Raw genomic sequence first — 54,483 nt, 5'->3', positions numbered from 1 at the left:
GTCGTCGCCGGGCTCGTGTCGCTGCTGTTCGTCCCCGCCGCGGAGAGCCTCCCGCTGCTCTACGCCGGCCGCTTGCTGCAGGGCGCGGTGTCGGGGGTGGTGTTCTCGGTCGCCAACGCGTGGCTCCAGGAGCTGGCCGGGCCGGACCGCCAGCAGTCGGCGGCGACCCGCGGCGCGGTGTCCACGTCCCTGGGCTTCGCGATCGCGCCGGCCATGAGCGGCGTGCTCGCGCAGTACGGCCCGGCACCGACGACGCTGCCCTACCTCGTGCACGTCGGCGTCCTCGTCGTCGGCCTGGCGGTCCTGCTCCCGGTGCCCGAGACCGTGCACGAACGCCGGCGCGGGCGGCTGATGCACCTCGGCCTGCCGCCGGAGGCGCGTCGCCCGTTCCGGGCGCTGCTCGCCCCCACGGCGCTGGGCATCTTCGCCTTCCCCGCGGTCGCCGCCACGCTGCTGCCGCTGCTCGTCGTCCCCGACGGCGTCGGCGTCGCCTACGCGGGGCTCCTGGGCGGCCTCGCCCTGGGTGCGAGTGCGGTGGCGGCCAGGCTCGGGCGCGGCGTGCGGCAGGGCGCCCCGCTCGGCATGGCGGTCGGCGCGGTCGGCTACGGGCTGGGCGTCCTCGCCGTCGTCCTGCAGTCGGAGGCGCTGCTGCTGCCCGCCGCCGCCCTCCTCGGCGCGGGCGGTGGGTTGTGCCTGACGGCGGGGCTCACGCTCACCGCCCGGCTGGCGCCCCCGACCACCCGCGGCGCCATGAACAGCGCGTTCTACGCCTTCGCCTACCTCGGCTTCGGCACGCCGCTGCTGCTGGCCTCGCTCGGCGAGCTGGTCGGCACCGTCCCGGCCCTCGTCGGGTTCGGCGCCCTCCCCGTCCTGCTGGCGTGGTGGCTGCGGACCGAGCTCCGCCGCCAGGCCGCCGTCCGAGGGGAAGCCCCCGGCACCGGCTCGCGTTGACGGGTCGTGAGCAGGGACGTGGACGTCGTCGTGATCGGCGCGGGTCAGGCGGGGCTCTCGACCGCCTGGGCGCTGGCACGGCAGGGCTTCGAGCCGGACACCGGCTTCGTGGTCCTCGACGCCGACGAGGCTCCCGGCGGCGCCTGGCAGCACCGCTGGCCGTCGCTGACGCTGGGCACCACGCACCGGGTGCACGACCTGCCCGGGATGCGGTTCGAGCCTCCGGCGGACGACGCCCCGGCGGTCGAGTCGGTCCCCGCCTACTTCGCCGAGTACGAGCGCCGCTTCGGCCTGCCGGTGCACCGCCCCGTCCGGGTCCGCGCCGTCCGCCGCACGGACGACGACCGGTTCCGCGTCGAGACCGGCGCCGGTGACTGGACGGCGCGCGCGATCGTCAACGCCACCGGCACCTGGACCCGGCCCTTCGTGCCGCGCTACCCCGGCCAGGAGCTGTTCCGCGGGCGCCAGCTGCACACCGTCGACTACCGCGACGCCGCCGAGTTCGCCGGCCAGCACGTGGTCGTGGTCGGCGGCGGCGCGTCGGCCACCCAGCTGCTCGGCGAGATCTCCCGGGTCGCCACCACCACCTGGGTGACCCGCCGCCCGCCGGTCTGGCGCGAGGGCCCGTTCAGCGAGGACGTCGGCCGCGAGGTGGTCGCGAAGGTCGAGGAGGCCGTGCGCGAGGGCCGCCGCCCGGGCAGCGTCGTCGGCCTCACCGGGCTGCTGGTGTCCACGCCGTACATCGCCGACGGCCTCGAGCGCGGCGTGTTCGAGCGGCTGCCCGTGTTCGACCGCATCACCGAGGACGGCGTGGAGTGGGCGGACGGCCGGTCAATCCGGGCCGACGCCATCCTCTGGGCCACCGGCTTCCGCGCGGAGGTCTCGCACCTCGCCCCGCTGCACCTGCGGGCGCCCGGCGGTGGCATCCGGATGGACGGCACGCACGTGGCCGGCGAGCCGCGGATCCACCTCGTCGGCTACGGCCCCTCGGCGAGCACCATCGGCGCCAACCGGGCCGGTCAGGCGGCCGCCCGCCGGCTGCGCCGCCTGCTGCGCACCCCCGGGGAACTCCCCCGCTCCGCCTGAGTTCCCGGTTCAGGGACCGTTCAGGGTCTGTTCAGGGCTTCCCCCGATGTATTCGAGGGGGCTCGGACGACATCGTTCCTGGCATGACCTCCTCTCTGCCCGGCAGTGGGTCGATCGCATGATCGCCGCCCACGGCCTCACCAAGATCTACGGCGACAAGCCCGCCGTCGACGGGATCACCTTCACCGTCGAGCCCGGCCGGGTCACCGGCTTCCTGGGCCCGAACGGCGCAGGGAAGTCGACGACGATGCGGATGATCCTCGGCCTCGACCGGCCCACCGCGGGCAGCGTCACCGTCAACGGCCGCCGCTACGCCGACTACCCCGCGCCGCTGCGCGAGGTCGGCGCCCTGCTCGAGGCCCGTGCCCTGCACCCGGGCCGGTCGGCCCGCGACCACCTCCGCTGGCTGGCCGCCAGCAACGGCATCCCGCGCGCCCGCGTCGACGAGGTCCTCGGCCTCGTCGGCCTCGAGGCGGTCGCCGACAAGCGGGTGGGCAAGTTCTCGCTCGGCATGGGCCAGCGGCTCGGCATCGCCGTGGCGCTGCTCGGCGACCCGCCCGTCGTCGTCCTCGACGAGCCGGTCAACGGGCTGGACCCCGAGGGCATCCGCTGGGTCCGGAACCTCGCCCGCGAGCTGGCCGGCCAGGGCCGGACCGTGTTCGTGTCCAGCCACCTCATGTCGGAGATGGCGCTGACCGCCGACCACCTGGTGGTCGTCGGCCGCGGCCGGATCCTCGCCGACTGCTCCATGACGGAGTTCATCGCCGACCACGCGGCGTCCTACGTGCGCGTCGCCAGCCCGCAGCGTGCCGAGGTCGCCGACCTGCTGCGCCGCGAGGGCCTCGACGTGGCCGTCCACGACCAGGAGCTGCGCGTCCAGGGCCTCGACGCCGCCGCCGTCGGCGAACTCGTCGGCCGGCACGGCCTGCTCCTCCACGAGCTCACGCTCGTCCGCTCCTCGCTCGAGGACGCCTTCATGACCCTGACCGCCGACAGCGTCGAGTACTCCGCGCAGTCCATGGCCACCACGACCGCCGGGATCCCCGCATGACCACCACCGAGTTCTCCCGCACCGTCGACCTCGACCCGAACCGCGGCGTGCCCGGTGCGCCCCGGCCCGGCTTCGGCGCCACCCTCCGGGCCGAGTGGATCAAGTTCTGGACCGTCCGCTCGACGTTCTGGTCCACCGCCGCCCTCGTCGTCCTGGGCGCGGGCCTGACCACGCTGGTCTGCGCGCTGGCCGCGGAGGACATCGCCAGTGGAGCGGCCGGCGAGTCCCCCGGCTCCTTCGTGACCTGGGGGATGATGATCGCCCAGATCACGGCGGTCGTCCTCGGCGCCATGATCGTGACCGCCGAGTACGGCACCGGCATGATCCGCGCGACCCTGGCCGCGACGCCCCGCCGCGGCGCCGTGCTCGCGGCCAAGGGGCTGGTCCTCGGCTCGACGCTGTTCGTCGTCGGCACGGCGACCGCGTTCGTGGGCTACTTCGCCGGCAACTACTTCCTCGACCGCGAGGGCGTCGGCCTGGCCCTGACCGACGAGGGCGTGCTCCGGTCGCTGTTCGGCAGCGGGCTCTACCTGGCCGGCCTGGGGCTCTTCGCGGCCGCCGTCGGGCTCCTCGTCCGGCACACCGCCGCCGCCCTGTCGACCGTGCTCGGGCTGGTGTTCGTCGTCGGGCAGATGGCCTGGCTGCTGCCGGGCACCTGGGGCGAGTGGGTGGCCAAGGCGATGCCGGGCAACGCCGGGTCCGCCGTGACGACGCCGGTGTCGTTCAACCCCGAGCTGCTCGCGCCCTGGACCGGCTTCGCCGTCTTCGCCGGTGAGGTCGCGCTGCTCATGCTGGTCGGCTACGTGCAGTTCCGCCGTCGCGACGCCTGAGCGCCCCTGCTGTGCCCCGGCCCGAGCGGCCGGGGCACAGTGGTGCGGTGACCACCCCCGATCCGATGGCCGAGGGCGCCCGCCGCGCCGACGAGTTCCTCTCGCTCCTGGGCACCGACGAGCCGGCCGCGCGCGCCCTGCTCGACGGCGTCTCCGAGGTCCGCGAGCTGGTGTTCCTCGGCGCCGGGCTCACCGCGATCGCCCGCGCCGAGTCCCGCTCGCTGCCCCCGGCGCAACGCGCGCAGGCCAACACCCGGCAGCTTCGGCTCGGCCAGCTGCGGGACGCCCACCGCGACGACCCCGAGGGCCTGCGGACCTGGCTGTGGCAGGCCGGCGAGGAGATCGTGCTGCTCCGCTCCCTGCAGGAGATCGCCGACCGGGTGGTCGCCGCGGATCAGGCGTGGACCGCGGCCCGCGCCGCCGCCGAGGCCAACGGCACCGCCGCCGCCAGCGACGCGGCGACCACGACGTAGGTCCAGTCCAGGCCGATCCCGGCGGAGAGGAAGCCCAGGGCCAGCGCACCGGTCGCTGTGCCGGCATCGAACGAGGCGTTCCACATCGCGCTGGCCGTCGTCGTGCCGCCCTCCCCGGCGCGGGCGAACGCGGAGACCAGGGTGAGGTTCTGCGCGGCGCCGAACCCGGCACCGAACACGGCCGCGCCGGCGAGCACCCAGCCCGCCCCGGCGTCCAGACCCAGCCCGGTCACCGCCAGCCCCACCGCCGCCACGCCGAGCGCGAGCGGGAGCAGCAGCCCCGTCCCCAGCCGGTCGGAGAGCGCCCCCGCCCGCCAGCGGGTGAGGGCGCCGGTGATGCCGAAGACGAGCAGGGCCGCCGTGGCCAGGACGCCGTCCGGGCGCTCGATCGGCAGGAAGGTGACCAGCCCACCGCCGGCCAGGGTGACCAGGAAGAGCACCACCGACGGCAGCAGGGCCGCGCGGATCGCGGCGCGGTGGGAGGCCGCGGCCCCCGGTCCGGGCTCCGGCGCCACCGACCGGACCAGCAGCGGCACGAGCGCGACGCCGAGCACCGGCGAGGCCGCGAGCCAGGACAGCCAGCCGACGTGGCCGTCGAGCACGAGGGCCACCCCGGCCGGGACGGCGACCAGGTTCGGGATGGCGATGGCCAGGCCGTACAGGCCGACCGACTCCCCGCGGCGTCCCGGCGGCGCCACCCGCGCGGCCAGCGTCGCGCCGAGCACGGTGAGGACGGCGAACCCGGCACCGCGGACCGCTGACAGCGCGCAGATCCAGGCCAGGCCGTCGTCCAGGACGTAGAGGGGCGACGGGACGCCCATGGCCACCAGGCCCGCGACCAGCACCGGGCCGACGCCGAACCGGGCGGTCAGCGCCGGGATCGCCGCCTGGAACGCGATGGTGACCACCAGGAAGACGGCGGTCACGACGCCCGCGGCGCTCTCGTCGGCGCCGCCGGCGACCGCGTACACGGGCAGCGACGCCAGCGTCAGGCAGTAGCTGGCGAACCCCAGCACGGTGACCCCGATCAGGGCCTGCATGCCCCGGGAGCGCCACAGCGCCGTCCCGACCTCCGACGTCCCCCTGCTCACCGGTCGAGCATGCCAAAGGACCTCGGTCGGGTAGGCAGGACGCATGCCGCTGCTCACCGTGGGTCACGGGCCCCAGGACCGGGAGGCCCTCGGCGCGCTGCTGACGGGTGCCGGGGTCGAGCAGCTGGTCGACGTCCGCCGGTTCCCGGGCAGCCGCACCAACCCCGACGTCTCGCGGGACGCCCTGGAGGACTGGCTGCCGGCCGCGGGCGTCACCTACCGGTGGGAGGAACGGCTCGGCGGCCGGCGCCGGCTGGACCCCGACCGGCCGGTGGAGGACGGCTGGTGGACCGTCGCCCAGTTCGCCGCGTACGCCGCCCACACGCGGACGCCGGAGTTCGGCGCCGCCCTCGACGAGGTGCTCGCCGCGGCGGAGCGGGCGACCGTCGCGGTGATGTGCAGCGAGACCGTCTGGTGGCGCTGCCACCGCCGGCTGATCGCCGACGTCGCCGTCCTGGCCCGGGGCGTGCCGGTGCGGCACCTCATGCCGGGCGGCCGGCTCTCGGCGCACCGCCCGTCGCAGGGCGCGGTCCTGACCGCCGGCACCCTCCGCTGGCCGGCCTGAGGGGGGCCATCGTGGCCACGATGGCCCCCCGGACGCGTCAGGCCATGTGCGGGTAGGTGTGGTCGGTCGCGGGGACGAACGTCTCCTTGATCGACCGGGTGCTCGTCCACCGCTGCAGGTTCTGCGGGGCGCCGGCCTTGTCGTTCGTGCCGGACGCCCGGCCCCCGCCGAACGGCTGCTGACCGACGACGGCGCCGGTCGGCTTGTCGTTGACGTAGAAGTTGCCGGCCGCGTTGCGCAGGAACCGCTGCGCGTGCGCGATCGCGGCCCGGTCCTGCGCGATGACCGAACCGGTGAGCGCGTACGGCGCGACCGACTCCATCTGGGTCAGCACCGCGTCGTAGTCGGCGTCGTCGTAGACGTGCACCGCCAGCACCGGGCCGAAGTACTCGGTGGTGAAGACGTCGTGGTCGGGGTCGGTGCCCTCGATGATCGTGGGCCGCACGAAGAAGCCCTCGCTGTCGTCGGCGGTGCCACCGGCGATCACTGTCAGCGCGTCGTCGTCCTTCGCCCGGTCCAGGACGCCGGAGAGCTTCGAGAACGACTTCCGGTCGATGACCGCGCCCATGAAGTTGGAGAAGTCGGTGACGTCGCCCATCGCCAGCGACTCGGTGGTCGCGACCAGGTCGTCCTTCAGCCGGGTCCAGACGCTGCGCGGCACGTAGGCGCGGGAGGCCGCCGAGCACTTCTGGCCCTGGAACTCGAAGGCGCCCCGGACCAGCGCGGTCCGCAGCGCGTCGACGTCGGCGGAGGCGTGCGCGACGACGAAGTCCTTGCCGCCGGTCTCGCCGACGATCCGCGGGTAGCCCCGGTAGTTCGCGATGTTCTGGCCGACGGTGCGCCACAGGTGCTGGAAGACCGGCGTCGACCCGGTGAAGTGGATGCCGGCCAGGTCGCGGTCGGCCAGCGCCACCTCCGACACCGGGATGCCGTCGCCCGTGACCAGGTTGATGACGCCGTCCGGCAGCCCGGCGGCCTCGAGCAGCCGCATGGTGAGGTGCGCGGCGAACTGCTGCGTCGGCGAGGGCTTCCAGACGACGGTGTTGCCCATCAGCGCGGGGGCGGTCGGCAGGTTGCCGGCGATCGCGGTGAAGTTGAACGGCGTGATCGCGTAGACGAAGCCCTCGAGCGGGCGGTGGTCGACGCGGTTCCAGACGCCGGGCGAGGACTCCGGCTGCTCGGCCATGATCTGCCGCGCGAAGTGCACGTTGAAGCGCCAGAAGTCGATCAGCTCGCAGGCCGCGTCGATCTCGGCCTGGTAGGCGGTCTTGCTCTGCCCCAGCATGGTGGCGGCGTTGAGCGCCTGCCGCCACGGGCCGGCCAGCAGGTCCGCGGCCTTGAGGAACACCGCGGCGCGGTCGTCGAAGGACAGCTCCTGCCAGGCCGGTGCCGCCTCCTTCGCCGCCCGGACGGCATCCTGCGCGTCGGCGTGCGTCGCCTGGGCGGAGGTGCCGAGGACGGCGGCGTGCCGGTGCGGCTGGACGACCTCGAAGGTCTCGCCGGCGGCCATCCGCTGGCGGCCGCCGATGGTGCTGGTCAGCTCGAGCGGCTCGGCGGCCAGCGCCTTGAGGCGGGTCTCCAGCTCGGCGCGCTCGGCCGAGCCGGGGGCGTAGGTGAGGACCGGCTCGTTGCGCGGGGCCGGGACACGGGTGACGGCGTCCATGGACGGGGCCTTCCGGTGAGGAAGGGCCAAAGTGGCCACTTTGGCCCTGGAGGGGGTCAGGACTTGGTGAGCAGCGAGCGGAGGAAGAAGCCGACGTTCGCGGGGCGCTCGGCGAGCCGGCGCATGAAGTACGCGTACCAGTCGACGCCGTACGGGACGTAGGCCCGCACACGGGTGCCGGCGGCGGCGAGGCGGCGCTGCTCGTCGGGCCGGATGCCGTAGAGCATCTGCACCTCCCACGAGTCGGGAGCCCGCCCGTGCTGGGCGGCCAGCTCGTGCGCCCGCGCGACCATCGCCGGGTCGTGCGAGCCGACCATCGGGTAGCCGGGGCCGGCCATGAGGATCTCCAGGCACCGCGCGTACGCGGCGTCGACGTCCTTCTTCTTCTGGTGCGCGACGGACGCCGGCTCGTTGTAGGCGCCCTTGACCAGCCGCACCCGCGAGCCGGTGACGGCGAGGGCCTTGGCGTCCTCCTCGGTGCGGAAGAGCATCGCCTGGAGGACGGCGCCGGTGCCCGGGTGCTCCTTGCGCAGCTCGGCGAGCGCGGCGAGCGTCGAGTCGACGGTGCGGTGGTCCTCCATGTCGAGGGTGACCGTCGTGCCGATCGCCGTCGCGGCCTCCACGACCGGGCGCACCAGCTCGAGGGCGGTCTCGTGGCCGTCGGGCAGCGCCTGGCCGAAGGCCGACAGCTTCACCGAGACCTCCGCGCCACCGCCCAGGCCCAGGGCGCGCAGCCCGTCGAGCAGCGCGAGGTAGGCGTCGCGCGAGTGCTCGGCCTCGGCGCGGGTGGTGATGTCCTCGCCCAGGTGGTCGAGCGTCACCTGGATGCCGTCGCCGTCCAGCGCCCGGACGACGGCGAGCGCCTCGTCGAGGGTCTCCCCGGCGACGAACCGCTCGACCACGCGACGGGTGGCGGGGTTGCCGGTGACCGCCCGTCGCAGACCGGGGCGGCGGGACGCGGCGAGCAGTGCCTTCTGCAGGACCACGGGGCCTCCAGTTCCAGGTACTCGGACACCGCCGACGGTAGGCATCACCACCCCTTCGAGCCAGGGACAGATGTCCAGAACCACCGCCCGTGCTCTCATACAGATGTATAGGGCCTGTGTGGCCACAAAGGCCCCGGGGAGGGTGGTGAGCGGTGCGGGACGACCTGCAGGAGCTGGTCGACGAGGTGTCGCGGCTGCTGGCCGCGCCGGCCACGCTCGAGGACGCCGAGTTCACGCTGCTCGCCTTCTGCGCGCACGACGACAGCCAGGACGCCGCGATGGACGCCGTCCGCACCCGCTCGATCCTGACCCGCGGCTCCCCCGCACCCACCCGCGCCTGGTTCGAGGAGTTCGGCATCGCCTCCGCCGAGGGGCCGCTGCGCACGCCCGCCGACCCGGAGGCCGGGATCCTCACCCGGCTGGTCATCCCGGTGCGGCACGAGGGCCGCACCCGCGGCTACCTGTGGCTGCTCGACGGCGGTCGCATCGACCCGTCGGACGCCGGCGACCCGGCGCTCGCGGCCGCGGTGGACCTCGCGGCGGACGCCGGGCGGCTGCTCGCCGAGCGCAGCGGCGGTGACGACCTGGGCCGCACCCTCGCCTCCGCCCTCACCGGGAGCGCGACGGCGCGGGCACAGGCGACCCGGGCCCTCGCCGCGGCCCTCGACGACGGGCTGCCCCTCGTGCTCGTCGCGCTGGTGCCCGGCCCCGACGGCCTGCCCGACCGCTGGCGACGGCCCGGTGCCGGTGCCGTCGCGACGGTCCTCGACGACCCCGCCGGCCCGGTCGCCGCCGTGCTGGTCCCGCTGAGCCGGACCGGGGACCTCCGCCCGGCCGGGGCGCTGGCCGCCGCCTCCCTCGCCGGCCTGCCGCGCGGCAGCGCCGCCGGCGTCTCGCAGGCCCGGACCGGCGTGGGCGACCTGCCCGCGCAGTGGACGGAGGCGCGGGCCGCCGCGCGCGTGGCCGCCGCGGTCCCCGGCCTGTCCCCCGTCGCCCACTGGGCCGAGCTCGGCGCGTGGCGCCCGGTCACCGCCCTCCCCGGGCCCGACCCCGCCGTCGTCCCGCTGCTGGCCGATCCGGTGCTCGCCGAGACGGCCGAGGTGTTCCTCGACTCCGGCGGCAGCGCCTCGCGGGCGGCCACCGCCCTGCAGGTGCACCGGCAGACGCTGTACTACCGGCTCTCCCGCGTGGAGGCGCTCACCGGCCTGGACCTGGCCGACGGCGACGCCCGCCTCCTGCTGCACACGTCGCTGCGTGCCGCACGTCTCAGCGGGCGTCCTTGACCGATCCCGCAGGTCCGGCGCGAGTCGCTTACGCTCGGCAGTGATGGCTGCGGACGACGGAATGGCGCACGCCCGGAACCGCAGCGGGGACGACGACGTCCTGCGGAGGCTGCGCACCGGCACCGCCGAGGAGCACGAGGACGTCGAGCGCACCCTCGACCTGCTCGACCCCGACCTGGCACGGAACCGGCTCGCCGCGGTCCTCGACCGCATGCACGGGTTCTGGCTGGCCTCCGAGGCCGGCCTCGACGCATGGGCCGGCACGCACCCGGCGGACGCGGCGGCCCTCGATTGGCCCCGGCGCCGCCGGGCGGCGATGTTCGCCGAGGACCTGCGCGCCCTGGACGCCGCCCCGTCGTCCGGCGGCCCGACGCTGCCGCCCCTGGCCGGCACGGACGAGGCCCTGGGCAGGCTCTACGTCCTGGAGGGCTCCACGCTCGGCGGCACCTTCATCGACCGGCACCTCGCCTCGCTGCCGCACCTCGCCGACGTCCGCGTCCGCGCCTTCTCCCCCTACGGCGGCGAGACCGGCGCGATGTGGGCCGCCTTCCGCCGGGTGACCCGCGAGCGGGTCGCCGCCGGCGGCAGCCCGGACACGATGGTCGACTCGGCGCGCGCGACCTTCCGTGCCCTCGCCGCCTGGTGCCGGCCGGTCGCCGCGGTGCCGGCGTGACCGACAGCGCCGTGGAGCCGATCGACTTCCTGGCCCCCGGCACCCCGGTCGACCTCAGCAACTGCGAGCGCGAACCGATCCACGTCCCGGGCAGCATCCAGCCGCGGGGCGTGCTGCTGGTCGTCAGCGACCCCGACCACGTCGTGCAGCAGGTGTCGGAGAACCTCGCCGACCTGACCGGCGTCGACTGGCGCGCGGCCCTGGGCCGTCCCCTCGCCGACGTCCTGGGTGTCGTGCCGGCCGGGGCGGTCCTGCGGTCGGCCAGCGCCTTCGGCGACCTGCGGGAACGCAACCCGGTGGAGATCACCCTCGACGTCGACGGGGATCCCGTCCCGGTCGACGCGATCCTGCACCGCGTCGTCCTGCGCTCGTCCGCCGAGCAGCGGCCGACGGGCGACCCCCCGCTGGCCGGCCTGCTCGTCGAGCTGGAGCCCGCCCGCGGCCCGCGGCCGTTCTCCTTCCCGAACACCTACCAGGCGGTCCGGGGCACGATCGGCGAGCTCAACCGGGCGTCGTCGCTGCAGGAGCTCTACGACATCACGGCCCAGGCGGTGCGGACGCTCACCGGGTTCGACCGCGTGATGGTCTACCGCTACGACGCCGACTACAACGGCGAGGTCGTCGCCGAGGCCAAGCTCGACGAGCTCAACTCCTTCCTCGGCCTGCACTACCCCGCCTCGGACATCCCCGCCCAGGCGCGGGCGCTGTACGAGAAGAACTGGATCCGGCTGATCTCCGACGTCGGCTACGTCCCGTCGCGGCTGCTGCCGACCGACCACCCCGCCACCGGCCGGCCGCTGGACCTCACCTACTCGACGCTGCGCAGCGTCTCCCCGATCCACGTCGAGTACCTGAAGAACATGGGCGTCGAGGCGTCGATGTCCATCTCGCTGCTGCGCGACGACAAGCTGTGGGGACTCATCGCCTGCCACCACTACAGCGGCCCGCACGCCCCGCCCTTCGCCACCCGCGCCGCCGCCGAGTTCCTCGGCTCCACGCTGTCGCTGCGCCTGGTGGACCGGGCCGAGGAGGACGAGGTCCACCGCGCGCTGCAGGTCCGCTCGACCCTGGCCTGGCTGACCGCCGCCACCCTCGACGAGGAACGCCCGCTGGCCGAGGCGCTGCTCGGTACGCCGAGCCTGCTCGACCTCGTGCCGGCCGACGGCGTGGCGGTGCGCCTCCAGGGGCACACCGCCGCCGGCGGCGCCGCGATCCCGCCGGACGTCGTCGAGGCCGTCGCCGCCTGGGCGGCCGGGCGGGACGACGACGTCGTGGCCACCGACTCGCTGCCGCACACCGCGCCCGATCTCCTCACGCCGGTCGAGGTGGCCTGCGGCGTCCTCGCCCTCCCGCTGCCCGCGGGCCAGTACCTCCTGTGGTTCCGCGGCGAGCAGGTGCACCACATCGACTGGGGCGGCGACCCGCACAACAAGGCGATCGCCGAGCGCGAGGGCGACGAGGTCCGGCTCAGCCCCCGGAAGTCCTTCGAGCGCTGGCGGCAGACGGTGCGCGACAGGTCGCAGCCGTGGACGGCGACGCAGCTGGCCGTCGCCACCGAGCTGCGCACGCACCTGCTCGAGGCGCTCTACGCCCGCTCGCGCCGGGTGGCGCAGGCGGCCGAGACCCTGCAGCGCAGCCTGCTGTCGGACCCGCCGGAGCCCGACGACCTCGAGGTGGCCGTGCGCTACGTGCCCGCGGCCCGGGAGTCGCAGGTCGGCGGCGACTGGTACGACGTGTTCCAGCAGCCCGACGGCTCGACCATCCTCGTGATCGGTGACGTCGTCGGTCACGACACCGAGGCGGCGGCCAGCATGGGGCAGCTGCGCGGGCTGCTCCGGGGCATCGCCTACGCCAGCGCCGACGGGCCGGCCGCCGTGCTGTCCCGGCTGGACTCCGCCGTCGAGGGCCTGGGGCTCGGCACCATGGCCACCGTGCTCGTGGGCCGGCTGGAGCACGGCGACGGCGGTGCCCGGCTGCGCTGGGCGAGCGCCGGCCACCTGCCCCCGCTGCTCACCGGGCCGGACGGCCGGCCGCAGCTGCTCACCGGCGGACGCCCGGGGCTGCTGCTCGGCGTCGACCCGTCGACCCCCCGTACCGACCACGTGTCGCCCGTCGAGCCGGGCAGCACGCTGCTGCTCTACACCGACGGGCTCGTCGAGCGGCGCGACCAGGTCTTCGACGACGGAGTCGAGGTGCTGGGCCGGGAGCTCACCGCGCTGCGCGACCGGCCGGTCGAGCAGCTGTGCGACGAGCTGCTCGACCGGCTGCTGCCCGAGCGCGCCGAGGACGACGTCGCCCTCGTCGCGGTGCGGCTGCGCGGGTAGGACCCGCCGGCTCAGCCGCCCACGTACGCGGCGAGGTGCTCGCCGGTGAGCGTGGAACGGGCGGCCACGAGGTCGGCCGGCGTCCCCTCGAAGACGACCTGGCCGCCCTGGTGCCCGGCGCCGGGACCGATGTCGATGATCCAGTCGGCGTGCGCCATCACCGCCTGGTGGTGCTCGATGACCAGCACCGACTTGCCCGAGTCCACGAGCCGGTCGAGCAGGCCCAGCAGCTGCTCGACGTCGGCGAGGTGCAGGCCGGTGGTCGGCTCGTCGAGGACGTAGACGTCGCCCTTCTCCGCCATCTGCGCGGCCAGCTTGAGCCGCTGGCGCTCGCCGCCGGAGAGCGTGGTCAGCGGCTGGCCGAGGGTCAGGTACCCCAGCCCGACGTCGGCCAGCCGGTCGAGGATCGTGTGCGCCGCCGGCGTGCGTGCCTCGCCCGTGCCGAAGAACTCCTCGGCCTCGGTCACCGACATCGCCAGGACCTCGGCGATGGTGCGGCCGCCGAACGTGTACTCCAGCACGGAGGCCTGGAACCGGCGGCCCTCGCACTCCTCGCACGGCGACTCGACCGTCGCCATGACACCGAGCTCGGTGTAGATGACGCCGGCGCCGTTGCAGGTGGGGCAGGCGCCCTCGGAGTTCGAGCTGAACAGCGCGGGCTTGACGCCGTTGGCCTTCGCGAACGCCTTGCGGATCGGCTCCAGCAACCCGGTGTAGGTGGCCGGGTTGCTGCGGCGCGAGCCGCGGATCGCGCCCTGGTCGACGACGACGACGCCGTCCCTCGGCGCGACCGAGCCGTGGATCAGCGAGCTCTTGCCGGAGCCGGCGACACCGGTGACGACGCAGAGGACCCCGAGCGGGATGTCGACGTCGACGTCCCGGAGGTTGTGCGTGCTGGCCCCGCGGACCTCGAGGGTGCCGGCCGGCGTGCGGACGTCCGGCTTGAGCGCCGCCCGGTAGCCGAGGTGGCGGCCGGTGAGCGTGCCGCTCCCCCGGAGCCCGTCGAGCGTGCCCTCGTAGACCACCTCGCCGCCGGCCGTGCCGGCCATGGGGCCGAGGTCGACGACGTGGTCGGCGATCGCGATCGTCTCGGGCTTGTGCTCGACCACCAGCACCGTGTTGCCCTTGTCCCGCAGCTGCAGGAGCAGGCGGTTCATCCGCTCGATGTCGTGCGGGTGCAGGCCGATCGTCGGCTCGTCGAAGACGTAGGTGACGTCGGTGAGCGAGGACCCGAGGTGGCGGATCATCTTGGTGCGCTGCGCCTCGCCGCCGGACAGCGTGCCCGCCGGCCGGTCGAGGGAGAGGTAGCCCAGCCCGATCTGCTCGAACGAGTCCAGCAGGTGCTGCAGGCCGGTCAGCAGCGGCGCCACCGACGGCTCGTCCAGACCGCGGACCCACGCGGCGAGGTCGCTGATCTGCATCTGGCACAGGTCGGCGATGTTCTTCCCGTCGATCCTCGACGACCGCGCCTCGGGGGTGAGCCGCGTGCCGTCGCACTCCGGGCAGGTCTGGAAGGTGATGACGCGCTCGACGAAGCGCCGGACGTGCGGCTGCAGCGAGTCGACGTCCTTGGAGAGCATGGACTTCTGGACCTTCGGGATCACGCCCTCGTAGGTCAGGTTGATGCCCTCCACCTTGATCTTGGTGGGCTCCGAGTAGAGGAGGGTCTGCATCTCCTTCTTCGTGTACTTCCCGATTGGCTTGTCGAGGTCCAGGCCGACGCCCTGGAAGAGCCGGCCGTACCAGCCCTCCATGCTGTAGCCCGGGACCATCAGGCCGCCCTCGTTCAGCGACTTCGTCTCGTCGTAGAGGGCCGTCAGGTCGAAATCGGAGACCGACCCCATGCCCTCGCACCGCGGGCACATGCCGCCCAGGTAGACGACGTCGCGCACCACGTTCTTCTCGACCCGCCCGCCGGCCTTCTCGGTGCTCATCACGCCGCTCGCCTTGCGCGTCGGGACGTTGAACGAGAACGCGGTCGGGGGCCCGATGTGCGGCGTGCCGAGCCGGCTGAACAGGATGCGCAGCATCGCGTTGGCGTCGGTGGCGGTGCCGACGGTGGAGCGCGGGTTGGCGCCCATCCGCTCCTGGTCGACGATGATCGCCGTCGTCAGGCCCTCGAGCAGGTCGACCTCCGGCCGCGACAGGCTCGGCATGAAGCCCTGGACGAAGGCGCTGTAGGTCTCGTTGATCAGCCGCTGCGACTCCGCGGCGATCGTGTCGAAGACCAGCGAGCTCTTGCCCGAGCCCGAGACACCGGTGAACACGGTGAGCCGGCGCTTGGGGATCTCGACGCTGACGTCCTTGAGGTTGTTGACGCGTGCGCCGAGCACCCGGATCAGGTCGTGGCTGTCGGCGGCGTGCTCCGCGGAGGTGCCGGTCGTCGTGGCCGTGCTCATCTGTCTCCCTCGGTACGGGGGTCGGGTTCCCTGCCTCTAGGACGTCCGGGGACCGCTCAACTGAGCTGCTGGATGCGGATCATGTTGCCCGCGGGGTCGCGGAAGGCGCAGTCGCGGACCCCGTAGGGCTGGTCGGTCGGCTCCTGGACGACCTCGGCACCGCTGGCCTCCAGCGCAGCGAAGGTGGCGGCGAGGTCCCGGGAGGCCAGGTTGACGCCGAAGTAGCTGCCCTTCGCGATGAGCTCGAGCAGCGTGCGCTTCTCGTCGTCGGTCAGGCCCGGGGTCGCGGTCGGCGGGTGCAGGACGATGTTGGTGTCGGGCTGGCCGGGAGGGCCCACGGTGATCCAGCGCATCCCGCCGTAGCCGACGTCGAGGCGGACCTCGAACCCCAGGGAGTCGCGGAAGAAGGCCAGGGAGGCGTCGGGGTCGGTGTGCGGGAGGAAGCTCGAGTGGATGGTGACGTCGGGGGTCTGCATGCCGGTCACGCTAGGGACGGCGCCGCCGCCGGTGCTTCTCGATTCCTGACCGGTCTGGTCACCTGCTTGGCCACGCAGGACGGCATCCCGGCCGTCGACCCGGCCTGCTGCCGCCGGTAGACGCTGGGCGGGACGCCGACCAGCTCGGTGAAGCGGGTGCTGAAGCTGCCCAGCGACGAGCAGCCCACGGCGAAGCACACCTCGGTGACGCTGAGGTCCCCGCGGCGGAGCAGCGCCATGGCCCGCTCGATGCGCCGCGTCATCAGGTAGGCGTAGGGCGACTCGCCGAACGCGGCGCGGAACTCGCGGCTGAGGTGGCCGGCCGACATGTGCGCGCCGCGGGCGAGCGCCTCCACGTCGAGCGGCTGCGCGTACTCGCGGTCGATCCGGTCGCGGACGCGGCGCAGGCGCACGAGGTCGCGCAGGCGCTGCTCCCCGGCGGATGCGCTGGTCACCCCGCGATCGTGCCACGTCCGGCCGGTCTCACCGGCCCTCCACGAGCGCGGTGGACCGGTCGTTCACCCGTCCAGGTCGGGAGCGGTGAACGTGGGCGTCAGCCCGTCGTCCGGCGGGCCGCCCCGGGCGGGCAGCGGCGCCTCGTCCTCGGCGGCGCGCACCAGCGGCAGGGACTCCTCCACCGACGGTTCCTCCAGGTCGCGGGCGTCGCGTTCGAGCGCGGCGAGGAGCCGCTCCTCGTCGGGGGCGAGGTCGCCGGGGCCCAGGTGGCCGCCCGGTTCCCCCGCGTCGGACCCCGATGCCATGCCGCTGTCGGGGTCGGTGCCGTTCGGTCCGGCCATGCTCATGGGGTTCTCCTCTGCCGGGCTCAGCGGGGGAAGTTCGGCTCCAGCCGGGGCACGATCTGCATCTCGGGCACGAAGCTCGACGGGTGCAGCAGCAGCAGGGTGCGGACCATCTCCGCCACCGCCGCGGGCGGCATCATCAGGTGGGACGGGATCCCCCACTGCTCCATCATCGGGGTGTCCATGGCGGCGGGGATGACCGCCTGCACCCGGCACGGGAACGGCCGCTCGGAGCCGTCGGGCAGGGTGACCGCCTTCTCCCGCAGCTCGCGCTGGATGCACCGGGTGGCGTTGAGGAAGCCCGCCTTCGAGCCGTTGTAGGCGATGGCGCCGCTGCCGGAGGTGATCGCCGACAGGGACACGATGTGCACCACGTCCGCGGTCCGGCCCTCCGGCAGGTGCTGGACGCGCTTCATGAACTCGCTGGTCAGGAAGACCGGCCCCTCGAAGTTGACCGCCTGGACCCGCCGGTAGTCGTCGAGGTCGATGTCGGTGATGTAGCCCGGCCGGTCGATGCCGGCCACGTTCACCAGGACGTCGAAGGCGTCGCCGTGCCGGTCGAAGAGCTGGGCCACGACGTCCCGCCGGCTGGCGTCGTCGGTCACGTCGAGCGGGACGACCTCGGCCGATCCCCCGGCCTCGGTGACCCGCGAGCGGGTCTCCTCGCTGCCCGCGGCGTCGATGTCGGCGACCACCACGTGCGCCCCCGCCTCGGCCAGCGCCAGCGACGTGGCGCGCCCGAGCCCGCTGGCCCCACCGGTGACCAGTGCGACCCGACCCTTCAGGGCACCGCTGTCGTCCATCGACCCTCCGTCCGTGATCCTGCTCGTCACGGACAGCCTTCCGGAAGACGCGGCCGGGCGCAGGTCGGGCGGAGGCGTCAGACGACGCTCGTGCTGCCCGCCGCGCGGGTGCCGCGGAGCCGCTGCGCCGGGGTGGCCCAGACGTCGGCCAGCGTGACGGTGCTCAGCCCGCGCTCGGCGATGAGCGCGAGCAGGTCGCCGTACAGCGTCGTCACCGTGGCGTGGTTGGCGTGGCCGACGATGATCCGCTGGGCGCTGAACCACCTCCGGGCGGCGTCCATGAGCTCGGCAGGGGTCAGCACCCGCGAGTCCTCGAGGGTGCCGTCCCACATGACCACGGTGGGGTGCCCCTGGTCGGCGGCGATCCGGTCGACGCGCTCGTCGCGGGCGCCGTACGGCGGGCGGAAGAACGGGCTGTCGCGGACGCCGAAGACGTCGCGCAGGAAGTCGCGGTTGCGGCCGATCTCGTCGGCCACCGCGCGGTCGTCGAGCGTGGTGAGGTCGGGGTGGGACCAGGTGTGGTTGCCCAGGGCGACCTGGCCGGAGTCGACGAGGGGACGCAGCGCCGCCGCGTTCTCCTCCCACGACCGGTAGCAGCCGTTGGGGAAGAAGGTCAGCCGGGTGCCGCTGTCGGCGGCGAACGTCGCGAAGGCGGCGACCACCTCGGTGCTCGTGCCGTCGTCGATGGTCAGGGCGAGCGACGTCCCCTCGCCGGGCAGCCCCTGCACGACCCCGGTGGGCGGGAGGAGCGGCGGGGGTGGCGGGGGTGCCTCGACCGCGGCGGCCGAGGCCGCCAGCGGCGGCGCCTCGCGCGGACCCGGGAGGGGCTCGTCGCGGGTCACGCCGCGACCCACCGCGGCACCGGCCAGGCCGGCCGCCAGGGCGAGGAGGAACCTCCGGCGTTCCATGCCGCGGACGGTATTGAGGCGCCCGGGCGTGTTCCGGAAGCGACCCGGGCGACGCGCCGAATCACTTCGCGCCGCGAGCACCCGTGCGCGGGGCGTGATCACTGGCCTGACTGGCCGCGACCGGCCCGTTCCAACCGGTGAACGACCGCCGTCTCACCCGTGCGGGGGGTGAGCCCGTGTAGCGGTTCTAGAAAGTTTCAGTACCTCGCGCTCCGTGCCGAAGGGATGACGCACATGGAAGTACGGATGTCACCAAGGAGGTGTACGGAATGCGCAGCACTGTGCAGGGCTCCCCGCCAGACGCGCCGGACTACGGCGTGACCTGGGGCGGCGTCCCACTGCAGGCGAAGCGAGCGATGACGGTCGCCGTGGCCACTCTCGTGGCGGCAGGGCTCTTCGGCCCCGCCACCGCGTCGGCGGCGTCGCTCTCGTCGTCGGCCGACCAGGTGTCGGTCATCGTGCGCGAGGCCGCCGGTTCGGGGAACGCCCCCGAGCGGGCGGTGGCCGCGTACGGCGGTTCGGTCACGCGTGAGCTCGGGATCATCGGCGGGTTCACCGCCGACGTCCCCGTCGACCGGATCGACGCGCTCCGCGGCGTCGCGGGCGTCGAGTCGGTCAGCGAGAACGCCTCGCTGACCCTCAACGGTCTGACCAGCGGCACCATCGGCGGCCTGTTCCAGAAGGTCACCGAGGCCGCCACGACCGTGACCCAGCCGGTGACGAACGTCGTCGAGCCCGTCGTCGAGAACACCACGACGACGGTCGCGGAGACCACCGCCGCGGCGGCCAGGACCGTCAACGAGACCGTCGCGGGGCAGGCCGGCCAGCCCGGTTCGCTCTACACGATCGCCAACGACGTCACCGGCGCCTCGGCGATGTGGGACGCCGGCTACACCGGCGCGGGCGTGGACGTGGCCGTCATCGACTCGGGCGCCGTCCCGGTCGACGGCTTCACCGCGTCCGGGAAGCTCCTCTACGGCCCCGACCTGTCCTTCGAGGTCGGGACGCCGCTGGAGAACCTGGACACGAACGGTCACGGCACCCACATGGCCGGCATCATCGGCGGCCGGGACGACGCCGCGAGCGCTCCGTACTCCGGTGACTCGGGCAACTACATCGGCATGGCGCCGGACGCCCGGATCGTCAGCATCAAGGTCGCTGACGCCCTGGGCCACACCGACGTCTCGCAGGCCATCGCGGCCATCGACTGGGTCACCGAGCACGGTGACGACAACGGTCTGAACGTCCGCGTGGTCAACATGTCGTTCGGCACCGACGGCGTCCAGAGCTACCAGCTCGACCCGCTCGCCTACGCCGCCGAGCAGGCGTGGCACAAGGGCATCGTGGTCGTCGTGGCCGTCGGCAACGAGGGCTTCGGCACCGGGAAGGTCAACAACCCGGCCACGGACCCCTACGTCATCGCCGTCGGCAGTGCCGGCACCAACGGCACGGCGGACACCGCCGACGACACCGTCTCCTCGTTCTCGAACGACGGTGACGGCACCCGCAACCCCGACGTGGTCGCCCCCGGCGAGCGCGTCGTGAGCCTCCGCAGCCCGAACTCGTTCCTGGACCAGTCGGCGCCGAGTGCTCGTGTCGGGGAGAAGCTGTTCCGCGGTAGCGGCACCTCGCAGGCGGCAGCCGTCGTCTCGGGCGCCGCGGCGCTGCTGATCAGCCAGCGTCCGGAGATCACGCCGGACGAGGTCAAGGCGCTGCTCATGGGGACGGCCAACACCATCCCCGGCGCCACGGCCGCCCAGCAGGGTTCGGGTCTCATCGACCTGGCCGAGGCGATGAACACCCCCACGCCGGAGAACGCGGTGCAGACGCACGCGCGCTCGACCGGTGCGGGCTCCCTGGACGCCGCCCGTGGGTCGGTGGTCGTGGAGGTCGACGGCGAGGCCGTCACCGGTGAGGTCGACGTGACCGGTCAGGCGATCGACGAGTCGAACGCCGAGACCCTGGCCCAGGGCGTCACCGAGATCGTCGAGGACGCCGCCGCGGAGACGGTCGAGGCCATCTCCGAGCTGCCTGCCGAGGAGCAGGCCGAGGTGATCGAGGACCTGCCGCCCGCGCAGCAGGCCGAGGTCGCCGAGCAGGCCGAGCTCGCCGGCGTCAGCTGGTCGGGCGTGTCCTGGTCCGGCGTCAGCTGGAGCGGCGTGAGCTGGTCCGGCGTCAGCTGGAGCGGCGTGTCCTGGTCCGGCGTCAGCTGGAGCGGCGTGAGCTGGTCCGGCGTCAGCTGGAGCGGCGTGTCCTGGTCCGGCGTCAGCTGGTCCGGTGTGTCCTGGTCCGGTGTCAGCTGGAGCGGTGTCTCCTGGTCCGGCGTGAGCTGGTCCGGGGTCAGCTGGTCCGGCGCGGACTGGTCCTAAGAAGGAGGTGACGACGATGACGAACGGTGTCTCCGACAACCGGTCCGGTGTGAACCGGCTCAGCGTTCCCCAGCGGATCATGCTGCTGACGGGCGTGCTGGCCGCGGTGGCGACGGCGCTGTTCGTCGTCGTCGTCCACCCGCTCGCCGGAGCATCCACGGCTCTGCCCCTGCCGTGGGTGGTCTGGGCGGTCGCCTTCGCCGTCAGCGAGGCGTTCCCGGTGCACGTCCAGGTCAAGCGGGACGCGCACACCTTCTCCGTCAGCGACCTGGTGATGGCCGCCGGCCTGGTGCTGACCACCCCCGGCGACCTCGTCGTCGCCCAGGTGGTCGGCGTCGCGGCCGCCCTCGCCCTGCACCGCCGCCAGCGCGGTCTCAAGCTCGCCTTCAACACGGCGCTGTTCGCCCTCACCGGCTCGGTGGCGACGACGGTTTACGCGCTGCTGTGCTCGCCGCTCACCCCGGGCTGGTACTGGCTGGCGGCGCTGGTCGCGATCGTCGGTGCCACCCTGGTCGGCAACGCGAGCATCTTCGCGGTCATGAGCATCTCCGAGGGCCGCGTCGACCCGGGCAACTTCCTGGCGATGTGCACCCTCACGGTGCCGGCCGCACTCGCCTCGGCCGCGATCGGCCTGCTCGTCGCCCGCACCGCCGTGGCCGACCCCGCCGCGCTGGCCCTGCTGGCGCTGCCCACGATCCTGATCATTGCCTCGTACCGCGCCTACACCGGCGCCCGCGAGCAGCAGGAGAACCTGCGCCTGCTGCACGAGGTCACCTCCCTGCTGCACGCCGGCGACACCCAGGAGGCGCTCGGCGACTTCCTGGACTCCGTCCGCTCGGCCTTCCGCGCCGAGATGGCCGAGCTCGTGCTGCTCGGCCCGGCCGGCCGCGACGGCGCGACGGTGAGCCGCAGCCGCGAGGGTGCCGACGCCGTCGTCATGGCGCCGCTCGACAACCCCGAGGACCACCACCGGCTGCTGCGCCTGGCGACCTCGTCCGGCGCCCTCACCACCCGCACGGGCACCGGCACCGGCGCGGCGCTCGACAGCTACGCCGCCGAGCGCGGCCTCAAGGACGCCGTCGCCGCGGCGCTGCGCACCGAGGACCGCGTGCACGGCCTGCTGCTCGTCGGCGGCCGCATCGGTGACGTCACCACGTTCACCTCGCGCGACCTCGCGCTGCTGGACACGTTCGCCCGGCACGTCGCCACCTCCCTCGAGCGCGGCCGCCTGGAGGAGAACCTCCGCCAGGTCACGGACCTCAAGGAGCAGCTGCGGCACCAGGCGCTGCACGACCCGCTGACCGGGCTGCCCAACCGCACCCTGTTCCTGGACCGCGTGCGGCACGCCGTCGACACCGCCGGCCGCAGCGGCGTCCACCCGGCCGTGCTCTACCTGGACCTCGACGGGTTCAAGCCGGTCAACGACACCTTCGGCCACGAGGCCGGCGACGTGCTCCTGCGGACGGTCGCCGACCGGCTCCGCGGGTGCCTGCGCCCGGCCGACACGGCCGCCCGCCTGGGCGGTGACGAGTTCGTCGTCCTGCTCAACGGGCCGATCGACCGCTTCGGCGTGGCCCGCGTCATCGAGCGCATCCGCGCCCAGCTCGACGTCCCCGTCGTGCTCGGCGACGACGTCGTCGCCACCGTCGGCGCCAGCATCGGCGTCGCGCTCGGGGACGACGTCCCGGACGCCGACACGCTCGTCCGGCACGCCGACATCGCGATGTACACCGCGAAGCGCTCGGCGGGCAACGACTTCGTCGTCTACGAGCCCGGCCTGGGCAACACCACGACCACCCGTAAGGACGTCGCGGCCGAGCTGGCCCAGGGCATCGCGAACGGCGAGCTGCGCACCTTCTACCAGCCGCTCATCGACATGCGCACCGGCCGCCCCATCGGGGCCGAGGCCCTCGTCCGGTGGCAGCACCCGGTCGACGGGCTGCGCGCCCCCGACCAGTTCATCGCGCTGGCGGAGGAGAGCGGCCTGATCACCAAGATCGGCGAGCTCGTCCTCAACGACGCCTGCACGCAGGCCGCCCGGTGGGTGGCCGAGTCCCCGGACCAGGACGACCTCCTGGTGACGGTGAACCTGTCCGCGCGTCAGGTGGCCGACGACCAGATCGTCGAGCAGGTCCGCGAGGCGCTGTCGAGCTCCGGGCTGGAGCCGCACCGGCTGGTCCTCGAGATCACCGAGACGGTGCTCATGCAGGACCGGGACGCCGCGGCCGCCACCCTGTGGCTGCTCAAGGGCCTCGGCGTGCGGATCGCCATCGACGACTTCGGCACCGGCTACTCGTCGCTGGCCTACCTGCGCCGCTTCCCGATCGACATGCTCAAGGTGGCCCGCGAGTTCGTCGACGGCCTCGGCCGCGACGCCCACGACGACGTCATCACCCGGGCGATCGTGGAGCTGGCCGGCACCCTCGGCCTGCTCACGGTGGCGGAGGGCATCGAGACCACGCAGCAGTCGGAGACCGTCGCGGCCCTGGGCTGCGACATCGCGCAGGGCTACCTGTTCTCCCGGCCGATCGAGGCGGACGCGGTCAGCGCCGTCATGTCGGCGTCGCAGGTCTCCGCGGTCGTCCAGCCGCGCGTCCTCGACAGCGACCGGGACGAGCCGGCCGGTGAGCTCGCGCCGGCCTGACGGTCAGGCGGCGGGCACCAGCCCGGCCTCCTCGATCAGGCGGGCCTGCTCGCGGCACCACGGGGACCAGGCATCGCCCTCCGTCTCCTGCCGGCGGCGGAACCCGGCCCAGTCCAGCAGCTCCCACTCCTCCACCTCGGAGGGGTCGGGCTCGGGCGTGCCGGTGAACCGGCCGAGGTAGACCGGGCAGATCTCGTTCTCGACCACACCCCGGAACTCGGCGCGGTAGCGGTAGCCGGGCAGCGCGGGGCGGATGTCCGCGACGCCCAGCCCGAGCTCGAAGCGGGCGCGCCGCGCGATCGCCGAGGCGTCGTCCTCGCCGGGGCCCGGGTGGCCGCAGACGGTGTTGGTCCACATGCCGGGGAACGTGGCCTTGTCCACCGCCCGGCGGGTGAGCAGCAGGCGGCCGGCGTCGTCGAAGAGGTAGGCCGAGAAGGCGCGGTGCAGCGGGGTCTCCCCGTGGTGCACCAGCGGCTTGGGCATCGTGCCGACGGACCGCCCGTCGTCGTCGACGAGAACGATGAGCTCCGGGGCGGGGGTCGTCACGGCCCCATCGTCCCCGACGCGTGGCGACCGCGCCGCCACGCGTCCGGATCAGGCGTCCGGATCAGGCGTCGTAGTCGACGGTGACGGCGTCCGAGACGGGCAGCGACTGGCAGGTGAGGACGTAGCCCGCCGCGACCTCCTCCGGTTCCAGGGCGTAGTTGCGGCGCATCCGCACCTCTCCCCCGGTGACCCGCGCCCGGCACGTGCCGCAGACGCCGCCCTTGCAGGCGAACGGAAGGTCGCCGCGCACCCGCTGGGCCGCGTCCAGCAGCGGCACGTCGCGGGGCAGGGTGAGCGGCGTGGCCCGGCCGTCGAGGACGACGGTCACCTCGCTCGCGGGTCCGGTGACCGCGGAGGCGTCACCCCGGACCGGCTGCGGCGGCACGTCGTCGACGTAGAACAGCTCCTGGTGCACCCGCTCCCGCGGCACGCCCAGGTCGGCGAGCAGGGCGCGGGCATCGGTGACCAGCCCGTGCGGTCCGCAGAGCCACCAGTGGTCGACCCGCCCGGGGTCGACCAGCGCGCCGACCAGCCGGCGCAGCCGCTCCCCCACCAGCCGGCCGCTGGTCACGTCGGAGTCGCGGGCCTCGCGGGACAGCACGTGCAGCAGCGTGAACCGCGGACCGTGCCGGTCCTTCAGGTCGGCCAGCTCGTCGGCGAACATCACCGTGTCCGCCCGGCGGTTGCCGTAGAGCAGCGTGACCGTCGACCTGCCGTCGGCGAGCGCGCTGGCGGCCAGGGACAGGGCCGGCGTGATGCCCGACCCGGCGACGACGAAGACGTGGTCTCCCGGGACCGACAGGTCGGTCGTGAACCGGCCGGACGGCGGCAGCATCTCCACCTCGTCGCCGGGGCGGACCCTGTGCACCAGCCAGGAGGAGAACAGCCCGCCCGGCACCTCGCGGACGCCGATGCGCAGCGGCGCTCCCGCGGGCGCGCAGATCGAGTAGTCGCGGCGCTCGTCGCGCCCGGCGTCCGTGCGCCGCAGCGTGAGCGACTGGCCTGGCCGGAAGGCGAACTCAGCGGCCAGCTCCTCCGGGACGTCGAAGGTGACGGCCGCGGCGTCGTCGGTCAGCCGGTCGACGCGCGCCACTGTCAGCCGGTGGAACGTGCGGCGCCGGGTCAGCACGGGCGCGGCCGTCACTAGATCTCCTTCACGTGCTCGAACGGCTCCCGGCACTGCCGGCACCGGCGCAGCGCCGTGCAGGCGGTGGCGCCGAACTCGCTGACCTCCTCCGTGTCCGCGGAGCCGCAGAGCGGGCAGGCGGCGGTCCGGCGCGGCCGGCCCAGGTCCAGCGGCACCGGCCCCGGCGGCCGGGCGGGGGCCGCGCCCGGCGGCGCGATGCCGGCCTGGGCGAGCTTGCGGCGGCCCTCGGCCGAGATCCAGTCGGTGCTCCACGCCGGCCAGAGCACCGTGCGGACGTCGACCCGCTCGAACCCGGCGTCGTGCAGGGCGTGCAGCAGGTCGGCGCGCATCACGCCGATCGCCGGGCAGCCGGAGTACGTGGGGGTGATCTCGACGACCACGGTGCCGTCGGCCTCGGTGCGCACGTCGCGGAGGACGCCGAGGTCGGCGAGGGTCAGGACCGGGAGCTCCGGGTCGACGACCGCCTCGGCGACCGGTCGCGGGTCGAGCCGCTCGTCCCCGCGCCGGCCGGTCCGCCGCAGCGTCCGCCCGCTCACCACGTCGCCCCCGGGTGGGCGCGGGCGAGGCCCTGCAGCCCGTCGAGGAGGGCGGCCAGCTCCGGACCGTGGCGGCCCGCATGCCCTTGCGGCGGGAAGTCGGCGGGCCACGGAGGGACGGCGAGGGTGGCCCGCTCCAGCACCTGGGTCAGGACGCCGCGGACCTCGTCCCGGAGGACGACCGGGTCCACCCCGACCCGCTCCCCCGCCAGCCGGCGCTCGACGTCGGTGGCGGCGAAGAGGTCCGCGGTGAGCGGCCAGACGGCGTCGGCAGCGGCCTGCGCGCGCCGGTGCGACTCCGCCGTCCCGTCGCCGAGCCGCAGCACCCAGCGCGCGGCGTGGTCGCGGTGGTAGGTCAGCTCGGGGACGGCCTTGGCCGCGACCGCGGCCAGCACCGGGTCGCGCGACCCGCGCAGCCGGGCGGCCAGCGCGAGGCGCCACGTCGAGGCCACGAGCAGCCGGACGACGGTGTGCGCGAAGTCCCCGTTCGGGGCGGCCGCCAGGCCTGCGCAGCGGAACTCGTCGGCGTCGCGGAAGTAGGCCAGCGCGTCCTCGTCCGGCACCGCCGCACCCGCGCGGTCCCGCGACCGCCCGACCACCCCGCACGACCCGGCCCGCGCGAGCAGCAGCCGCGCCTGCCCGAGCAGGTCGAGGGCGATGTTGGCCAGCGCCACCTCCTCCTCGAGCTCGGGGGCCCGGGTGATCCACTCGGTCAGGCGCTGGCTGAGCACGAGCGCGTCGTCGCCGAGCATGAGGCAGTAGGCGCCGAGGTCGGCCGGGTCGACGCCCGCCGGGACCGTGGTGTCGACGCCGGCGAGCGGGTCGTCGAACCCGGTGCCGAACGCCCAGCGCGCCTCGTCGCCGTGGGCGGCGGTCAGCGCGTCGTAGACGGTCTCCTCGTGCATCAGATGTGCGGGACGTCGTCGGGGATGTCGTAGAACGTCGGGTGCCGGTAGACCTTGTCGCCACTGGGGGCGAACATCGGGTCCTTCTCGTCCGGGCTCGACGCGGTGATGTCGGCCGAGCGGACCACCCAGATGCTCACGCCCTCGTTGCGGCGCGTGTAGAGGTCGCGGGCGGCGTGCACGGCCATCTCGTCGTCCGGCGCGTGCAGCGAGCCGACGTGCACGTGGTTGAGCCCGCGCTTGCCCCGGACGAAGACCTCGTAGAGCGGCCAGTCGCGGCGGCTCACCGACGGCTCCGGTCGCACCGGGACGCCGGTCACCGGGACCGCGCCGTGGCCCCCCTCGGCGGTGAGGTCGGTGCTCATGCGTGCTTCTCCGCGTACGCGGTGGCCGCCTCGGTCACCCACGCGTTGTCGTCGCGCGCGGCCCGCCGGCGGGCGATCCGCACCCGGTTCATCGGCCCCTCACCGCTGATCACCGTCCGGAACTCCGCCCAGTCGATCGCGCCGAACCGGTGGTGCCCGGCGTCGGCGTCCCAGGACAGCTCCGGGTCGGGCAGCGTGACCCCCAGGAACTCCGCCTGCGGCACCGTCATGTCGACGAAGCGCTGGCGGAGCTCGTCGTTGGTGTGCCGCTTGACCCCCCACGCCATCGACTGCGCGGTGTTGGGGCTGTCGGCGTCCGGCGGGCCGAACATCATGAGCGAGGGCCACCACCACCTGTCGACGGCGTCCTGCACCATCGCCCGCTGCTCATCGGTGCCGCGCATCATCGTGAGCAGCAGCTCGTAGCCCTGCCGCTGGTGGAACGACTCCTCCTTGCAGATGCGGATCATCGCGCGGGCGTAGGGCCCGTAGCTCGACCGGCACAGCGGGACCTGGTTGCAGATGGCCGCGCCGTCGACCAGCCAGCCGATGACGCCGACGTCGGCGTAGGACAGCGTCGGGTAGTTGAAGATCGAGCTGTACTTCTGCCGGCCCTCGACGAGCTTGTCGGTGAGGTCGGCCCGGTCGGCGCCGAGCGTCTCCGCGGCCGAGTACAGGTACAGCCCGTGCCCGGCCTCGTCCTGCACCTTGGCCAGCAGGATCGCCTTGCGGCGCAGGCTCGGGGCCGACAGCAGCCAGTCGCCCTCGGGCTGCATCCCGATGATCTCCGAGTGGGCGTGCTGGGCGATCTGGCGGATCAGCGTCCGGCGGTACCCCTCGGGCATCCAGTCCCGCGGTTCGATCCGGTGGTCGGCCGCGATGGTGGCCTCGAAGTCGCGCTCGAGGTCGGGCGCGGGGGGCGAATCGACGGTCACGCACCCCTCCTCGTCGATTTACTGACCAACTGGTCGGTAAAGTCTACCGCGCCATGAGACCTGAGTCACAGACCCCCGCCGTCGGTGTCGCCCGCCGCGGGCGCCCCGGCCACTCGCTCGACTCGCTCCTGACCGTCGCGGTCGCCGTCTTCAACGAGCGGGGCTTCGAGGCGACGAGCATGGACGAGCTGGCCGGCCGGCTCGGCATCACCAAGTCGGCGATCTACCACCACGTGCCGCGCAAGGACGAGCTGCTGCGCCTGGCCCTCGACCGCGCCCTGGACGGGCTGTTCGCCGTCACCCGGGAGCCGGGGGCGCGCACCGGCCGGGCGATCGACCGGCTGGAGCACGTCGTCCGGGGGTCGGTCCGGGTGCTGACGACGGAGCTGCCGTTCGTGACCCTCCTGCTGCGCGTGCGCGGGAACTCCGACGTGGAGGTGGCCGCGCTGCAGCGCCGCCGCGAGTTCGACCGGATCGTCGCCGGCCTGGTCCGGGACGCCGCCGCGGAGGGCACCGTCCGCGCCGACGTGCCCGCGGGGGTCGTCGCGCGCCTGCTCTTCGGCACCGTCAACTCGCTGACGGAGTGGTACCGCCCCGACGGGCCGCTGACCGGGGAGCAGCTGGCCGACGCCGTCGTCGCCACCGCCTTCTCCGGGTTGCGCACCCCCTGACCCGCCGCTCCTGGAGTCCCGCTCCCGCTCCTCGAGCCCTGCAGGGCACCGGTAGCGGGAACACCGGTCCGGGAGCGACGGCGAGGCGGCTCCCCGACCCCATGCATGGACCGGTGACCCGCCGGGGCACAGTCCCGTCGTGGACAGCTTCCGCCGCGACGGCCTGACCTTCGACGTCATCGACGCCGGCCCCTCCGACGGGGAGCCGGTCGTCCTGCTGCACGGGTTCCCGCAGGACTGCACCGCCTGGGACCGGGTCGCGCCCGCCCTGCACCAGCACGGCCTGCGCACGCTCGCCCCCGATCAGCGCGGCTACTCCCCGATGGCGCGGCCGCGCACCCGGAAGCACTACGCGCTCCGGGAGACGACGGAGGACGTGCTGGCCATGCTCGACGCGGCCGGGATCAAGAAGGCGCACGTCGTCGGGCACGACTGGGGCGGCATCGCCGCGTGGGCGCTGGGCGCGTGGCACCCGGACCGGGTGCGGACGCTGACCGCGATCTCGGTGCCGCACCCCGCCGCGATGGCGAAGGCCATGGTGATCAGCGACCAGGCGCTGCGCTCGTTCTACGTGGCGCTGTTCCAGCTGCCCCTGCTGCCGGAGCGGCTGCTGCTGGCCGGGAACGGGGAGGCCCTGCGCCGGGTGCTGAGGCGGGGCGGCCTGCCCGACGACGCGGTCGACCGCTACGTCGCGCGGATGCGCGAGCCGGGAGCGCTGTCCTCGGCGCTGGGCTGGTACCGCGCCCTGCCCTGGAGCGGGCGCGACCCGGTGGGCAGGGTGCGGGTCCCGACCCTGCACCTGTGGAGCACCGAGGACGCGTTCCTGGGCCGCGCCGCGACCGAGGCGACCGGGCAGTTCGTGGACGCCCCCTACCGCCTCGAGGTCCTGGACGGCGTGACGCACTGGATCCCCGAGCTGGCCCCGGAGCGGGTGGCCGAGCTGGTCACCGCGCACGTCCGCGCCGCCTGAGGGCGACCACCGTGACCGCGACGGGGACCGACCTCCCCCGGGCCGAGCGGCTGGACCGGCTGCCCTTCACCCGGGAGCACGGCCGCCTGGTCGTGGGGTCGGGTCTGGGCTGGGCGCTCGACGCCATGGACGTCGGGCTCATCTCCTTCGTCATGGCCGCGCTCGCCGTGCAGTGGGACCTCTCCCCGACCGAGCTGTCGTGGATCGGCTCGATCGGCTTCGCGGGGATGGCGCTGGGCGCGACGCTGGGCGGTCTGCTCGCCGACAGGTTCGGACGGCGGCAGGTCTTCGCGCTCACCCTGCTGGTCTTCGGCCTGGCGACCGGGGCGGCCGCCCTCGCCTGGTCGGTCGGCGCGTTGCTGGTCTTCCGCTTCCTCATCGGCCTGGGGCTCGGGGCGGAGCTGCCGGTCGCCTCGACCCTGGTCAGCGAGTTCGCGCCGGCACGGGTGCGCGGGCGGGTGGTCGTGCTGCTGGAGGCGTTCTGGGCGGTCGGCTGGACCCTGTCCGCGCTGATCGGCTACTTCGTCGTCCCCGCCAGCGACGACGGGTGGCGGTGGGCCCTGGCGATCGGAGCGCTGCCGGCGCTCTACGCCGCGTTCGTCCGGCGGGGCCTGCCCGAGTCGGTGCGCTTCCTGGAGGCCCGGGGCCGCGTCGATGAGGCCGAGGCGGCGGTGCGCCGCTTCGAGCGGGCGGCGGGCGTCGGGCCGGTCGGCTCCCCGCCACCGGTGCCGGTCCGCTCCCCCGGCCCGCGGGCGCTGTGGGCGTCGGGCACGCGGCTGCGCACCGCGGCCCTCTGGGTCGTCTGGTTCAGCATCAACTTCGCCTACTACGGCGCGTTCATCTGGCTGCCGACGCTGCTCGTGGCCGACGGGTTCTCGCTGGTCCGCTCGTTCGGCTTCACCCTCGTCATCACCCTGGCCCAGCTCCCGGGGTACGCGGTCGCCGCCGTCCTCATCGAGACCTGGGGACGCCGGGCGACGCTGGCCACCTTCCTGGTCGGCTCGGCGGTCGGCGCCGGGCTGTTCGCCGCCGCCGACGGCGAGACCGCCGTCCTGCTCACCGGCATGGTGCTGTCGTTCTTCAACCTCGGCGCCTGGGGCGCGCTGTACGCGGTGACGCCCGAGGTCTACCCGACGGTCCTGCGGGCCACGGGCGCCGGAGCGGCCGCGGGCTTCGGCCGGCTGGCCTCGATCGCCGCACCCCTGTGCGTTCCGCCGCTGCTCGACGCGGGCGGTACCGGGCTCGTGTTCGGCACCTTCGCGGCGTTCTTCGTCCTGGGCGGGCTGGCCACCTGGGGGCTGCCGGAGCGCCGCGGCCGGTCGCTGGACGACGCCGCACCGGAGGACCTGTCGCGGGGCACGGGAGCGGAGCACAGTCCGGGGGCATGACCCTCGACCCGGTGGACACCAACCCCCACCACTACCGCGTCGTCTTCGAGAACGAGCGGGTGCGCGTCCTCGAGTACACCGACGCCCCCGGCGACCGGACGACGCCGCACGCGCACCCGGACAGCGTCATGCACACCCTGAGCGCGTTCCGGCGGCGGCTGCACGCGGGCGACGCCCACCGCGACGTCGAGATGCCCGCCGGTCTGACCGGGTGGCTGCCGGCGCAGCAGCACAGCGGCGAGAACATCGGCGACACCCCGACCCACGTGCTGTTCGTCGAGCTGAAGGAGGGCGCGGCAGGCCCGCTGGGGACCTCCCTGGGCCCCGACCGACCGGCATCATCACCCGCGTGACCGCACCCGACGACCTGCCCCGCGAGATCGGCCGCCCGGCGACCGCCGCCCTGACCGAGGCCGGCTACACGCGCCTCAACCAGCTCGACGGCGTGCCCTCGCGCGACCTGCTCGCGCTGCACGGTGTCGGACCCAAGGCGGTCGCCGTGCTCCGCGCCGCCCTCGCCGAGCGCGGGCTCTCGCTGGGATAGATGCAAAGAGTTCTTTGCAAAGACTTCTTTGCGGTCTACCGTCGTCGGCATGGCCGACATCCCTCCCGGCAGCGCCATCGACGTCCACGACCCACGGGCGCTGCGCGCGCTGGCCCACCCGCTGCGCATGAGCCTCCTGGCCGCGCTGCGCAGCGACGGACCGTCCACCGCCAGCCGGCTCGCCGAACGGCTGGGCGAGAGCAGCGGGGCGACCAGCTACCACCTGCGGCAGCTGGCCGGCTTCGGCTTCGTCGAGGAGGTGCCCGACGAGGGCACCGGCCGGGAGCGGTGGTGGCGCGCGCTGCACCGCAGCACCCGCTGGAACTCCGAGGAGGTGCTCGACCAGCCCGGCGGCCGCGAGCTGGTCGACGAGCTCACCGACCGGCTGGTCGCCCACCAGCGCCGCATGCTCGCCGCCTTCGCCGCCGAGCGCGACGAGACCGACGACGACTGGCGGGCCGCCGCGTCGCTCAACGACTGGGCCCTGCGGCTGTCGCCCGCCCGGGCCCGCGAGCTGATCAACGAACTGAACGCCGTCGTCCAGCGCTGGCGCGACGAGAACGAGGAACCCGACCAGCCGCTCGTGCACGTGCTGCTGGACCTGTTCACGCTGAAGGACTACCCGCTGTGAGCAGGGTGCTGACGCCGGCGCAGGCCCGTCGCCGCTTCGTCGGGCTCACCGCGCTGCGCTGGCTGCCCGTCGGGGTCGCCGTCCCGGTCTCGGTCCTGCTGGCGACCGAGCGGGGCCTGTCCCCCGCCGACATCGGCGTCACCGTGGCGATCTACGGCGCGGTGACCCTGCTGCTCGAGCTGCCCACCGGCGGGCTGGCCGACGCCATCGGCCACCGGCCGGTGCTGGCGCTCTCCGGCCTCTTCACCACGGCCGGGCTGCTCACCATGGCCGTGGCCGACAGCATGCTGGTGTTCTCGATCGCCTGGGCGCTCAAGGGCGTCGCGCGGGCGCTCGACTCGGGGCCGCTCGAGGCGTGGTACGTCGACACCGTGCACCGGGGCGATCCGGACGCGGAGATCACCACGGGGTTGTCCCGGGCGGCGGCGGCCGACGCGGCGGGGCTCACCGTCGGTGCGGTCGTCGGTGGCGTGCTGCCGTTGCTCGCCGAGCGCGACGGGGCGGCGGCGCTCGCCCTGCCGCTGCTGCTCGCGGCGGCGTTCGCGGTGGTCCACGTCGTGGCGGTCCTGCTGCTCGTCGTCCCCGTCCGGGCGGCGCACGCGTCCGGGGCGGCGGCGCTGCGCGGCGGCCTCCGCGAGGTGCCCCTGGTCGTCCGGGCGACCGTGCGGCTGGTGCTGCACGAGCGGCTGCTGCGGCTGCTGCTGGCGGTGTCCTTCCTGGTCGGGCTGGTCCTCACCGCGCTGGAGCTGCTCGGACCCCTGCACTTCGCCGAGCTGTCGGGGTCGGCCGAGGTGGGCTCGGCGGTGTTCGGCGTCGTCACCGCGCTGTCGTTCGCCGCGGCCGCTCTGGGCTCGCTGCTCGCACCGGGCCTGGGCCGGGCCGCCGGCGGCTCCGTCGTGCTGGTCAGCGCGGGGACCTCCGTGCTCGCCGCGGGCGCCATCGCGGCGGTGGCGCTGGCGCCCGGGGTGGTGCTCGCGGCGGTCGCCTACGCGGTGTTCTACCTGCTGAACGCCGCCGCGTGGCCGCTGCGCAAGCAGCTGATGCACGACCGGACGACGTCGGCGCAGCGGTCCACCACCGTCTCGGCGTCGTCCCTGGCGCTCATGGTCGGCGGGCTATTGGGCAACCTGGTCCTCCCCCGCGTCGCCGACACCGCCGGGCTGCCGGCCGGCCTGCTCGCCGGAGCGGCCGGGATGCTGCTGCTGGCCGTGGTGTCCCTCGGCCTGCGGGCCGACCCCGGGGAGGAGCGCACGGAGGCGGCGGTGCGCCGGGTTGCGCGCGACCCGATCGGGTAGCGCCAGCCCATGCCCGATCTCTCCCCCGGCCACCTCGCCGGCCTGACCGTCGCGGTCACCGGCGCCTCCGGCAACGTCGGCACCGCCCTGCTCCGGCGCCTGACCGCACCGGGCTCCGGCGTCGCGGAGGTCCGCGGCCTGGCCCGCCGCCGGCCGCCGGACATCGCCCCGTACGCGGGGGTGCGGTGGTACCTGACCGACCTCGGCGAGCCGGCGAGCCAGGAGGACCTCGCCGGGTTCCTGGACGGCGTCGACGCGGTCGTGCACCTGGCGTGGGCGCTGCAGCCGGGGCGCCGGCCCGAGGAGCTGCGCCGGGTCAACGTCGAGGGCACCGAGCGCGTCGCGCGTGCCGCCGCCACCGCGGGCGTCGCGCAGTTCGTGCACATGTCCTCCATCGGCGCCTACACCGGCGGGGCCGTCGGGCAGAAGGTCACCGAGGACTGGCCGACGACGGGCGTGCAGAGCTCCCAGTACAGCCGGGACAAGTCCGAAGCCGAGCGGGTCGTGCGCGAGGTCGTGGGCCGGCCCGACGGGACCACCCTGACCGTCGTGCGGCCGACCCTGGTGCTGCAGCCGGAGGCGGGCAGCGAGATCGGCCGCTACTTCCTCGGGCCCCTGCTCTTCGGCGCCGCACGCGCCCTCCCGGGTGCCGTGGCGCGGCTGCTGCCCCTCCCCCTGCCGTCCGTCGCCGTCTCGTTCGTCCACGCGGACGACGTGGCGGACGCCCTCGTGCGGATGCTCGACCGCCGCGCGCCGGGTCCGTTCAACCTGGCCGCCGAACCGGTGCTGGACCCGGACGCGATCGCCCGGGCCCTGGGGACGGTGCGCGTCCCCGTCCCGGCGCGCGTCCTGCGGGCGGGGCTGCACGCGGCGTTCACCGCGCGCCTGGTGCCGACGGAGCCGGGATGGCTCGACCTGGGGACGCAGCTGCCTGCCCAGGACACCACCCGCGCCCGCCGGCTCCTGGACTGGGTGCCCGCCCACCGCAGCGACGAGGTGCTCGCCCAGTTCGTCCCCGCCCTCGGCCGGGGCGACGGCGCACCGGGCGACCTGCTGCGGCCCGCCGGCGGCCGGACGCTCGACCCGTCCGGCGACCCGGCGAACACCCCGGACCGGCGGCCGGACTGACTCAGCCCGGCGTGCTGCCCAGCAGCGTGCGGGTCATGGCGTTGCGGGTGTCGAGCAGCTCGTCGAGCGCCGCCGAGAGGTCCGCGGCCGACACCGCCAGCTCCTCGCCGTCGGGCGTGCGCGTCGCCGCGAGCAGCGCCGCCCGGCGGAGCAGCTCCTTGAGGAACGACGCGGTCACGCCCTCGGTCCGCGCGACGACGTCGTCCAGGCCCGAGGTGTCCACCCGGAGCTCGCCCCGGTAGAGCTCGAACAGCGCACGGCGGCCGGTGGCGTCGGGCAGCTCGAGCGCGACGGCCTGGTCGACCCGCCCGGGGCGGGCCGCCAGCGCCGGCTCGAGCAGGTCCGCGCGGTTGGTCGTCAGCACGAAGACGACGTCGGCGTCCTCGGCCAGCCCGTCCATCTCGTTGAGCAGCTGGAACAGCAACGGGTGCTGACCCGGGTGCATGCCGCGGTCCTCGGCGATCAGGTCGACGTCCTCGATGATGAGCATCGCGGGCTGCAGCGCCCGGGCGACGGAGCACGCCTCTGCGATCAGGTGCAGCGCGTTGCCGGTCAGCTGGAGCACGGTGGTGCCGGTCAGGCTGCTGGTCAGGTAGCGGACGGTGTGCGTCTTCCCCACGCCGGGCGGGCCGTAGAGCAGCAGGCCCCGCTTGAGGTGCTGACCGGCGGCGAGCAGGCGCTCCTTGTGGCGGGCCACCTCCACCACCTGCCGGCGGACCTCCGCCAGCGTCTCCGGTGCGAGGACCAGCTGGTCGGCGGTCATGACCGGGCGGCGGTGGAACTGCAGCAGGGTCCGGCCGTGGCCGAAGACCTCCTGCCCGAAGGACAGGACCTGCCCCCGGAAGACGTTGTGCTCGAGGCTGGCCGCCCGGATCTCGGCGGCGGCCGCGGCCGCCGCCTCGGGGTCGGTGCTGACGATCTGCACCGACACCATGTCCTGGCCCATCTCGGGCGCGGAGCCCCGCAGCAGGACCGCCGTCCGCTCGCCGCCCTCGGTGACCAGGTAGATGCCGCAGCGGACGCACGGGCGGACCTCGCCGTCGGGGCCGCTGGCGAGGTTGACGCTGGCCGGGTTGCCGGGCCGCAGCCCGTAGTGGTCGTTCCCGCCGGCGGAGAGGAGATCGCCGATGCCGAACACGACGTGCTGGAACCCCGCGACGCCGACGAGGCGCCAGGTCCGGCCGGCCAGCCACGCGTCCAGCCCGGCCTGCACGTTGACGTGGTCGTAGCCGGGCCAGGTCTCCTCCACCACGTCCAGGTCGCCCGCGTCCCGGCCGAGGTGGTCGGCCAGGATCCCGGACAGCCGGGGCCGCTCCTCCGCCCGCGCGGCGCCGACGACGGCCCGCAGCCCCCGGCGGGCCAGCCGCCCGACGTCCGCGAACTCGGGGCGCAGGTCGCCGTCCGCGGGCACGCCGGCGGAGCCGTCCACCGCTCCGGGATGAGCGCTCCACGCGAATCCGGCCACTGCGTCCTCCTGCTCCGTCGGGAGGCGGACGGTAGCGGAACCGAGCGGGCTCGCGCGCGGCGTTTCAGTCGATCCGGCTGGTCCAGGCGCCCACGTCGCGGCCGGTCGGGGCGAAGACGTCGGCCGCGCGCTCCGGGCGCAGGGCGACGAACAGCCCCTCGGCCTCCGCCAGCGTGGCGCCGGGGTCGTCCTCGGCGACGATCCGGGCGGTCGCGGTGGTGCGCCGCCCCTCGGTGGTCCCGACCTCCGCCGTGGCGACCAGCGGCACCCCCAGCTGCACCGGCCGCCGGTAGGTGACGGTCAGCGTGGCGGTGAGGCCGCCCCGGCCCGCGGCGCGCACCGCCCGCGCCAGCACGTGGTCCAGCAACGTCGCCACGACGCCGCCGTGCACGAGACCGGGCGGCCCCTCGTGCGACTTCCCCAGGGTGACGCGTCCGGTCGCCCGGCCGTCGGGGGTGCTCGAGGCCTCCATGGGCGGCGCGACCGGGTTGCCCGGCCCGTAGACCGGGCTGTACCAGCGCTCACCGGTCTCCGGGTTGTCGACGGTGGCGATGTCGTGCAGTCCCCGGGTCTCCGCCCGCAGCAGGGCGGCCAGCTCCCGCGCCCCCGTGGTGGCCGCCGCGAGGTCGTCGAGGGACACCTCGGTGCGGACGGCGGCGTCGACGAGGTCGCGCAGCGCCGACCCGAGCTCGCCGACCGCCGCGCGCCGGACGTCCCGCTCAGCCACGCTGCATGCCGGCCTCGCGCAGGAGCCCGCCGCCGATGATCACGCGCTGGACCTCGCTGGTGCCCTCGTACAGCCGGAAGAGGCGGGCGTCGCGGTAGAAGCGCTCGACCGGCGTCGTCCGGAGGTACCCCATGCCGCCGTGCACCTGGACCGCCGCGTCGGTCGCCCGGCCGACCATCTCGGTGCAGAACAGCTTGGCCGACGAGGGGCCGATCGACATGTCCTCGCCGCTGTCGTAGCGCTCCGCCACCTCGCGCACCAGCGCGCGGCCGGCGAGCAGCTCGGCGTGCATGTCGGCCAGCAGGCCCTGCACCAGCTGGAACCGGCCGATCGGGGCGCCGCCCTGCTTGGCCGTGGCGGCGTAGGCGACGGACTCGTCGAGCACCCGCTGCGCCATGCCGACGCAGAGCGCCGCGATGTGCAGCCGCCCCCGGGAGAGCACGGTGAGCGCCTTCGAATACCCGCGCCCCTCCTCGCCGATGAGCGCGTCGGCGGGCACGCGGACGTCGTCGAAGAAGACCTCCGCCGTCCACGCGCCGGACTGGCCCATCTTCTTGTCCTTGGGGCCGACGGTGACGCCCGGCGTGGCGGTCTCGACGACGAAGCTGGAGATCCCCCGGCCGCCGCGCTCGTCGGGGTTGCTGCGGGCGAAGACGACGAAGAGGTCGGCCAGCGGCGCGTTGGTGATGTACCGCTTGCTGCCGTTGATGACCCACTCGTCGCCGTCGCGGCGAGCGGTCGTGCGGAGGCCGGCCGGGTCGGAGCCCGCCTCGGCCTCGGTGAGCGCGAAGGAACCGATCAGCTCCCCGGCGGCCAGCCGCGGCAGGTACTTCTTCTTCTGCTCGTCGGTGCCGAACTTGGCGATGACCTGGCCGGCGATGCCGTTGTTGGTGCCGAACAGGGAGCGGAACGCCGGGGTGGTGTAGCCGAACTCGAAGGCCAGCTGCACGTCCTCGGTCATCGTGACGCCGAGACCGCCGTGCTCCTCGGGTAGGGCGTAGCCGAACAGCCCCATGTCGGCGGCCTGGGCCCGGAGGTCGTCGGGGATGCGGTCCTCGTCCTCGATCTGCTCCTCGCGGGGGACGACGGACCCGCGGACCAATTGGCGCACGGCGTCCCGGATCTGGCGGAAGTCAGCAGTGTCCACGCCGGTCATGGTGACGCCCGTCGCTCGACGATGTCCCGCCGGGGTCACGCGACCCTCGGCGTCCCATTCTGTGAACTTCCTGCAATCAATCGGTTGCTCTCCGTTGTGAAGAGGATCCGTCCGACCTAGGCTCGGAGGTGGCCGTCGAACAACTGGTGGCCGACGCATCCGGTCCACGGAGGCATGGTGCCGCAGCTGAACGTCGCTCTCGTCCCCGCTCCCGACCAGGTCGTCCTCCGGCTCACCGGCGACGTCGATCTCTCCACGTCACCCCTGGTCGCCGATGCGCTCGGGCAGGCGGCGGGCCTGGGCACGCCGCAGGTCGTGGTGGATCTCGGCTCCGCGCGGTTCTGGGACTGCTCCGGCCTGCACGAGCTGGTCCGGTTCACGCGGGAGCTGCAGGCCGCCGGGCGGTCGTGCCGCGTCGTGGGCGCCCAGCCGGCCGCGCGGCGGCTCATCGGGATGGCGAACCTGACCGCGGAGCTCCAGCTCGACGTCGTCCGCCCGGCCGCCGCCTTCCGCGGGAACGTCGCCGCCCGGACACCCGGCCGTCGGGTCCGCCGGGCGGCCGCGTCCGTGACCGGCGACCTGGTGGCCGCCGGTCACGCACGCTGAGGCTCACGCCAGGGCGTCCAGCCGGGCCATGTCCTCGGCGGACAGCGTCACCCGGGCCGCACCGAGGTTCTCGGTGAGGTGGTCGACGGACTTCGTGCCGGGGATCGGCAGCACGACCGGGGACTTCTGCAGCAGCCAGGCCAGGGCGACCTGCGACGGCGTGGCGTCCAGCTCGCGGGCGATGTCGGCGACCGGGCTGTCGGGGGCGGCGAGGTCGCCGGTGGCGATCGGGAACCACGGGATGAACGCGATGCCTTCCTCGGTGGCGTAGTCGAGCACGTCCTGGCTCTGCCGGTTGGTCAGGTTGTAGAGGTTCTGGACGCTGACCACGTCGACGATCTCCCGGGCGGCCTTCAGCTCGTCCACGGAGACCTCCGAGACGCCGATGTGACGCACCTTGCCCTGCTCCTGGAGCTCCTTGAACGCGCCGAGCTGGTCGGCCAGCGGCACCTCGGCGTCGATCCGGTGCAGCTGGATGAGGTCGATGCGCTCGAGCTTCAGGTGCCGCAGCGAGAGCTCGACCTGCTGCTTGAGGTACGCCGGGCGGCCGACGGGGGTCCAGATGCCGGGGCCCTGGCGGGTGAGCCCGGCCTTGGTGGCGATGACGAGCTGCTCCGGGTACGGGTGCAGCGCCTCGGCGATGATCTGCTCGCTGATCTCGGGGCCGTAGGAGTCGGCGGTGTCGATGAAGTCGACGCCCTGCTCGACGGCGGCCTGGACGACCCGGACGGCGGCGGCGCGGTCGGCCGGCTCGCCCCAGACGCCGGGTCCGGGGAGCTGCATCGCGCCGTAGCCGAGCCGGTGGACGGGGAGGTCCCCGCCGATGGTGAACGTGTCGCTGATCTGTGCGGTCGTCATGCCCATGGCCAGCACGGGACGACGCGCGGGTGTTCCCGGCGCCGTGTTCGATGGCGGCATGGGTGAGATCGTCGTGGTGCGCCACGGGCAGACCGAGTGGAGCCGGAACGGGCAGCACACCGGCCTGACCGATCTCCCGCTGCTCCCCGACGGGGAGGACGACGGCCGGCGGCTGCGGCCGGTCCTGGCGCAGCGGCACATCACGCACGCCTTCGTCAGCCCGCTCACCCGCGCCCGGCGGACGGCGGAGCTGGCCGGGTTGATGGACGGCGCGGTCGTCACCGAGCTCCAGCCGGACCTGGTCGAGGTGGACTACGGCGGCTACGAGGGCCGGACGACCAAGGAGATCAGCGCCGAGCGGGGCCGCCCGTGGTCGCTGTGGGCCGACGGGACGATCCCCGGCGACACCCCGGGAGAGACCCTCGCGCAGGTCGCGACGCGGGTCGACCGCGTGCTCGCCACCGTCCGTCCGCTGCTCGCCGACGGCGACGTCGCCCTGGTCGCCCACGGCCACGTGCTGCGGATCCTCACCGCCCGGTGGCTGGGCCTCGACCCGGAGGCCGGCGCGCTCTTCCCGCTGGCGACCGGCCGCTACGGCGTCCTCGGCCACGAGCACGACTGGCCGGCCCTCACCGGCTGGAACACCGGCTGCCCCTGATCCAGGAGGTCAGCGCCGGGCCGGCGTGACCGGCTGCCACCGGCCCTCGGCCTCCTCCACCTGCGGCTCCGGCCGCACCGGCCGGCCGAACAGCCACCCCTGCCCCAGATCAGCGCCCAGCGCGGTGACCTCGTCGGCCAGCCGCTCGGTCTCGATGCCCTCCGCGACGACGACGGCACCGAGCTGGTGCGCCAGGTCCGTGACGGCCTTCAGCACGGTGCGGGCGCCGTCGTCGGGCAGCTCCTGCACCAGCGCCTTGTCGAGCTTGACCACTTCGGGTCGCACGGCGGCCAGCAGCGACAGGCTGGACCAGCCGGCGCCGACGTCGTCGAGGGCCACGCGCCAGCCCAGGGACCGGTAGTGGTCGAGGATCGAGACCAGGTGCCCGCGGTCGGCGATCGCGTGCGACTCCACCACCTCGAACACCAGCTGCTCGGGGTCGATCCCGGTGTCGTGCACGACGCGCTCGGTGCTGGCCAGGCACACCTGCGGCCGGAAGATCGACGTCGGGTTGAAGTTGACGTAGAGGTCGTCGTCCCCGAGCCAGGGCACCGCGCCGGTGATCGCCGACTCCCGGCCGATGCGGTCCAGCCGGTGCAGCCAGCCGGCCTGCTCGGCCACGAAGAACAGGTCCCCGCCGCCCACCTCGCGGTTGTCGACGACGCCGCGCAGCAGCGCCTCATGGGCGACGACGGAGCGGTCGGCCAGGGACACGATCGGCTGGTAGACCGACCAGAACTCGGCCTCGGCGAGCACCCCGACCTCGACGGTGACGCCCCGCCGGGCCAGCTCGACGGCGAGCGTCGGCGCGGTCAGCAGGTGCGCGGTCAGCGCCGTCGGCTCGGTCGGCGGGTCGGTGACGACCCGGAGCGCCTCGGTCTCGGCGGCGGTCAGCTCACGGGCCAGCCGCTGGAAGAGGACCTCGAGCCGCCGCCCGCCCCAGTCGTCGAGGACGTCGACCAGCTGCGGTGACGAGCGCACGGTCATGCCCAGGGCCTTGGCCAGGCGCGACACGGTCGGCAGCACGTGACCGATGGAGGTGGCCATCAGGGCGCGGGTAGCGGGCCCCGGGACCTCCCAGTTCTGGCGGCAACCGCAGACACCGCCGCAGATGGTTCCCACCGTCGCAGGATGACTCACGCCCCGGCACGTTCCGGGCAGGCGCGCGGCGCCTCCCGTGCCCGGTCGGGACTGGCACAGCGAACTGACAGCCAAGTTCTGGAACGTTCCTAGCTTTATTGTCTAAGGTCTGGCACATGACCGCCCTCGCAACGCCCAGCATCCCCCGTCCCAGCCGGGGCGGGCGCCCGCGCGACCCCAGCCGTGACGGCGTCATCCGCGCGGCGATCCTGCGGCTGCTCGCCGACGTCGGGTACGGCGCGCTGACGATGGACGCGGTGGCGTCGGAGGCCGGTGTCGGCAAGGCGACCATCTACCGCCGCTGGCGCACCAAGCAGGACCTTGTCGTCGACACGATCTCCGACCTGAACCGGGCCGAGGCCGAGCTGGCCGACACCGGGTCCCTCGAGGGCGACCTGCGGGCGATGATGCACCAGATGGTGTCGATGATCGACGGCCCGACCGGGGCGGCGACGCTCTCCCTGCTGTCGACGATCCCGCACCAGCCGGCGCTGTCGGAGGCCTTCCAGGCCGGGCCGCTCGCCGTGTGGCGGAAGTCCTTCGAGGAGCTGTGGGCGCGGGCCGAGGCACGCGGCGAGATCCGCCCCGGGCTGGCCAACTCGGTGATCGCGGAGACCACGAGCGCCCTGATGGTGCAGCGCTGGCTGCTCACCGGCCGCCCGGTGAACGACGCCTACGCCGACGAGGTGCTGGCCACCGTCGTCATGCCGCTCATCCGCGCCGCCGGCTGACCACGGCGGGCCTCACCAGCCGAGGGTGCCGGGGTCGCCCTTGAAGGGCCCGGTCACCTCGTCCGTGATCCAGCCGCCGTAGAACCCGCCGGCCTGGGGCCGGACCTGCTCGCCGTCGACGGTCGCGCGCTCCACCCGGGACGGGTAGAAGGCGACGGCGCCGCGGAGGTGCTCGTACCCCGGGGTCGGGTCCTCGTACGACCAGCCCACGACCGGGAACCGCCGCCCGTCGACGACGACGTCCCAGTAGGTGGCCGCGCCCTTCCACTCGCACCACGACGACCCGCCGGCCCGCTCCAGGACGCCGTCGGCGACGTCCTCGCGGGGCACGTAGTAGACCGGCGGGTGGCTGGTCTCGCACACGCGGACCGCGCGGACGCTGTCCGCGATCACCCGGCCGCCGAGCTCGACGACGACGTGCCGCGGGGTGACCTCGGCCGACGGCGGCCGGGGGTAGTCCCAGACCGACTCCTGGCCGGGCCCGACGGGGTCGGGTCGGGGGTGCACCGGGTCAGTCGTTGCGGTGCCGGATCCGCTGGACGACGACGAAGGTCACCAGCAGGCCCACGGCGCCGACGGTGGCCATGCCGGCCGGGGTCTGCAGGAAGCGCGCGACGGCGTCCCGGCCCTTGGCCTTGATGCGCGTCGGGCTGGTCCGGTAGGTCAGCTGGTCCAGGGTGGCGGCCAGCGACTCGCGGGCGGCGTCGATCTCCAGCTGGATCTGTCGTGGGTCGCGAGGCACGGGCGACAGCCTGCCAGACGTTCTCCGGCGGGGCGCGCCCGGGAACGGCGGGGACACCCGCGCGGGGTGCTCCTAGACTCCGGGAGCCGAGCGGGAGTGGTGTAACGGCAGCCACGCCAGACTTAGGATCTGGTGCCTTCGGGCGTGGGGGTTCGACTCCCCCCTCCCGCACTCAGGCCAGGTCGATGCGCAGGTCGATCGCGGTCGACGGTGTCTCCGGGTCGTCGTCGTCGACCACGGCGAGCAGGTCCACCTCGCCGCCCCGCACGCGGCGGAGGGCCAGGCCCTCCACCTTGTGCACGTGCCCCTCGACGTCCGGGATCGGCGCCACGGCCACCACCTCCTCGTCGTCGACCAGGGCGAGCGCGGTGGCCACGACGGGCCCGTCGTCGACGGCGTTGGGGGTGTCCTCCGCGGCGGCGCTCAGCAGCACCCGCCCGTCGGGCAGCGACACGGCGTCGGTGACCGCCAGCCCCACGCCGTCGATCTCCCCCAGTTCGTAGGTCCTGGGCCGGCCGAGCGGGACGGCGGTGGCGTCGCCCCGCCGCAGCAGCGCGTCCACGACCGCCCCGAGCGGGACGTCGACGCTCGCGGACGGGACCCCGGCGGCGAGGTTGCCGCGGTTGAACCAGCGCAGCGTGCCGCCGTGCCGGCTCGCGCCCTCCAGGTTGAGGTGCTCCATCGGCAGGCCGAGGGCGGCGGCGACGCGTTCGTAGAGGGGCCTGAGCTCGGCCGGCTCGACGCGGAACCCGTCGTCCGACCGGCGGACCAGGACACCCCGCATCCGCCGCGGAGTGGACCCGGAGCCGAGGACGACGACCGCGGGTCCGCCGTCCACCTCGGCGGGGCAGGCGACCTCGAGGTCCGGCTTCAGGTGCTTGGTGCCCGCCGCCTCGCCGAACCTGTCCAGGCCCTCGACCGGCGGGAGCAGCCGGACCGGGGCCACCCGCTCCTCGTGGAGCCACGCGGCGACGGTCGCGTCGTCCTGCGCCACCAGCCAGCCCGGCCCCAGCGGTGCGATGCCCGACGCGGCGGTCACCGGCGCCCCGTCGTCGAACCGCAGCGCCCTGACGTCGTCGAGGAAGACCCGCACCGGATCCGTGTGCCCACGGGACACCCGCCTCACTCAGGGTTCCGCCCGGCCGACGGGTGCAGCATCCTGCGGCGGTGGGCTTCTACGGACGGCACCTCCGGCCGCGGTTGCACGCGTTCGCGCTGAACGACCGGCTGACCGGCGAGGTCCGCGACCGCGTGTGCGACGGGCTGGCCGGGGACGTCCTGGAGATCGGCTTCGGCGCCGGGCTGAACCTGCCGCACCTGCCGGCCGCGGTCACCGGCGTGTGGGCGGTCGAGCCCTCCGCCACGGCGCTCCGGCTGTCGGCCGAGCGGCAGGCGGCCTCGCCGGTGCCGGTCGTGGTGGCCGGGGACGACGCGCAGTCCCTCGACCTGCCCGACGACCGCTTCGACGCCGCGGTGTGCACCTGGGTCCTCTGCGGCGTCCCGGACGCGCACGCGGCGCTCGCCGAGGTCGCGCGGGTGCTCAAGCCCGGCGCCCGGCTGCACTTCGTGGAGCACGGTGTGTCGCCGGACCCCGACGTCGTCCGCCGGCAGCGGCGCGCCAACCGGCTCAACCGCGCGGTCTCGGGCTGCCTGCTCGACAACGACGTGGCCGCGCTGCTGGCGTCGTCCCCGCTGGCGGTGACGGAGCTCGGCACCGGCTACCACCCGGGCGCGCCCCGGATCTCCGGCTACATGTACGAGGGCCGCGCTCAGGCCTGACCTCACCCCTTCGGGGTGGGACCCTCCCGAAGGCGCTGAGGTCGGGCCGCGCGGCGGCCGACCTCAATTCCATGACCAGCTCTGCCTCGTGGCTGCCCGCCGCCATCGTCCGTGCCGCCGTCGTCACCGCTCCCCCGGCGCAGGACGTGCCGCGGCGCGGACGCCACGCCGCCCCGGAGGTGCCCGGCGAGATCCGCATCGCCACTCCGGACGACCTCAAGCGTTCCGGGCGGCACGCCGAGACCGAGTGGAGCCGCGAGCTGCACGACCCGAAGCGCGACGAGGTGGACTCGCTGTCGTGGCTCGGCTTCCGGGCTGCCCGCCACTGACCCTCAGCGGGGCGCCAGCACCTCGGCCAGCACCGGCACCAGTGCCGCGAAGGCCTGGCCGCGGTGGCTGCGCGCGTCCTTCTCGGCCGGGCTGAGCTCCGCCGAGGTGAGGTCGAGCCCCTCGGGCACGAAGACCGGGTCGTAACCGAACCCGTTGGTGCCGCGCTTCTCGCGGATCACCCGCCCGCGCCAGTGCCGCTCGATCACCCGCTCCGTGCCGTCGGGCGTGACGAGCGCGGCCGCGCAGACGAAGGCCGCCCCCCGCCGCTCGTCGGGCACGTCGGCGACCTGGCCCAGCAGCAGCGCGGTGTTGGCGTCGTCGTCCCCGTGCCGGCCCGACCAGCGGGCCGACAGCACACCCGGCATCCCGTTGAGGGCGTCGACGGCGAGACCGGAGTCGTCGGCCACGGCCGGCAGACCGGTGTAGCGCACCGCCTCGCGCGCCTTGAGCAGCGCGTTCTCCTCGAAGGTCGCGCCCGTCTCGGGCGCCTCGGGGTACTCGGGCACGTCCCGGAGCCCGATCACCTCGACGCCGGGGACGGCGGTCTCCAGCAGCCGCTGCAGCTCGGCCAGCTTCCCCGCGTTGCGGGTGGCCAGGAGCAGACGGGTGGTCATCGCCCGAGCGCGTCGGCCTGCAGCCGGGTCAGCTCCCCGCAGCCGGCGACCGCCAGGTCGAGCAGCGCGTCGAGGGTCTTCCGGTCGAAGACGGCGCCCTCCGCGGTGCCCTGCACCTCCACGAAATTCCCGTCGCCGGTGCAGACCACGTTCATGTCGGTGCCGGCCTTCACGTCCTCCTCGTAGGCGAGGTCGAGCCGCGGCTCGCCGTCGATGACGCCGACGCTGACCGCCGCCACCGACTGCACGATCGCCTTCGGCCGCGCCAGCTTCTTGCGCTCCCCGAGCCAGGAGACGGCGTCGGCGAGGGCGACGTAGGCGCCGGTGATGGCCGCGGTGCGGGTGCCGCCGTCGGCCTGGAGGACGTCGCAGTCGATGGCGATGCTGTTCTCGCCCAGGGCGGCGAGGTCGATGGAGGCGCGCAGCGAGCGGCCGATCAGCCGGCTGATCTCGTGGGTGCGCCCGCCGATGCGGCCCTTCACCGACTCCCGGTCGCTGCGGGTGTGCGTGGCGCGCGGCAGCATCGAGTACTCGGCCGTCACCCAGCCCAGCCCCGAGCCCTTGCGCCAGCGGGGCACGCCCTCCGTGACGCTGGCCGCGCACAGCACGCGGGTCCGGCCGAACTCGACGAGCACGGAACCTTCCGCGTGGTCGAGCCAGTTGCGCGTGATGGTCACCGGACGGAGCTGGTCGGCGCTACGGCCGTCGGGGCGGGTCACATGCTCTCCTCGCTGGCGCTCGTCGTGCGTGCGCCCCTGGGTGCTCTGCCTCGTCGTGACCTCGCGAGCTCGGTCACCGAGCACCCAGGGTAGTTGGGCGCCCCGCCCGGCCCGCCGCCGTGCACCGGCGCCCCGGCACGGCCAGGATCGTCCGCATGCGATCGGAGCTGCGTGCGGTCCGGACCGGAGGCGTCCCCGTGGTGGTGGACCTGACCGACGAGTGCGCCGACTTCGTGCGGCAGGAGACCGACGGTCTCCTGCAGGTCTTCGTGCCGCACGCGACGGCCGGCATCGCCATCCTGGAGACCGGCTCGGGCAGCGACGACGACCTGCTCGCCCAGCTCGACGAGCTGCTGCCCCGGGACGACCGCTGGCGCCACCGGCACGGCTCCCCGGGCCACGGCCGCGACCACGTCCTCCCCGCCTTCGTCCCCCCGCACGCGACGGTTCCCGTGCTCGAGGGCCTGATGCAGCTCGGTACCTGGCAGCGCATCTGCCTGGTGGACACCAACGTGGACAACCACACCCGCCACGTCCGGTTCTCGTTCCTCGCCGGCTGACGAGGCCGACCCGAGCCCCCCTCCCGCAGCGGCACCCGCGCACGGCAGGATGCGGGGCATGAGCGAGTCCGTCTCCGCCCCCGTCCGCCTCTCCCCCGGCGACCCGGCACCGGCCTTCACGCTCCCCGACGCCGACGGGAAGCCGGTGTCCCTGGCCGACTACCGAGGCCGCCGCGTGATCGTCTACTGCTACCCCGCGGCGATGACCCCCGGCTGCACGACGCAGGCCGTCGACTTCACCGCGGCCGCGGGCGACCTCGCGGAGGCCGGGCTCGACATCATCGGGATCTCCCCCGACGAGCCGGACAAGCTGCTGCGGTTCCGCGAGAAGGAGGACCTCGGCATCACGCTGGTCTCCGACACCGAGAAGACCGTGCTCCAGGCCTACGGCGCGTACGGGCCGAAGAAGCTGTACGGCAAGGAGGTCGTCGGCGTGATCCGCTCGACGTTCATCGTCGACGCCGAGGGCCGCATCGAGAAGGCGTCCTACAACGTCAAGGCGACCGGGCACGTCGCGAAGCTCATGCGCGACCTCGGGATCGACTAGGGCTCACGCCCGCCACGTCCCGGGGCGCGGCTGGCACTCCGGGCCGCAGGGGTAGTCGTCGTCCCACGGGAACGTCCCGTCGGCGTGGCTCCACGTGAGCTGGTAGGCGGGCACGGAGTACGCGGCGGGCCGCTCGTAGAAGCGATTGGCGGCCAGCAGCACCTCGCCCGGGTTGGGCAGCGGTTCGACCACGATGCGGCCGCCCCAGTCGGCCCAGGTCAGCAGCTCACCGGCCACCAGGTCGCGACCGTCGGCCACCATGCCGGCCACCCGGCCGAGGATCCCGTGCGCGTTGTCGTGCCCCAGCCCGACGATCACCAGCTCCGGGTGGCCGAGGCCGAACAGGCCGATCGTGTAGCCGAACGCCGGCTCGTCATCGGCGTCACCCGCGCCGACGTACTGCACCGCCCAGCGGTGGGCGCGGATGGTCTGCGCGAGGTGCGCGTCCTCCTGGTCGAGCCAGGCGAGCGTCTGCGGGTCGTGCGTCATGCGGGCAGCGTGCGCCGGAGGACCGACAGAACGCCCCGCCCCGTCGGCGACCTGTGGACGGGCGTCCGCCCTGGGGACGGCGATCAGCCCCCGCCGGCCTCCCGTGCCGCTCGCTTGCGGCGCTTGCCCTCGTGCATCGCCTGCACGCGGGCGATGGGGATGGTGTGCCCCTCCGCGACGAGGTCGGCCGGCAGCCGCTGCGGCTCCGGCAGCGCATCGGCCCACGGGTCGCGGTCGCCGAGCAGACCCGGCGCCGTCGTCACCGTGAAGTCGGCGGGCCGCACGTCGTCGAGGTCGGACCACGCCACCGGGAACGACACCGGCAGACCCGGCCGGATCCGCGGGCTGTACGCCGCGACGATCGTGCCCTGGCCCGAACGCGTCGAGTCGACGAAGACCCGGCCGCCGCGGTCCTCCTTGATGTAGGCCGTCGTGGCCAGCTCCGGGTCCAGGGCGGCGGTCCGCGCGGCCAGGGCGCGCGTCGCTGCGGCGACGTCCTCGAACGGCGACCCCGCGACCGGGACGACGACGTGCAGACCCTTGGAGCCGCTGGTCTTGACCGCACCGGCGAGACCCGATTCGTCGAGCGCCCGCCGGACCAGGCGCGCGGCGGCCACGACGACCGGGAAGTCGGCGCCCTCGGGCGGGTCGAGATCGAGCATCAGGCCGGTGGGCTGGGCCTCGCCGACCCGGAAGAAGGGGACGTGCAGCTCGACGGCCCGCTGGTTGGCCAGCCACAGCAGGGTGCGCCGGTCGTCGCAGAGCACCTGGTGGATCTCGCGGTGCGATCCCTCGGACCACATGGGTGCCGTCCGCACCCAGTCGGGAGCGCCCTTGCTGACGTTGCGCTGCATGAACGGCGCCTGGCCCGGCCGCACCCGCTTCACCGACAGCGGCCGGCCGGCGAGCAGCGGCACGAGCCGGTCGGCCACGGCGTCGGCGTAGTCGACCAGCGCCCGCTTGGTCACCTCGAGCCCGTCGCCCAGCGGCGCGTCGAGGCTGGTCAGCGTGACGCCGTCGCGCTCCTCCTCGGCCACGGGCGTCCTAGACCTCGTACGTCGCGCCGGCGCGCACCAGCTCGGTCTCCGGGAACACGGAGCTCGCCGCGAACAGCTGGCCGATCTCGTCGACCCACGCCGGGATGTGGGTGAGCAGCAGGCGGCCCACGCCGGCCGCGGCCGCGTGCTCCCCCGCCTCGCGGCCGGTCAGGTGCAGGCCCTTCGGCAGGTCGGGGCCCGGCGGGTGGGCCGCCTCGGCCAGCAGGACGTCGGCGCCGCGGGCGAGCTCGACGACCCGCTCGCTGGGGCCCGTGTCGCCGGTGTAGACCAGGGAGCGCCCGTCGGCGGTCAGCCGGATCGCGTAGCACTCGATGGGGTGCGCGGTGCGCGCCAGCGTCACGTCGAACGGGCCGAGCGTGAACGAGCCCGGCCCCACCGGCACGAAGTCGAACACGTCGGTGACGCCCTCCCCGTCGGCGTCGTAGGCGAGGGCGAGCCGCCGCTCCGCGGCGACCGGTGCGTACAGCGGCACGTGCTTCTTCGTCGCTCGGCCCGAGTACCGGTGCCAGACGACGAACGGGGCGACGTCGAGGCAGTGGTCGGCGTGCAGGTGGGAGAGGAAGACCGCGTCGACCGAGTCCGGGTCCGCGACGCCCTGCAGCGCGCCGAACGCCCCGTTGCCCAGGTCGAGCAGCAGGCGGAAGCCGTCCTGCTCGACGAGGTAGCACGAGGCGGCGGACCTCGGTCCGGGCGCGCTGCCCGAGCAGCCGACGACCGTGAGCCTCACGCCGCCTCCCCCCGTCGCATCTCCATGGCGCGGGTCAGGCTAGCGGCCGGTGCTGACGCTCCGCAGATCGCGTGTGACCGACCGGTCCCGGATCACGCCCAGAGCTGGCCCTCCAGCGCGGAGGTCGCCTCCTCGAGCGATCCGGCGTAGGCACCGGTCGACAGGTACTTCCAGCCGCCGTCGCACACGATGAAGACGATGTCGGCGTGCCGGCCCGCGGCGACCTCCTTGTCGGCGATGCCGAGCGCCGCGTGCAGGATCGCGCCGGTCGAGATGCCGGCGAAGATCCCCTCGCGCTCGACGAGCTGCCGCGTGCGGTGGATGGCGTCCTCGGGTCCGACGGAGAAGCGCGAGTCCAGCAGCGAGGCGTCGTAGAGCTCGGGGATGAAGCCCTCGTCGATGTTGCGCAGGCCGTAGACGAGCTCCCCGTAGCGCGGCTCGGCGGCGATCACCTGCACGTCGGGCTTGTGCTCGCGGAGGAACCGGGAGACGCCCATCAGCGTGCCCGTCGTCCCGAGGCCGGCCACGAAGTGGGTGATCGTGGGGAGATCGGCCAGGATCTCCGGACCGGTGCCGTCGTAGTGCGCCTGGGCGTTGGCCGGGTTGCCGTACTGGTACAGCATCACCCAGTCCTCGTGCTCCGCCGCGAGCCCCTTCGCGACGGCGACGGCCTGGTTCGACCCCCCGGCCGCCGGCGAGAAGATGATCTGCGCGCCGTACATCTCGAGCAGCTGCCGGCGCTCCACCGAGGTGTTCTCCGGCATGACGCAGATCAGCTTGTAGCCGCGCTGGCGGGCCACCATCGCGAGCGAGATCCCGGTGTTGCCGCTCGTCGGCTCCAGGATCGTGGCCCCGGGCTGGAGGGAGCCGTCCTTCTCCGCCGCCTCGATCATCGCGATCGCGGCGCGGTCCTTGATCGACCCGGTGGGGTTGTGGTCCTCGAGCTTGGCCCACAGCCGGACGTCAGGGGTCGGCGACAGGTTCGGCAGCCCCACGAGCGGGGTGCCGCCGAGGGAGTCGACGAGGGAGGCGAAGCGGGCCATCAGAGCTCTTCCGTGTCAGGAGGTGCGGGGGCTCAGCCGCCCGCGACCGCCGGGAGGATCGTCACCGAGTCGCCGTCCTTGACCTCGGTGTCCAGCGCGCCGGTGAACCGCACGTCCTCGTCGTTGACGTAGACGTTCACGAAGCGGTGCAGCTTGCCCTCCTCGGTGACGAGGCGGTTCTTCAGGCCGGGGTGCTTGGTGTCCAGGTCGTCGACGAGCGCGCCGAGCGTGGCGCCGCTGCCCTCGACGGTCTTGTTGCCGCCGGTGTGCGTGCGCAGGATGGTGGGGATCCGGACCTCGATGGCCATGGCGTGCGGTTCTCCTTGCGAGCTGGGATGTCAGGGCGCCGCGATGCGGCAGCGTTCGTGCGTCTGATCGGGCCAACGCCCGTCGCCCGCGGCCGATTCCGGGCCGCGGGGGAGATCACGCTTCAGTCGTAGACGACGGTCGTCGGGGTGTGCCCGAACAGGTAGGACTCGACGACCTCGACGTCCTCCTCGCGCACCTCGCCCTCGACGATGCGGAAGCTGCGGAACTCGACCACGTCGTCGACGAGGCCGGTCTGCTCCCCGTGGTGCCGGGTGGAGACCAGCACGTAGTGCGCCTCGGGCTCGGACGCGTAGCTGATGTCGGTCCGCGAGGGGTAGGCCTCGGTGGCCGTGTGCGAGTGGTAGATGACGACCGGGACCTCGTCGCGGTCGTCCATGTCCCGGTACAGCTTCAGCAGGTCCGCGGAGTCGAACTCGTAGAACGTCGGGGACCGCGCCGCGTTGAGCATCGGGATGAACCGTTCGGGGCGATCGCTGCCCTCGGGACCGGCGACGACGCCACAGGCCTCGTCCGGGTGGTCCTCCCGGGCGTGGGCCACGATGGCGTCGTAGGTCGCGCGGTCGATGCGCAGCACGCCTCCAGTCTAGGTGGCGCTGGAACCGCCGCCTGCAGGGCACCGTCCGGAGGCCGCGAGGGGCGGGCGGACGGCGGTCGTCCGTCCGATACGTTGCGTGACGTGCTGGTGAAGCTTCTGGTGGCGGCGGGAGTGCTCGTCCTCCCCGTCCCCGCCCTCGTCCTGGGAGCCCGGGGCCTGCTCAAGCGACCCGGCTACAGCGCCGAGGAGCCGGCCGACCGCGCCTCCTACGTGCTCGTCGTCGCCCTCCGCGCGCTGGTCCTGCTGCTCGTCCTCGCGCTCTCCGCGGTCGTGCTGGTGTCGACCATCGGCGCGGCCGTCGTCGACGTCCAGCTGCACGGCATGGTCTACGTCTTCTTCGGCCTGGACGTCCTGCTCGCGCTGCTCGTCGTCCTCAGCTTCGGCCGGCGCGCGCGGCGACCAGTGCGTCGACGAGTGACCCCTGCAGCGCGGTGAGCCAGTAGTACACGGCCAGCTGCTGGTCCTCGTCGCCGGTGATCTCCTCCGGCGGCTCGGTGTCCTCGCTGATGTCCAGCCGGGTGCCGAGCGCCAGCCGCAGGTCGTTCGTGGTCCGCAGCCAGGAGCCGGCCTGGTCGGCGTCCAGCCGCACCTCTCCTCCGCCGTCCGGCAGGGTGGCCCGGACGGTGGCGAGGTCGTCGGCCTTGCCGCTGCGCAGCGCGCTCTCGGTCAGCTCCCGGTAGTCGGCGGCCAGCTCGACGTCCCCCCGGTGCCCCGGGGGCAGCAGCCGCGCCATGACCGGGTCGCCACCGACGTCGTCCGCGTCGGCCTCCAGCAGCTGCTCGAGCTGGTCGAGCAGCAGGCCGACGATGCCGGCCTCGGCCGGCTCGAGGCGGGCGACGAGGTGACCGCCCTTGGTGCGGAACGGCCTCATGAGTCCCGCTGGAAGCTGGCCCACAGCCCGTAGGCGTGCAGCCGGCTGGTGTCGTGCTCCATGCGCTCCCGGGGACCGGAGCTGACGATCGCCTTGCCCTCGTGGTGGACCTGGAGCATCAGCGACGTGGCCGTCGGCTCGTCGTAGCCGAAGAGCTCCTGCAGCACGAACGTCACGTACGTCATGAGGTTGACGGGGTCGTTCCACACGACGGTGACCCACGGGCGGTCGAGGTCGCCGCGTTCCTCGTCGGTGGTCTCCGGCGTCACCGTCGGAGCGAGAGGTCCGGACACGCACTCCACCTTAGGACGCCGATCTGCCCTGGTCCCCCGCCCCGCCTACGCTCCCCGATCATGGTTGTGGACACCGGGCTGACTCCCCCTCCGGCACCCGCGCTCTTCACCGACAGGTACGAGCTGACGATGGTCGCCGCCGCCCTGGCCGACGGCACCGCCGGGCGCGACTGCGTGTTCGAGGTCTTCGCCCGCCGTCTCCCCCACGGCCGGCGCTACGGCGTCCTCGCCGGCACCGGGCGGCTGCTGGAGGCGCTGCCGTACTTCCGCTTCGGGGACGCCGAGCTGGCCGCGCTGCGGGAGCAGGGGCTGACCGACGCGCGGCTGCTGGACTGGCTGGCCGACTTCCGGTTCTCCGGCGACATCGACGGCTACGCCGAGGGCGACCTCTACTTCCCCGGCTCGCCGGTGCTCACCGTCCGCGCCCCGTTCGCGGAAGGCGTGCTGCTGGAGACCCTCGCCCTCTCGGTCCTCAACCACGACAGCGCCATCGCCTCGGCCGCCGCCCGCATGGTCGCCGCGGCCTGCGAGCGACCCTGCATCGAGATGGGCTCGCGCCGTACCCACGAGGAGGCCGCGGTTGCCGCGGCGCGGGCGGCCTACCTGGTCGGCTTCGCGACCACCTCCAACCTGGAGGCCGGACGCCGCTACTCCGTCCCCACCAGCGGCACCAGCGCGCACGCCTTCACCCTCCTGCACGACGACGAGCGCTCGGCCTTCCAGGCGCAGGTGGCCACCCTCGGGCCCGGGACGACGCTGCTCGTGGACACCTACGACGTCGACCAGGGCATCCGGACGGCGGTCGAGGTGGCCGGGCCCGAGCTGGGCGGTATCCGCCTCGACTCCGGCGACCTGCCCACCCTGGCCACCCACGCCCGCGAGCTGCTCGACTCCCTGGGGGCGACGAGGACCCGCATCGTCGTCACCAGCGACCTGGACGAGTACGCCATCTCCGGTCTCATGGCCGCGCCGGTCGACCGGTACGGGGTCGGCACCTCGCTGGTGACCGGGTCGGGCGCCCCGACGGTGGGGATGGTCTACAAGCTGGTCGAGCGCGACGGCGTCCCGGTGGCGAAGAAGTCCGAGGGCAAGCGCTCGGTCGGTGGCCGCAAGCACGCCGTCCGCCGGCACGACGAGGACGGGATCGCGACGGCCGAGGTGGTCAGCAGCGCGCCGGTCGCGGCCCGGGACGGCGACCGCGACCTCGTGGTCCCCCTGGTGCGGGGCGGGGAGCTCTGCGAGGAGCTCAGCCCAGCCGACGCCCTGGCGCGCGCCCGGCAGCACCACGAGCGGGTCCGCCAGGCGCTCCCGCCGGAGGCCTGGGCCCTGTCCCGCGGCGAGCCGGTGCTGGAGACTGTGTCCTCATGACGCGTGCGCTGATCGTCGTCGACGTCCAGAACGACTTCTGCGAGGGCGGCAGCCTGGCCGTCGCCGGTGGCGCGGCGGTCGCGGCGGCGATCACCGAGCACATGGCGTCCACCGGCTACGACCACGTCGTCGCCACCCGCGACCACCACATCGACCCGGGCTCCCACTTCGCCGAGCAGCCGGACTTCCTCGAGACCTGGCCGGCGCACTGCGTCGTCGGCACCGGCGGGGTGGAGCTGCACGAGGCGCTGGACCGCGGGCCGATCGAGGCGGTGTTCGACAAGGGCGAGTACGCGGCGGCCTACTCCGGGTTCGAGGCGCGCTCCGACGGCGTGCTGCTGGCCGACTGGCTGCGGGAGCGCGGCGTGGACAGCGTCGACGTCGTCGGCATCGCCACCGACCACTGCGTGCGGGCCACCGCGCTCGACGCCGTCGGCAACCACCTGGCCACCCGCGTGCTGCTGCCGCTCACCGCGGGCGTGGCGGAGGGGTCGACCGAGGCCGCGCTGGAGCAGCTCCGCACCGCCGGCGTCGAGCTCGAAGGCGCCGTCCACCGCCCGGTGGGGGGGGGGGGGGGGGGTGGGGGGGGGGGGGGGGGGGGGGGGGGGGGGGGGGGGGGGGGGGGGGGGGGGGGGGCGGGG

General features: G+C 74.3%; 62 protein-coding genes and 1 tRNA gene (1 of these 63 only partly in view). 30 read left to right on the top strand and 33 right to left on the bottom strand.

Features of this window, described 5'->3' with window-relative positions:
- The 5 genes from ACI78T_RS10605 to ACI78T_RS10585 form a co-directional block, all read left to right on the top strand.
- Positions 1-951: the 3' portion of an MFS transporter gene (locus ACI78T_RS10605; protein WP_456558057.1), read on the top strand. It extends 255 nt beyond the left edge of the window; only the last 951 of its 1,206 coding nucleotides appear in the window; the start codon falls outside the window, past its left edge; its stop codon occupies positions 949-951.
- Positions 952-957: 6 nt separating this feature from the next.
- Positions 958-2,037: an FAD-dependent oxidoreductase gene (locus ACI78T_RS10600; protein WP_456558056.1), complete on the top strand. Its 1,080-nt coding sequence runs from the start codon at positions 958-960 to the stop codon at positions 2,035-2,037.
- A 118-nt stretch (positions 2,038-2,155) separates the two neighbouring features.
- The gene (locus ACI78T_RS10595; RefSeq protein WP_456558055.1) at positions 2,156-3,088 is read left to right on the top strand and encodes an ABC transporter ATP-binding protein; all 933 of its coding nucleotides are present in this window, start codon (positions 2,156-2,158) and stop codon (positions 3,086-3,088) included.
- On the top strand, positions 3,085-3,918 hold the full coding sequence (locus ACI78T_RS10590; protein WP_456558054.1) for an ABC transporter permease: 834 nt from the start codon (positions 3,085-3,087) through the stop codon (positions 3,916-3,918). The genes ACI78T_RS10595 and ACI78T_RS10590 overlap by 4 nt, the downstream gene beginning before the upstream one ends.
- 47 nt (positions 3,919-3,965) lie before the next feature.
- Positions 3,966-4,391 carry a hypothetical protein gene (locus ACI78T_RS10585; protein WP_456558053.1) on the top strand — a complete coding sequence of 142 codons (426 nt, stop codon included), beginning with the start codon at positions 3,966-3,968 and terminating at the stop codon, positions 4,389-4,391.
- On the opposite strand, the gene ACI78T_RS10580 is transcribed toward ACI78T_RS10585, so the two are convergent.
- The gene (locus tag ACI78T_RS10580) at positions 4,313-5,482 is read right to left on the bottom strand and encodes an MFS transporter (protein ID WP_456558052.1); all 1,170 of its coding nucleotides are present in this window, start codon (positions 5,480-5,482) and stop codon (positions 4,313-4,315) included. The two genes, ACI78T_RS10585 and ACI78T_RS10580, sit on opposite strands and share 79 nt — an antisense overlap.
- 43 nt (positions 5,483-5,525) lie before the next feature.
- On the opposite strand from ACI78T_RS10580, the gene ACI78T_RS10575 reads away from it, so the two are divergent.
- A complete protein-coding gene (locus tag ACI78T_RS10575) occupies positions 5,526-6,047 on the top strand; it encodes a DUF488 domain-containing protein (RefSeq protein ID WP_456558051.1) in 522 nt (173 codons plus the stop codon).
- Between the two features lie 37 nt (positions 6,048-6,084).
- Here the strand turns inward: ACI78T_RS10575 and pruA are convergent, their stop codons facing one another.
- The gene (pruA, locus tag ACI78T_RS10570; protein WP_456558050.1) at positions 6,085-7,710 is read right to left on the bottom strand and encodes an L-glutamate gamma-semialdehyde dehydrogenase; all 1,626 of its coding nucleotides are present in this window, start codon (positions 7,708-7,710) and stop codon (positions 6,085-6,087) included.
- A 56-nt stretch (positions 7,711-7,766) separates the two neighbouring features.
- The gene (locus ACI78T_RS10565) at positions 7,767-8,696 is read right to left on the bottom strand and encodes a proline dehydrogenase family protein (protein WP_456558049.1); all 930 of its coding nucleotides are present in this window, start codon (positions 8,694-8,696) and stop codon (positions 7,767-7,769) included.
- A 152-nt stretch (positions 8,697-8,848) separates the two neighbouring features.
- Between ACI78T_RS10565 and ACI78T_RS10560 the strand changes: the two genes are divergently transcribed.
- The 3 genes from ACI78T_RS10560 to ACI78T_RS10550 are packed head-to-tail and all read left to right on the top strand — an operon-like array spanning position 8,849 to position 12,976.
- On the top strand, positions 8,849-9,979 hold the full coding sequence (locus ACI78T_RS10560; protein ID WP_456558048.1) for a PucR family transcriptional regulator: 1,131 nt from the start codon (positions 8,849-8,851) through the stop codon (positions 9,977-9,979).
- A gap of 43 nt (positions 9,980-10,022) precedes the next feature.
- Positions 10,023-10,652 carry a biliverdin-producing heme oxygenase gene (locus ACI78T_RS10555; protein ID WP_456558047.1) on the top strand — a complete coding sequence of 210 codons (630 nt, stop codon included), beginning with the start codon at positions 10,023-10,025 and terminating at the stop codon, positions 10,650-10,652.
- A complete protein-coding gene (locus ACI78T_RS10550; RefSeq protein ID WP_456558046.1) occupies positions 10,649-12,976 on the top strand; it encodes a SpoIIE family protein phosphatase in 2,328 nt (775 codons plus the stop codon). The genes ACI78T_RS10555 and ACI78T_RS10550 overlap by 4 nt, the downstream gene beginning before the upstream one ends.
- 11 nt (positions 12,977-12,987) lie before the next feature.
- On the opposite strand, the gene ACI78T_RS10545 is transcribed toward ACI78T_RS10550, so the two are convergent.
- The 6 genes from ACI78T_RS10545 to ACI78T_RS10520 form a co-directional block, all read right to left on the bottom strand.
- Complete coding sequence (locus tag ACI78T_RS10545; RefSeq protein ID WP_456558045.1) at positions 12,988-15,375, bottom strand: ATP-binding cassette domain-containing protein; 2,388 nt, start codon at positions 15,373-15,375, stop codon at positions 12,988-12,990.
- Between the two features lie 56 nt (positions 15,376-15,431).
- Entirely contained in the window at positions 15,432-15,851 is a 420-nt protein-coding gene (locus ACI78T_RS10540) for a VOC family protein (RefSeq protein ID WP_456558044.1), read from the bottom strand.
- A 5-nt stretch (positions 15,852-15,856) separates the two neighbouring features.
- On the bottom strand, positions 15,857-16,306 hold the full coding sequence (locus ACI78T_RS10535) for a helix-turn-helix transcriptional regulator (protein WP_456558043.1): 450 nt from the start codon (positions 16,304-16,306) through the stop codon (positions 15,857-15,859).
- A gap of 63 nt (positions 16,307-16,369) precedes the next feature.
- Positions 16,370-16,654, bottom strand: a complete 285-nt coding sequence (locus ACI78T_RS10530) for a hypothetical protein (RefSeq protein ID WP_456558042.1) — start codon at positions 16,652-16,654, stop codon at positions 16,370-16,372.
- A gap of 20 nt (positions 16,655-16,674) precedes the next feature.
- Positions 16,675-17,454, bottom strand: coding sequence for an SDR family NAD(P)-dependent oxidoreductase (locus tag ACI78T_RS10525; RefSeq protein ID WP_456558041.1), 780 nt, complete (start codon positions 17,452-17,454; stop codon positions 16,675-16,677).
- A gap of 77 nt (positions 17,455-17,531) precedes the next feature.
- The gene (locus tag ACI78T_RS10520; protein WP_456558040.1) at positions 17,532-18,362 is read right to left on the bottom strand and encodes a polysaccharide deacetylase family protein; all 831 of its coding nucleotides are present in this window, start codon (positions 18,360-18,362) and stop codon (positions 17,532-17,534) included.
- Positions 18,363-18,631: 269 nt separating this feature from the next.
- Between ACI78T_RS10520 and ACI78T_RS10515 the strand changes: the two genes are divergently transcribed.
- Together ACI78T_RS10515 and ACI78T_RS10510 are read left to right on the top strand one after the other, a co-directional pair.
- Positions 18,632-20,731: a S8 family serine peptidase gene (locus ACI78T_RS10515; RefSeq protein WP_456558039.1), complete on the top strand. Its 2,100-nt coding sequence runs from the start codon at positions 18,632-18,634 to the stop codon at positions 20,729-20,731.
- Between the two features lie 16 nt (positions 20,732-20,747).
- Entirely contained in the window at positions 20,748-23,375 is a 2,628-nt protein-coding gene (locus tag ACI78T_RS10510; protein WP_456558038.1) for a putative bifunctional diguanylate cyclase/phosphodiesterase, read from the top strand.
- A gap of 3 nt (positions 23,376-23,378) precedes the next feature.
- Here ACI78T_RS10510 and idi read toward each other — a convergent pair whose 3' ends face one another.
- The 6 genes from idi to paaA form a co-directional block, all read right to left on the bottom strand.
- Complete coding sequence (gene idi, locus ACI78T_RS10505) at positions 23,379-23,921, bottom strand: isopentenyl-diphosphate Delta-isomerase (RefSeq protein ID WP_456558037.1); 543 nt, start codon at positions 23,919-23,921, stop codon at positions 23,379-23,381.
- A gap of 61 nt (positions 23,922-23,982) precedes the next feature.
- Positions 23,983-25,065 (bottom strand): 1,2-phenylacetyl-CoA epoxidase subunit PaaE, encoded by a 1,083-nt coding sequence (paaE, locus tag ACI78T_RS10500; protein WP_456558036.1) that lies wholly within the window; start codon positions 25,063-25,065, stop codon positions 23,983-23,985.
- Positions 25,065-25,604: a 1,2-phenylacetyl-CoA epoxidase subunit PaaD gene (gene paaD, locus ACI78T_RS10495; RefSeq protein WP_456558035.1), complete on the bottom strand. Its 540-nt coding sequence runs from the start codon at positions 25,602-25,604 to the stop codon at positions 25,065-25,067. Before paaD ends, paaE begins: the two co-directional genes overlap by 1 nt.
- Positions 25,601-26,509: a 1,2-phenylacetyl-CoA epoxidase subunit PaaC gene (gene paaC, locus ACI78T_RS10490; RefSeq protein WP_456558034.1), complete on the bottom strand. Its 909-nt coding sequence runs from the start codon at positions 26,507-26,509 to the stop codon at positions 25,601-25,603. The genes paaD and paaC overlap by 4 nt, the downstream gene beginning before the upstream one ends.
- Positions 26,509-26,874, bottom strand: a complete 366-nt coding sequence (gene paaB, locus ACI78T_RS10485; protein ID WP_456558033.1) for a 1,2-phenylacetyl-CoA epoxidase subunit PaaB — start codon at positions 26,872-26,874, stop codon at positions 26,509-26,511. The genes paaC and paaB overlap by 1 nt, the downstream gene beginning before the upstream one ends.
- Positions 26,871-27,809, bottom strand: coding sequence for a 1,2-phenylacetyl-CoA epoxidase subunit PaaA (paaA, locus tag ACI78T_RS10480; RefSeq protein WP_456558032.1), 939 nt, complete (start codon positions 27,807-27,809; stop codon positions 26,871-26,873). Before paaA ends, paaB begins: the two co-directional genes overlap by 4 nt.
- Before the next feature lie 53 nt (positions 27,810-27,862).
- Between paaA and ACI78T_RS10475 the strand changes: the two genes are divergently transcribed.
- From ACI78T_RS10475 to ACI78T_RS10440, 8 genes are all read left to right on the top strand, one after another.
- Positions 27,863-28,480, top strand: a complete 618-nt coding sequence (locus ACI78T_RS10475; RefSeq protein WP_456558031.1) for a TetR/AcrR family transcriptional regulator — start codon at positions 27,863-27,865, stop codon at positions 28,478-28,480.
- A gap of 139 nt (positions 28,481-28,619) precedes the next feature.
- Positions 28,620-29,450, top strand: a complete 831-nt coding sequence (locus tag ACI78T_RS10470) for an alpha/beta fold hydrolase (RefSeq protein WP_456558030.1) — start codon at positions 28,620-28,622, stop codon at positions 29,448-29,450.
- Between the two features lie 11 nt (positions 29,451-29,461).
- Positions 29,462-30,838 (top strand): MFS transporter, encoded by a 1,377-nt coding sequence (locus tag ACI78T_RS10465; RefSeq protein ID WP_456558029.1) that lies wholly within the window; start codon positions 29,462-29,464, stop codon positions 30,836-30,838.
- Complete coding sequence (locus ACI78T_RS10460) at positions 30,835-31,191, top strand: cupin domain-containing protein (RefSeq protein WP_456558028.1); 357 nt, start codon at positions 30,835-30,837, stop codon at positions 31,189-31,191. The genes ACI78T_RS10465 and ACI78T_RS10460 overlap by 4 nt, the downstream gene beginning before the upstream one ends.
- Positions 31,188-31,382 (top strand): DNA-binding protein, encoded by a 195-nt coding sequence (locus ACI78T_RS10455; RefSeq protein ID WP_456558027.1) that lies wholly within the window; start codon positions 31,188-31,190, stop codon positions 31,380-31,382. The genes ACI78T_RS10460 and ACI78T_RS10455 overlap by 4 nt, the downstream gene beginning before the upstream one ends.
- Positions 31,383-31,431: 49 nt before the next feature.
- Entirely contained in the window at positions 31,432-32,013 is a 582-nt protein-coding gene (locus ACI78T_RS10450) for a helix-turn-helix domain-containing protein (RefSeq protein ID WP_456558026.1), read from the top strand.
- Positions 32,010-33,308, top strand: a complete 1,299-nt coding sequence (locus tag ACI78T_RS10445; protein ID WP_456558025.1) for an MFS transporter — start codon at positions 32,010-32,012, stop codon at positions 33,306-33,308. The genes ACI78T_RS10450 and ACI78T_RS10445 overlap by 4 nt, the downstream gene beginning before the upstream one ends.
- Before the next feature lie 9 nt (positions 33,309-33,317).
- Complete coding sequence (locus ACI78T_RS10440; protein WP_456558024.1) at positions 33,318-34,436, top strand: NAD-dependent epimerase/dehydratase family protein; 1,119 nt, start codon at positions 33,318-33,320, stop codon at positions 34,434-34,436.
- 1 nt (position 34,437) lies between these two features.
- Here ACI78T_RS10440 and ACI78T_RS10435 read toward each other — a convergent pair whose 3' ends face one another.
- From ACI78T_RS10435 to ACI78T_RS10425, 3 genes are all read right to left on the bottom strand, one after another.
- A complete protein-coding gene (locus ACI78T_RS10435) occupies positions 34,438-35,901 on the bottom strand; it encodes an AAA family ATPase (protein ID WP_456558023.1) in 1,464 nt (487 codons plus the stop codon).
- Positions 35,902-35,965: 64 nt separating this feature from the next.
- Positions 35,966-36,628 (bottom strand): PaaI family thioesterase, encoded by a 663-nt coding sequence (locus tag ACI78T_RS10430; protein ID WP_456558022.1) that lies wholly within the window; start codon positions 36,626-36,628, stop codon positions 35,966-35,968.
- On the bottom strand, positions 36,621-37,784 hold the full coding sequence (locus tag ACI78T_RS10425) for an acyl-CoA dehydrogenase family protein (RefSeq protein WP_456558021.1): 1,164 nt from the start codon (positions 37,782-37,784) through the stop codon (positions 36,621-36,623). The genes ACI78T_RS10430 and ACI78T_RS10425 overlap by 8 nt, the downstream gene beginning before the upstream one ends.
- A 174-nt stretch (positions 37,785-37,958) precedes the next feature.
- Here ACI78T_RS10425 and ACI78T_RS10420 point away from each other — a divergent pair, with 174 nt between their 5' ends.
- On the top strand, positions 37,959-38,390 hold the full coding sequence (locus tag ACI78T_RS10420; protein ID WP_456558020.1) for an STAS domain-containing protein: 432 nt from the start codon (positions 37,959-37,961) through the stop codon (positions 38,388-38,390).
- A gap of 3 nt (positions 38,391-38,393) precedes the next feature.
- Here ACI78T_RS10420 and ACI78T_RS10415 read toward each other — a convergent pair whose 3' ends face one another.
- On the bottom strand, positions 38,394-39,248 hold the full coding sequence (locus ACI78T_RS10415; RefSeq protein ID WP_456558019.1) for an aldo/keto reductase: 855 nt from the start codon (positions 39,246-39,248) through the stop codon (positions 38,394-38,396).
- A 58-nt stretch (positions 39,249-39,306) separates the two neighbouring features.
- On the opposite strand from ACI78T_RS10415, the gene ACI78T_RS10410 reads away from it, so the two are divergent.
- Positions 39,307-39,906, top strand: a complete 600-nt coding sequence (locus ACI78T_RS10410; RefSeq protein ID WP_456558018.1) for a histidine phosphatase family protein — start codon at positions 39,307-39,309, stop codon at positions 39,904-39,906.
- A 9-nt stretch (positions 39,907-39,915) separates the two neighbouring features.
- On the opposite strand, the gene ACI78T_RS10405 is transcribed toward ACI78T_RS10410, so the two are convergent.
- A complete protein-coding gene (locus ACI78T_RS10405) occupies positions 39,916-40,953 on the bottom strand; it encodes an EAL domain-containing protein (RefSeq protein WP_456558017.1) in 1,038 nt (345 codons plus the stop codon).
- A gap of 209 nt (positions 40,954-41,162) precedes the next feature.
- Here ACI78T_RS10405 and ACI78T_RS10400 point away from each other — a divergent pair, with 209 nt between their 5' ends.
- A complete protein-coding gene (locus ACI78T_RS10400) occupies positions 41,163-41,777 on the top strand; it encodes a TetR/AcrR family transcriptional regulator (RefSeq protein WP_456558016.1) in 615 nt (204 codons plus the stop codon).
- A gap of 12 nt (positions 41,778-41,789) precedes the next feature.
- Here the strand turns inward: ACI78T_RS10400 and ACI78T_RS10395 are convergent, their stop codons facing one another.
- Both ACI78T_RS10395 and ACI78T_RS10390 read right to left on the bottom strand, forming a co-directional pair.
- Positions 41,790-42,284, bottom strand: a complete 495-nt coding sequence (locus ACI78T_RS10395) for a DUF427 domain-containing protein (protein ID WP_456558015.1) — start codon at positions 42,282-42,284, stop codon at positions 41,790-41,792.
- 4 nt (positions 42,285-42,288) lie between these two features.
- Positions 42,289-42,519 carry a DUF3618 domain-containing protein gene (locus ACI78T_RS10390; RefSeq protein WP_456558014.1) on the bottom strand — a complete coding sequence of 77 codons (231 nt, stop codon included), beginning with the start codon at positions 42,517-42,519 and terminating at the stop codon, positions 42,289-42,291.
- A 90-nt stretch (positions 42,520-42,609) separates the two neighbouring features.
- Here ACI78T_RS10390 and ACI78T_RS10385 point away from each other — a divergent pair.
- Positions 42,610-42,690, top strand: a tRNA-Leu gene (locus tag ACI78T_RS10385).
- 1 nt (position 42,691) lies between these two features.
- On the opposite strand, the gene ACI78T_RS10380 is transcribed toward ACI78T_RS10385, so the two are convergent.
- Positions 42,692-43,612 (bottom strand): DUF6910 family protein, encoded by a 921-nt coding sequence (locus ACI78T_RS10380; protein WP_456558013.1) that lies wholly within the window; start codon positions 43,610-43,612, stop codon positions 42,692-42,694.
- 74 nt (positions 43,613-43,686) lie between these two features.
- Here ACI78T_RS10380 and ACI78T_RS10375 point away from each other — a divergent pair, with 74 nt between their 5' ends.
- Both ACI78T_RS10375 and ACI78T_RS10370 read left to right on the top strand, forming a co-directional pair.
- On the top strand, positions 43,687-44,298 hold the full coding sequence (locus ACI78T_RS10375; protein ID WP_456558012.1) for a class I SAM-dependent methyltransferase: 612 nt from the start codon (positions 43,687-43,689) through the stop codon (positions 44,296-44,298).
- Between the two features lie 71 nt (positions 44,299-44,369).
- Positions 44,370-44,627, top strand: coding sequence for a hypothetical protein (locus ACI78T_RS10370; protein WP_456558011.1), 258 nt, complete (start codon positions 44,370-44,372; stop codon positions 44,625-44,627).
- Positions 44,628-44,630: 3 nt separating this feature from the next.
- On the opposite strand, the gene rdgB is transcribed toward ACI78T_RS10370, so the two are convergent.
- Together rdgB and rph are read right to left on the bottom strand one after the other, a co-directional pair.
- Positions 44,631-45,242, bottom strand: coding sequence for an RdgB/HAM1 family non-canonical purine NTP pyrophosphatase (gene rdgB, locus ACI78T_RS10365; RefSeq protein WP_456558010.1), 612 nt, complete (start codon positions 45,240-45,242; stop codon positions 44,631-44,633).
- Positions 45,239-45,961 carry a ribonuclease PH gene (gene rph / locus ACI78T_RS10360; protein ID WP_456558009.1) on the bottom strand — a complete coding sequence of 241 codons (723 nt, stop codon included), beginning with the start codon at positions 45,959-45,961 and terminating at the stop codon, positions 45,239-45,241. Before rph ends, rdgB begins: the two co-directional genes overlap by 4 nt.
- Before the next feature lie 155 nt (positions 45,962-46,116).
- On the opposite strand from rph, the gene ACI78T_RS10355 reads away from it, so the two are divergent.
- The gene (locus ACI78T_RS10355; protein ID WP_456558008.1) at positions 46,117-46,521 is read left to right on the top strand and encodes a YjbQ family protein; all 405 of its coding nucleotides are present in this window, start codon (positions 46,117-46,119) and stop codon (positions 46,519-46,521) included.
- 58 nt (positions 46,522-46,579) lie between these two features.
- Positions 46,580-47,068 carry a thioredoxin-dependent thiol peroxidase gene (gene bcp / locus ACI78T_RS10350; RefSeq protein ID WP_456558007.1) on the top strand — a complete coding sequence of 163 codons (489 nt, stop codon included), beginning with the start codon at positions 46,580-46,582 and terminating at the stop codon, positions 47,066-47,068.
- Positions 47,069-47,071: 3 nt separating this feature from the next.
- Here bcp and ACI78T_RS10345 read toward each other — a convergent pair whose 3' ends face one another.
- The 6 genes from ACI78T_RS10345 to ACI78T_RS10320 form a co-directional block, all read right to left on the bottom strand.
- Entirely contained in the window at positions 47,072-47,557 is a 486-nt protein-coding gene (locus ACI78T_RS10345) for a DUF4262 domain-containing protein (protein ID WP_456558006.1), read from the bottom strand.
- An 83-nt stretch (positions 47,558-47,640) separates the two neighbouring features.
- Positions 47,641-48,594 (bottom strand): DNA polymerase domain-containing protein, encoded by a 954-nt coding sequence (locus tag ACI78T_RS10340; RefSeq protein WP_456558005.1) that lies wholly within the window; start codon positions 48,592-48,594, stop codon positions 47,641-47,643.
- A gap of 7 nt (positions 48,595-48,601) precedes the next feature.
- The gene (locus ACI78T_RS10335; protein ID WP_456558004.1) at positions 48,602-49,342 is read right to left on the bottom strand and encodes an MBL fold metallo-hydrolase; all 741 of its coding nucleotides are present in this window, start codon (positions 49,340-49,342) and stop codon (positions 48,602-48,604) included.
- 92 nt (positions 49,343-49,434) lie between these two features.
- The gene (locus ACI78T_RS10330) at positions 49,435-50,385 is read right to left on the bottom strand and encodes a PLP-dependent cysteine synthase family protein (protein WP_456558003.1); all 951 of its coding nucleotides are present in this window, start codon (positions 50,383-50,385) and stop codon (positions 49,435-49,437) included.
- Between the two features lie 32 nt (positions 50,386-50,417).
- The gene (locus tag ACI78T_RS10325) at positions 50,418-50,693 is read right to left on the bottom strand and encodes a ubiquitin-like small modifier protein 1 (RefSeq protein WP_116451222.1); all 276 of its coding nucleotides are present in this window, start codon (positions 50,691-50,693) and stop codon (positions 50,418-50,420) included.
- A 122-nt stretch (positions 50,694-50,815) separates the two neighbouring features.
- On the bottom strand, positions 50,816-51,289 hold the full coding sequence (locus tag ACI78T_RS10320) for a Mov34/MPN/PAD-1 family protein (protein ID WP_456558002.1): 474 nt from the start codon (positions 51,287-51,289) through the stop codon (positions 50,816-50,818).
- Between the two features lie 102 nt (positions 51,290-51,391).
- Here ACI78T_RS10320 and ACI78T_RS10315 point away from each other — a divergent pair, with 102 nt between their 5' ends.
- Positions 51,392-51,745, top strand: coding sequence for a hypothetical protein (locus tag ACI78T_RS10315; protein ID WP_456558001.1), 354 nt, complete (start codon positions 51,392-51,394; stop codon positions 51,743-51,745).
- Here ACI78T_RS10315 and ACI78T_RS10310 read toward each other — a convergent pair.
- Entirely contained in the window at positions 51,684-52,181 is a 498-nt protein-coding gene (locus ACI78T_RS10310; protein WP_456558000.1) for a DUF2017 family protein, read from the bottom strand. The two genes, ACI78T_RS10315 and ACI78T_RS10310, sit on opposite strands and share 62 nt — an antisense overlap.
- On the bottom strand, positions 52,178-52,474 hold the full coding sequence (gene clpS / locus ACI78T_RS10305) for an ATP-dependent Clp protease adapter ClpS (protein ID WP_456557999.1): 297 nt from the start codon (positions 52,472-52,474) through the stop codon (positions 52,178-52,180). The genes ACI78T_RS10310 and clpS overlap by 4 nt, the downstream gene beginning before the upstream one ends.
- A 60-nt stretch (positions 52,475-52,534) precedes the next feature.
- On the opposite strand from clpS, the gene ACI78T_RS10300 reads away from it, so the two are divergent.
- Together ACI78T_RS10300 and ACI78T_RS10295 are read left to right on the top strand one after the other, a co-directional pair.
- The gene (locus ACI78T_RS10300; protein ID WP_456557998.1) at positions 52,535-53,842 is read left to right on the top strand and encodes a nicotinate phosphoribosyltransferase; all 1,308 of its coding nucleotides are present in this window, start codon (positions 52,535-52,537) and stop codon (positions 53,840-53,842) included.
- Positions 53,839-54,483 (top strand): isochorismatase family protein (locus tag ACI78T_RS10295; RefSeq protein ID WP_456557997.1); only part of this gene is annotated, 645 nt, incomplete at its 3' end. The genes ACI78T_RS10300 and ACI78T_RS10295, both read left to right, overlap by 4 nt.

It is taken from the genome of Blastococcus sp. SYSU D00922 (assembly GCF_054050495.1).
This window is presented reverse-complemented; position numbering and strand designations above follow the sequence as displayed.

Bases quoted from the DNA above. Each gene is read 5' to 3' on its own strand.
- ACI78T_RS10440 (WP_456558024.1), top strand. From the start codon at position 33,318: ATGCCCGATCTCTCCCCCGGCCACCTCGCCGGCCTGACCGTCGCGGTC.
- ACI78T_RS10450 (WP_456558026.1), top strand. From the start codon at position 31,432: ATGGCCGACATCCCTCCCGGCAGCGCCATCGACGTCCACGACCCACGG.
- paaC (WP_456558034.1), bottom strand. From the start codon at position 26,509: ATGCACGAGGAGACCGTCTACGACGCGCTGACCGCCGCCCACGGCGAC.
- ACI78T_RS10510 (WP_456558038.1), top strand. From the start codon at position 20,748: ATGACGAACGGTGTCTCCGACAACCGGTCCGGTGTGAACCGGCTCAGC.
- ACI78T_RS10460 (WP_456558028.1), top strand. From the start codon at position 30,835: ATGACCCTCGACCCGGTGGACACCAACCCCCACCACTACCGCGTCGTC.
- ACI78T_RS10420 (WP_456558020.1), top strand. From the start codon at position 37,959: ATGGTGCCGCAGCTGAACGTCGCTCTCGTCCCCGCTCCCGACCAGGTC.
- ACI78T_RS10330 (WP_456558003.1), bottom strand. From the start codon at position 50,385: ATGGCCCGCTTCGCCTCCCTCGTCGACTCCCTCGGCGGCACCCCGCTC.
- paaB (WP_456558033.1), bottom strand. From the start codon at position 26,874: ATGAGCACCGACCTCACCGCCGAGGGGGGCCACGGCGCGGTCCCGGTG.
- ACI78T_RS10310 (WP_456558000.1), bottom strand. From the start codon at position 52,181: ATGAGGCCGTTCCGCACCAAGGGCGGTCACCTCGTCGCCCGCCTCGAG.
- ACI78T_RS10590 (WP_456558054.1), top strand. From the start codon at position 3,085: ATGACCACCACCGAGTTCTCCCGCACCGTCGACCTCGACCCGAACCGC.
- ACI78T_RS10525 (WP_456558041.1), bottom strand. From the start codon at position 17,454: ATGGACGACAGCGGTGCCCTGAAGGGTCGGGTCGCACTGGTCACCGGT.
- ACI78T_RS10400 (WP_456558016.1), top strand. From the start codon at position 41,163: ATGACCGCCCTCGCAACGCCCAGCATCCCCCGTCCCAGCCGGGGCGGG.
- ACI78T_RS10410 (WP_456558018.1), top strand. From the start codon at position 39,307: ATGGGTGAGATCGTCGTGGTGCGCCACGGGCAGACCGAGTGGAGCCGG.
- ACI78T_RS10515 (WP_456558039.1), top strand. From the start codon at position 18,632: ATGCGCAGCACTGTGCAGGGCTCCCCGCCAGACGCGCCGGACTACGGC.
- ACI78T_RS10370 (WP_456558011.1), top strand. From the start codon at position 44,370: ATGACCAGCTCTGCCTCGTGGCTGCCCGCCGCCATCGTCCGTGCCGCC.
- ACI78T_RS10595 (WP_456558055.1), top strand. From the start codon at position 2,156: ATGATCGCCGCCCACGGCCTCACCAAGATCTACGGCGACAAGCCCGCC.
- ACI78T_RS10415 (WP_456558019.1), bottom strand. From the start codon at position 39,248: ATGACGACCGCACAGATCAGCGACACGTTCACCATCGGCGGGGACCTC.
- ACI78T_RS10545 (WP_456558045.1), bottom strand. From the start codon at position 15,375: ATGAGCACGGCCACGACGACCGGCACCTCCGCGGAGCACGCCGCCGAC.
- ACI78T_RS10425 (WP_456558021.1), bottom strand. From the start codon at position 37,784: ATGACCGGCGTGGACACTGCTGACTTCCGCCAGATCCGGGACGCCGTG.
- ACI78T_RS10355 (WP_456558008.1), top strand. From the start codon at position 46,117: ATGCGATCGGAGCTGCGTGCGGTCCGGACCGGAGGCGTCCCCGTGGTG.
- ACI78T_RS10555 (WP_456558047.1), top strand. From the start codon at position 10,023: ATGGCTGCGGACGACGGAATGGCGCACGCCCGGAACCGCAGCGGGGAC.
- ACI78T_RS10520 (WP_456558040.1), bottom strand. From the start codon at position 18,362: ATGGAACGCCGGAGGTTCCTCCTCGCCCTGGCGGCCGGCCTGGCCGGT.
- rdgB (WP_456558010.1), bottom strand. From the start codon at position 45,242: ATGACCACCCGTCTGCTCCTGGCCACCCGCAACGCGGGGAAGCTGGCC.
- ACI78T_RS10405 (WP_456558017.1), bottom strand. From the start codon at position 40,953: ATGGCCACCTCCATCGGTCACGTGCTGCCGACCGTGTCGCGCCTGGCC.
- bcp (WP_456558007.1), top strand. From the start codon at position 46,580: ATGAGCGAGTCCGTCTCCGCCCCCGTCCGCCTCTCCCCCGGCGACCCG.
- ACI78T_RS10345 (WP_456558006.1), bottom strand. From the start codon at position 47,557: ATGACGCACGACCCGCAGACGCTCGCCTGGCTCGACCAGGAGGACGCG.
- ACI78T_RS10575 (WP_456558051.1), top strand. From the start codon at position 5,526: ATGCCGCTGCTCACCGTGGGTCACGGGCCCCAGGACCGGGAGGCCCTC.
- ACI78T_RS10530 (WP_456558042.1), bottom strand. From the start codon at position 16,654: ATGAGCATGGCCGGACCGAACGGCACCGACCCCGACAGCGGCATGGCA.
- ACI78T_RS10300 (WP_456557998.1), top strand. From the start codon at position 52,535: ATGGTTGTGGACACCGGGCTGACTCCCCCTCCGGCACCCGCGCTCTTC.
- pruA (WP_456558050.1), bottom strand. From the start codon at position 7,710: ATGGACGCCGTCACCCGTGTCCCGGCCCCGCGCAACGAGCCGGTCCTC.
- ACI78T_RS10475 (WP_456558031.1), top strand. From the start codon at position 27,863: ATGAGACCTGAGTCACAGACCCCCGCCGTCGGTGTCGCCCGCCGCGGG.
- ACI78T_RS10540 (WP_456558044.1), bottom strand. From the start codon at position 15,851: ATGCAGACCCCCGACGTCACCATCCACTCGAGCTTCCTCCCGCACACC.
- ACI78T_RS10325 (WP_116451222.1), bottom strand. From the start codon at position 50,693: ATGGCCATCGAGGTCCGGATCCCCACCATCCTGCGCACGCACACCGGC.